Source organism: Kurthia sp. YJT4, assembly GCF_030219945.1.
In the GTDB taxonomy this organism is placed as follows: domain Bacteria; phylum Bacillota; class Bacilli; order Bacillales_A; family Planococcaceae; genus Kurthia; species Kurthia gibsonii.
Map to the genome: position 1 here is coordinate 2362843 of NZ_CP126689.1, position 57671 is coordinate 2420513.

The 57671-nt window shown below is 36.8% G+C and carries 54 protein-coding genes, 1 tRNA gene and 1 other RNA gene (2 of these 56 only partly in view); 10 read left to right on the top strand and 46 right to left on the bottom strand.

Annotated features, from left to right (window positions below; all coding sequences use genetic code 11):
- On the top strand, window positions 1–19 hold the final stretch of the coding sequence (locus tag QN089_RS11745) for a helicase-related protein (RefSeq protein ID WP_285215366.1). Its footprint begins 3101 nt before the window's first position; 19 of the gene's 3120 nt are visible here — the last part of the coding sequence; its start codon lies beyond the left edge, outside the window; it ends in the stop codon at window positions 17–19.
- Between the two features lie 708 nt (window positions 20–727).
- Here the strand turns inward: QN089_RS11745 and QN089_RS11750 are convergent.
- The 5 genes from QN089_RS11750 to QN089_RS11770 all read right to left on the bottom strand — a co-directional run bounded on the left by QN089_RS11750 (window position 728) and on the right by QN089_RS11770 (window position 8910).
- Window positions 728–2575, bottom strand: a complete 1848-nt coding sequence (locus QN089_RS11750) for an ATP-binding protein (protein WP_285215367.1) — start codon at window positions 2573–2575, stop codon at window positions 728–730.
- Window positions 2576–3328: 753 nt separating this feature from the next.
- Window positions 3329–3493 (bottom strand): hypothetical protein, encoded by a 165-nt coding sequence (locus QN089_RS11755; RefSeq protein ID WP_285215368.1) that lies wholly within the window; start codon window positions 3491–3493, stop codon window positions 3329–3331.
- Between the two features lie 1026 nt (window positions 3494–4519).
- On the bottom strand, window positions 4520–4975 hold the full coding sequence (locus tag QN089_RS11760; RefSeq protein ID WP_285215369.1) for a hypothetical protein: 456 nt from the start codon (window positions 4973–4975) through the stop codon (window positions 4520–4522).
- A gap of 447 nt (window positions 4976–5422) precedes the next feature.
- The gene (locus tag QN089_RS11765) at window positions 5423–7288 is read right to left on the bottom strand and encodes an AAA family ATPase (RefSeq protein WP_285215370.1); all 1866 of its coding nucleotides are present in this window, start codon (window positions 7286–7288) and stop codon (window positions 5423–5425) included.
- A 110-nt stretch (window positions 7289–7398) separates the two neighbouring features.
- Window positions 7399–8910, bottom strand: coding sequence for a DEAD/DEAH box helicase family protein (locus QN089_RS11770; RefSeq protein WP_285215371.1), 1512 nt, complete (start codon window positions 8908–8910; stop codon window positions 7399–7401).
- A 373-nt stretch (window positions 8911–9283) separates the two neighbouring features.
- Between QN089_RS11770 and istA the strand changes: the two genes are divergently transcribed.
- The 6 genes from istA to QN089_RS11800 all read left to right on the top strand — a co-directional run bounded on the left by istA (window position 9284) and on the right by QN089_RS11800 (window position 14005).
- Entirely contained in the window at window positions 9284–10714 is a 1431-nt protein-coding gene (gene istA, locus QN089_RS11775) for an IS21 family transposase (RefSeq protein ID WP_285215372.1), read from the top strand.
- A complete protein-coding gene (gene istB / locus QN089_RS11780) occupies window positions 10707–11429 on the top strand; it encodes an IS21-like element helper ATPase IstB (RefSeq protein WP_285215373.1) in 723 nt (240 codons plus the stop codon). The genes istA and istB overlap by 8 nt, the downstream gene beginning before the upstream one ends.
- A gap of 12 nt (window positions 11430–11441) precedes the next feature.
- Complete coding sequence (locus tag QN089_RS11785; protein ID WP_285215374.1) at window positions 11442–11705, top strand: hypothetical protein; 264 nt, start codon at window positions 11442–11444, stop codon at window positions 11703–11705.
- The gene (locus QN089_RS11790) at window positions 11698–11922 is read left to right on the top strand and encodes a MerR family transcriptional regulator (RefSeq protein WP_285215375.1); all 225 of its coding nucleotides are present in this window, start codon (window positions 11698–11700) and stop codon (window positions 11920–11922) included. Before QN089_RS11785 ends, QN089_RS11790 begins: the two co-directional genes overlap by 8 nt.
- Window positions 11923–12027: 105 nt before the next feature.
- Window positions 12028–13194, top strand: coding sequence for a site-specific integrase (locus QN089_RS11795; protein WP_285215376.1), 1167 nt, complete (start codon window positions 12028–12030; stop codon window positions 13192–13194).
- 31 nt (window positions 13195–13225) lie between these two features.
- Window positions 13226–14005 (top strand): hypothetical protein, encoded by a 780-nt coding sequence (locus QN089_RS11800; RefSeq protein WP_285215377.1) that lies wholly within the window; start codon window positions 13226–13228, stop codon window positions 14003–14005.
- 136 nt (window positions 14006–14141) lie between these two features.
- On the opposite strand, the gene ssrA is transcribed toward QN089_RS11800, so the two are convergent.
- From ssrA to QN089_RS11865, 13 genes are all read right to left on the bottom strand, one after another.
- Window positions 14142–14502: a transfer-messenger RNA gene (ssrA, locus tag QN089_RS11805) on the bottom strand.
- Window positions 14503–14895: 393 nt separating this feature from the next.
- Window positions 14896–15363, bottom strand: coding sequence for an SsrA-binding protein SmpB (smpB, locus tag QN089_RS11810; protein WP_087679984.1), 468 nt, complete (start codon window positions 15361–15363; stop codon window positions 14896–14898).
- A gap of 60 nt (window positions 15364–15423) precedes the next feature.
- Window positions 15424–17817 (bottom strand): ribonuclease R, encoded by a 2394-nt coding sequence (gene rnr, locus QN089_RS11815; RefSeq protein ID WP_285215378.1) that lies wholly within the window; start codon window positions 17815–17817, stop codon window positions 15424–15426.
- A 36-nt stretch (window positions 17818–17853) separates the two neighbouring features.
- Entirely contained in the window at window positions 17854–18600 is a 747-nt protein-coding gene (locus tag QN089_RS11820) for an alpha/beta hydrolase (protein WP_068451257.1), read from the bottom strand.
- Window positions 18601–18669: 69 nt separating this feature from the next.
- Window positions 18670–18897: a preprotein translocase subunit SecG gene (gene secG / locus QN089_RS11825; RefSeq protein WP_068451255.1), complete on the bottom strand. Its 228-nt coding sequence runs from the start codon at window positions 18895–18897 to the stop codon at window positions 18670–18672.
- A gap of 133 nt (window positions 18898–19030) precedes the next feature.
- Window positions 19031–19966 (bottom strand): glutaminase A, encoded by a 936-nt coding sequence (gene glsA / locus QN089_RS11830; RefSeq protein ID WP_285215379.1) that lies wholly within the window; start codon window positions 19964–19966, stop codon window positions 19031–19033.
- Window positions 19967–20820: 854 nt separating this feature from the next.
- Window positions 20821–22116 (bottom strand): phosphopyruvate hydratase, encoded by a 1296-nt coding sequence (eno, locus tag QN089_RS11835; protein ID WP_068451249.1) that lies wholly within the window; start codon window positions 22114–22116, stop codon window positions 20821–20823.
- A gap of 22 nt (window positions 22117–22138) precedes the next feature.
- Entirely contained in the window at window positions 22139–23665 is a 1527-nt protein-coding gene (gpmI, locus tag QN089_RS11840) for a 2,3-bisphosphoglycerate-independent phosphoglycerate mutase (protein WP_285215380.1), read from the bottom strand.
- Complete coding sequence (tpiA, locus tag QN089_RS11845; RefSeq protein ID WP_087679979.1) at window positions 23658–24419, bottom strand: triose-phosphate isomerase; 762 nt, start codon at window positions 24417–24419, stop codon at window positions 23658–23660. The genes gpmI and tpiA overlap by 8 nt, the downstream gene beginning before the upstream one ends.
- Before the next feature lie 78 nt (window positions 24420–24497).
- A complete protein-coding gene (locus QN089_RS11850) occupies window positions 24498–25682 on the bottom strand; it encodes a phosphoglycerate kinase (RefSeq protein WP_068451241.1) in 1185 nt (394 codons plus the stop codon).
- A 128-nt stretch (window positions 25683–25810) separates the two neighbouring features.
- Window positions 25811–26815, bottom strand: a complete 1005-nt coding sequence (gene gap, locus QN089_RS11855; RefSeq protein WP_285215381.1) for a type I glyceraldehyde-3-phosphate dehydrogenase — start codon at window positions 26813–26815, stop codon at window positions 25811–25813.
- Window positions 26816–26841: 26 nt separating this feature from the next.
- A complete protein-coding gene (locus QN089_RS11860; protein WP_285215382.1) occupies window positions 26842–27873 on the bottom strand; it encodes a sugar-binding transcriptional regulator in 1032 nt (343 codons plus the stop codon).
- A gap of 1354 nt (window positions 27874–29227) precedes the next feature.
- Window positions 29228–30883, bottom strand: a complete 1656-nt coding sequence (locus QN089_RS11865) for a DHA2 family efflux MFS transporter permease subunit (RefSeq protein WP_285215383.1) — start codon at window positions 30881–30883, stop codon at window positions 29228–29230.
- Between the two features lie 170 nt (window positions 30884–31053).
- On the opposite strand from QN089_RS11865, the gene QN089_RS11870 reads away from it, so the two are divergent.
- Window positions 31054–31956, top strand: coding sequence for a TetR/AcrR family transcriptional regulator (locus QN089_RS11870; RefSeq protein ID WP_068451230.1), 903 nt, complete (start codon window positions 31054–31056; stop codon window positions 31954–31956).
- A gap of 31 nt (window positions 31957–31987) precedes the next feature.
- Here the strand turns inward: QN089_RS11870 and QN089_RS11875 are convergent, their stop codons facing one another.
- Window positions 31988–33367: a polysaccharide pyruvyl transferase family protein gene (locus QN089_RS11875; protein WP_087679977.1), complete on the bottom strand. Its 1380-nt coding sequence runs from the start codon at window positions 33365–33367 to the stop codon at window positions 31988–31990.
- Window positions 33368–33598: 231 nt separating this feature from the next.
- Window positions 33599–33670, bottom strand: a tRNA-Arg gene (locus QN089_RS11880).
- Window positions 33671–33827: 157 nt separating this feature from the next.
- Here QN089_RS11880 and clpP point away from each other — a divergent pair.
- Entirely contained in the window at window positions 33828–34418 is a 591-nt protein-coding gene (gene clpP / locus QN089_RS11885; RefSeq protein WP_068451225.1) for an ATP-dependent Clp endopeptidase proteolytic subunit ClpP, read from the top strand.
- 55 nt (window positions 34419–34473) lie between these two features.
- On the opposite strand, the gene QN089_RS11890 is transcribed toward clpP, so the two are convergent.
- The 26 genes from QN089_RS11890 to QN089_RS12015 form a co-directional block, all read right to left on the bottom strand.
- Window positions 34474–34797 (bottom strand): hypothetical protein, encoded by a 324-nt coding sequence (locus QN089_RS11890; protein ID WP_082701355.1) that lies wholly within the window; start codon window positions 34795–34797, stop codon window positions 34474–34476.
- A 207-nt stretch (window positions 34798–35004) separates the two neighbouring features.
- Window positions 35005–35301: an LPXTG cell wall anchor domain-containing protein gene (locus QN089_RS11895; protein ID WP_285215384.1), complete on the bottom strand. Its 297-nt coding sequence runs from the start codon at window positions 35299–35301 to the stop codon at window positions 35005–35007.
- A 104-nt stretch (window positions 35302–35405) separates the two neighbouring features.
- Window positions 35406–35663, bottom strand: coding sequence for an HPr family phosphocarrier protein (locus QN089_RS11900; protein WP_068451217.1), 258 nt, complete (start codon window positions 35661–35663; stop codon window positions 35406–35408).
- A 64-nt stretch (window positions 35664–35727) separates the two neighbouring features.
- Window positions 35728–36675, bottom strand: coding sequence for a DNA-binding protein WhiA (gene whiA / locus QN089_RS11905; protein ID WP_087679974.1), 948 nt, complete (start codon window positions 36673–36675; stop codon window positions 35728–35730).
- A gap of 20 nt (window positions 36676–36695) precedes the next feature.
- Window positions 36696–37655 (bottom strand): gluconeogenesis factor YvcK family protein, encoded by a 960-nt coding sequence (locus QN089_RS11910; protein WP_285215385.1) that lies wholly within the window; start codon window positions 37653–37655, stop codon window positions 36696–36698.
- 4 nt (window positions 37656–37659) lie between these two features.
- On the bottom strand, window positions 37660–38541 hold the full coding sequence (rapZ, locus tag QN089_RS11915; RefSeq protein WP_285215386.1) for an RNase adapter RapZ: 882 nt from the start codon (window positions 38539–38541) through the stop codon (window positions 37660–37662).
- A gap of 3 nt (window positions 38542–38544) precedes the next feature.
- Window positions 38545–39015, bottom strand: coding sequence for an NUDIX hydrolase (locus tag QN089_RS11920; protein ID WP_285215387.1), 471 nt, complete (start codon window positions 39013–39015; stop codon window positions 38545–38547).
- 297 nt (window positions 39016–39312) lie between these two features.
- Window positions 39313–40254, bottom strand: coding sequence for a thioredoxin-disulfide reductase (gene trxB / locus QN089_RS11925; protein ID WP_068451204.1), 942 nt, complete (start codon window positions 40252–40254; stop codon window positions 39313–39315).
- A 79-nt stretch (window positions 40255–40333) separates the two neighbouring features.
- Entirely contained in the window at window positions 40334–41854 is a 1521-nt protein-coding gene (locus QN089_RS11930) for a tetratricopeptide repeat protein (protein ID WP_285215388.1), read from the bottom strand.
- 181 nt (window positions 41855–42035) lie between these two features.
- Window positions 42036–42650 (bottom strand): bifunctional phosphoribosyl-AMP cyclohydrolase/phosphoribosyl-ATP diphosphatase HisIE, encoded by a 615-nt coding sequence (hisIE, locus tag QN089_RS11935; protein ID WP_068451197.1) that lies wholly within the window; start codon window positions 42648–42650, stop codon window positions 42036–42038.
- On the bottom strand, window positions 42647–43405 hold the full coding sequence (gene hisF / locus QN089_RS11940) for an imidazole glycerol phosphate synthase subunit HisF (RefSeq protein WP_285215389.1): 759 nt from the start codon (window positions 43403–43405) through the stop codon (window positions 42647–42649). Before hisF ends, hisIE begins: the two co-directional genes overlap by 4 nt.
- Window positions 43405–44142: a 1-(5-phosphoribosyl)-5-[(5-phosphoribosylamino)methylideneamino]imidazole-4-carboxamide isomerase gene (gene hisA, locus QN089_RS11945; RefSeq protein ID WP_285215390.1), complete on the bottom strand. Its 738-nt coding sequence runs from the start codon at window positions 44140–44142 to the stop codon at window positions 43405–43407. Before hisA ends, hisF begins: the two co-directional genes overlap by 1 nt.
- Entirely contained in the window at window positions 44139–44771 is a 633-nt protein-coding gene (hisH, locus tag QN089_RS11950) for an imidazole glycerol phosphate synthase subunit HisH (RefSeq protein ID WP_285215391.1), read from the bottom strand. The genes hisA and hisH overlap by 4 nt, the downstream gene beginning before the upstream one ends.
- A complete protein-coding gene (gene hisB, locus QN089_RS11955; RefSeq protein ID WP_285215392.1) occupies window positions 44768–45361 on the bottom strand; it encodes an imidazoleglycerol-phosphate dehydratase HisB in 594 nt (197 codons plus the stop codon). Before hisB ends, hisH begins: the two co-directional genes overlap by 4 nt.
- Window positions 45362–45367: 6 nt before the next feature.
- Complete coding sequence (hisD, locus tag QN089_RS11960; protein WP_068451183.1) at window positions 45368–46642, bottom strand: histidinol dehydrogenase; 1275 nt, start codon at window positions 46640–46642, stop codon at window positions 45368–45370.
- A 10-nt stretch (window positions 46643–46652) separates the two neighbouring features.
- Window positions 46653–47279, bottom strand: a complete 627-nt coding sequence (gene hisG / locus QN089_RS11965) for an ATP phosphoribosyltransferase (RefSeq protein ID WP_068451181.1) — start codon at window positions 47277–47279, stop codon at window positions 46653–46655.
- On the bottom strand, window positions 47272–48441 hold the full coding sequence (locus QN089_RS11970) for an ATP phosphoribosyltransferase regulatory subunit (protein ID WP_068451179.1): 1170 nt from the start codon (window positions 48439–48441) through the stop codon (window positions 47272–47274). The genes hisG and QN089_RS11970 overlap by 8 nt, the downstream gene beginning before the upstream one ends.
- A gap of 182 nt (window positions 48442–48623) precedes the next feature.
- Entirely contained in the window at window positions 48624–49139 is a 516-nt protein-coding gene (locus QN089_RS11975; RefSeq protein ID WP_068451178.1) for an acyltransferase, read from the bottom strand.
- Complete coding sequence (gene ppaX / locus QN089_RS11980; protein ID WP_068451173.1) at window positions 49117–49782, bottom strand: pyrophosphatase PpaX; 666 nt, start codon at window positions 49780–49782, stop codon at window positions 49117–49119. The genes QN089_RS11975 and ppaX overlap by 23 nt, the downstream gene beginning before the upstream one ends.
- Before the next feature lie 60 nt (window positions 49783–49842).
- A complete protein-coding gene (gene lgt, locus QN089_RS11985; RefSeq protein WP_285215393.1) occupies window positions 49843–50652 on the bottom strand; it encodes a prolipoprotein diacylglyceryl transferase in 810 nt (269 codons plus the stop codon).
- A gap of 25 nt (window positions 50653–50677) precedes the next feature.
- The gene (gene hprK / locus QN089_RS11990; RefSeq protein ID WP_285215394.1) at window positions 50678–51601 is read right to left on the bottom strand and encodes an HPr(Ser) kinase/phosphatase; all 924 of its coding nucleotides are present in this window, start codon (window positions 51599–51601) and stop codon (window positions 50678–50680) included.
- A 119-nt stretch (window positions 51602–51720) separates the two neighbouring features.
- Window positions 51721–52029, bottom strand: a complete 309-nt coding sequence (cccB, locus tag QN089_RS11995; RefSeq protein ID WP_285215395.1) for a cytochrome c551 — start codon at window positions 52027–52029, stop codon at window positions 51721–51723.
- A gap of 96 nt (window positions 52030–52125) precedes the next feature.
- Window positions 52126–53364, bottom strand: coding sequence for an EAL and HDOD domain-containing protein (locus QN089_RS12000; RefSeq protein ID WP_285215396.1), 1239 nt, complete (start codon window positions 53362–53364; stop codon window positions 52126–52128).
- A gap of 271 nt (window positions 53365–53635) precedes the next feature.
- On the bottom strand, window positions 53636–54109 hold the full coding sequence (locus QN089_RS12005; RefSeq protein ID WP_068451158.1) for an S-ribosylhomocysteine lyase: 474 nt from the start codon (window positions 54107–54109) through the stop codon (window positions 53636–53638).
- A gap of 97 nt (window positions 54110–54206) precedes the next feature.
- A complete protein-coding gene (locus QN089_RS12010) occupies window positions 54207–54854 on the bottom strand; it encodes a VTT domain-containing protein (RefSeq protein ID WP_285216432.1) in 648 nt (215 codons plus the stop codon).
- Between the two features lie 120 nt (window positions 54855–54974).
- Entirely contained in the window at window positions 54975–56933 is a 1959-nt protein-coding gene (locus tag QN089_RS12015; protein WP_285215397.1) for a S9 family peptidase, read from the bottom strand.
- Window positions 56934–57225: 292 nt separating this feature from the next.
- Here QN089_RS12015 and QN089_RS12020 point away from each other — a divergent pair, with 292 nt between their 5' ends.
- On the top strand, window positions 57226–57671 hold the start of the coding sequence (locus QN089_RS12020; protein WP_285215398.1) for an amino acid permease. The gene runs 931 nt beyond the window's last position; 446 of the gene's 1377 nt are visible here — the first part of the coding sequence; the start codon lies at window positions 57226–57228; its stop codon lies off the right edge, out of view.

Here is a 57671-nt window from a genome sequence, read left to right on the forward strand (position 1 = left end):
TTATGAATTGTTTATATAATAAGATGGGAGATAGAGGATATCCTTTTAGTGGGATATCTTTCTATTTTCACACTTATTTCTTTTGTAGCTTTCTTTTATTTTTAAACCATATATTTGAGTACAATCTTTACCCGATGTATTAGCAGGACTGCGGCACTTTTATATAGGTCTATCTAAAATATTATCAATTAAATAATTCAACTTTTTAATTACTTAATCTTTATCTTGTAGTTGAGTTCCTAATGGAGATAAACTACTATGATTTAAGAACCTGTTCAAAAGAATAATTAACCATATTATACTATTTTTATTATTTAACTATTTATAAAAAAAATAGAAATAAACTGAATTGCTTATAATGATCCTTCAGATTAAATTTCTTATTCCGCATTAGCTACGGTTTGTTGAAACCATATGAAATCCAATAAAATATGAAAAGTGCCAAAACCCTTATCTATCAAGAATTTTGACACTCTATGAAATCATCTGATTTCGTAATAGGGAGACAGCGTAGCGGGAGTCGTACCCCCCGCGTACACAAGCTACCATATGCCGGCTTCTATACGCGTATCTTGCCTACTTAGGTTTCACATAGCAATATGCCGACACTTACAACTATAAGGGATTAGCTACTTTCCATATTTCTTTTTATAACGATTTTCTCCACTAAGGAGTATTACATATTAACGAACTTGGTTCGGAGACCTAACTTTAGAACAACATATTTCTAATTAGTTTCAACTGGGATACCCTTAATACATTGGCTAATAAATGAAAACCACTTCCCTTCAATTTCATTTTCAGTATCTAGTTCTTTAATCTGTTCATATGTTAAACTTTTAGCAACGTGATTATTCAGTTTTTTCTTTACATTACTCTCTCCATATTTAGTTAGACTAGCCACTAAATTAGGTACATCATCATTAGGACCAAAAGCCAATTCTGGTAATCCATAAAACGCTTTTATAGCATCTGGATGAATATAATTTTCAATTTCTCTTTTTGTCGTTAAATAAGCTACTGAACCATCATTTCTTTCTCTTACTTTTTTACACCATTTTTCATACTTAGGTTCTTTACCTTCTTCTACAATATCTCTGTCATAAATATGTATCTCGGGGACATTTAATTGTTTCAAATACTGATTTTCAACCCATCCTCTTAATGTATCTCCTCCACAAGGAATAATCACTACATCATCAGAATTAGATAAATCTACAATTTGAGGATTCTCTCGGGAAATTATCGAACTTAATATTTTTAAAATACTTAAGTCATTAGGTCCCTCAACAAACACAGCTACTTTTACTCCTCTATTGATAGGTGATGCAAATACACCTAGAGTTTCAGCTATTTTTTCTAATACTGATTCATCAGTATTAGAATTTAAAATACTTTTACCTTGTCCAGTATTTAAAATTAACCTTAAAGAATCTGATGGTAATAAGCTAGCAAAAGCTGGGACATGAGTTGTTAGTATAACTTGTGTATTTTCTTTTTTACTTAATTCAAGTAATGCCTCTGCCAACATAATTTGATTAGAGGGATGTTGTGCAGTTTCAGGTTCTTCAATTGCATAAATTATATTTCTACCTGTGCTATTATCTTTTTTTTCAGCAGCAGCCCTAAAGAAATTTAAAAGGATTAACCTTCTTACTCCACTTCCACGCTTATTTATAGGAATACCATCATCACCTTCTAGAGTTAATTTAAATACACTTTGCCATTTTGGAGTTTCTGGAATACTAGGTGTTAACTCGTTTGCTAATAACGGATCCATTTCTTTTAATTTTTTTAATGTTAATGTTGCTACATTCATGGCTTTCTCTTGAACTAATTTCTCAATATCCGCTAGTTGTTCTCGCACTTCTTCCAAAGCTTCCTTTATAGCTACTTTCATTGGATCTTGAACTTCCGAATCTCCATCTAAACTTGGTCTATCTGATTGGAACAAAGTAAAAATAGGTAACATTGGATTTATTTTTTCCCAAACTGTACCACTATCCCCTTTATTTAAGGCGATAAGGTGAGTATTTAAATTTGTTATATCTATAGAATTAAAAATATCTTTTCTCATTAAATGATTTGTTCTTAAATCTGTAGGGCCATTTTCTAATTCTATAGACTTTACTTTTCGCTGCAATTCAGTTTGCGTTAACTGAATTAAATATTTACCATTCTCAATAGCTTCATTAGGATACAATGCTTTTAAAAAAATTTCCGGTTTAATTGTCTTTTTAGAACAATCATATATTTTATGAACTTCTAACATTCCATATTCATTAAGTAAAAATTCATTTTTAAATGTAGTCGATGCTGTTTCATCCAAAACGATTTCTTCTTTAAACCCAGAAAAAACACATCCTATTAACACATTAGAACTGCCTGTTTTTACACAATAATCTTTGGAATCAATTTTAACTGTACTATTATTAAAGAAAATCTCTAATGCTTCCAAAATAGTTGACTTACCTACGTCATTCTTTCCCACAATAGTAGTTAAATCATTAAAGTCTATTTCTGTAAATGTTTCATACGAACGAAAATTTTCTATAATTACTTTTTCTAATTTCACCCAACTCACTCCTTCATAATTATAAATCATACCAGATTATATTTGAAATATTCACTATTATCATAAAGTAGTCAGAAATTTATTAAATTTAATTATTTATACAAAAAAATTTAAACCACGTCATATATTGCGCAACTCCAAGACCATAATACTGTCTCACCTCCCCCCAAGACATAGGGGAGATGTGTATTTTAATTTGCACTATTTAGCCCAGTGATAACTAATCTAACTAAATGAGACTTTTTAAAGTTGTATAGTATAAGATTAATAACTTCTTTTCTATTTACTTCTCGCAGCTTTCTGCTAAAGTTTTTCGTAACATATCTACTTGTGAAAGTCCCAGGCATAGTCTTACTAATGTTCCCCATAGTTATTTCTTTTCTTTAATTATTGCTAACTAAACAATAGCTAAATATATTAGTTACTTAGTAGATATATTTAAGTCTGTATAACGGTCTTATTTTAGACTATTGAACAGGCCTATTTATACGCTTAAAAATTTATCACATTATTCGCCACTGAATGAATCTTTTCTCGCCGTTTCTCTAGTTCAATAAATAGCTGTAGAACTTGTTTTGCTAGATCATCATTTGAGTGTGGTTGTAGAGAAAAGTATGTATTGTTGTTATTCTTCTTGTGTTTTTTTATAATTAGCAATCCCGCAACTACTAATCGTTTACTAGCCGAAACAATACTTTGGCGACTACAATTCAAATAATTCTCAAGCTAATAAATTGTGGGAAATGCATAGCCCTAATCTTCGTTAAACAACTCTAAATACTTCACGTAAAGAACCATATCAAATAGTTTTATTATTCCTAACTGAACGTAATAAAAAATATCCATTGATACTTTTTCAAATTTCTTTGTGAAATTATGGGTAGCTAACGATTGTTTGGGCTTAATCATTTTATTCACCTCACTTTCTCCTCTCACAGGAGTACTTGCACTTTGAAGTGATTTTAAGACATTCATTTACTTTTTTCAAAAAGAGTAAATAGGAATACCTATTCACTTTCTTAATTGCTATTCAATTGAATTTTAGGACACACATCTATAAAAATCGCTCAAATTATTGGCTACTTCTTCAACATCTAGATCTAAATATTACGTGGTTACCGCTAAAACACTATGTCCTAATGATTTACTAATCAATGCAATACTTGCCCATTTATCTAGTAAATTGTTTGTATATGTCCTTCTAATTGCGTATACGGTTATTCAAATGATTTAACATTTTCGGCATATTTATAATTTCTTCATCAATCGGAAATATTAGAAATTTGTGATTTTTAATATTGAACTATCTAAATTTAAACATATATTATCAAAGTTAATATAATGTTCTCTTAACTCACCTCAATATACAGATACGAATACCTCGTCTTATAAAATTAGTTTGAAAGCAGTATCGTCTCTAAAACCTATAAAATTTGTTTGGTCGATCAACTGTAGTAGCTTATCAATGTCGGATTCTTTTGTCCCTTCTTTAACTTATTTATAAACTTTAATATGGATAGTCGTCCAGAAACGATTGTTAATCCAATCATTATTAAAGAACTTACTTAGAATTACTTTGATTGATTTTAAGCGAATTAACTTTGTTCTTTACGATACGTCTAGCATATCTAAATAATGATAGATAGAATCCATTGAAATACCCTCAACGTATTTTAATTAGTTCATTTCTACAAACTGATTAAAAATGTATTCATAGATTAGAATAGTATTGTCACAATTCTAAACGTTTTTCATTTGTTTAAATATCATCTCTAATGCTACTGCAACAGTAATCACGTCTCGCTTTTCCTCATACTGTTTTTGGTAGTGATGCTATGACATCACCACTAACAGCAAATATTCCATGTTTTCTACTTTTAAACAAAATAAAAACCTTCATTTCCATTACTGAATTTGAAGGTCTCCAATGTAATTTTAAATAAATTACTTGTTTCTCTTAAGTTCCCTAATTTTAGCCTTATGCGCCCTTTCTAATTTTTTGCGTTCATTTACTAAAATCTGATTATGAGCATCTTTAGTAATAACTTCTAATGTACTCAATTTATTAAACGGCTTCGAATACACTTTTTGATACCTATCTTCTAATAATTGATAAAATGTTAGTAATGCAAAAAAGTTAACCATTGCAACATATGTATCCTTATGATTAAAAACTTTAATGATGTTTTCTGCTACTGTAAATTTACTAGCATCCAAGAAAACAAACAACTCATGGTAACATGTAATCATATATACTATTGCCACAAGAATTATACTTTTAGGTAACAAATAAAGTATACATTTCTGTACTTTAGGTAGAATATTACCGATTACTTGTAAAATAATTATAAAAATAAAAATAAATGTCACTATTCCTAGTAATGAGATTAAAATAGCCATATTATTCTCTCCTTTTTATATAATATATATTACGGATCTAATAAAAAAGATTTGCTAAAATATTATTTAGGCATGAAAAAAGGGATATTAGACAAGAGTTCAACTCCCTTTTAATACCCTTAGCTTCTAAGATTTTTGATTTGACTGCATTTATAGTCACTTTTAATATGGAGACGGCGGGAGTCGAACCGCTTCTTATAAAAATGTTGTTATATCAACGTTTAGGAGCGGTTTTTATCACTATAACAATTTGTCAGCTACGACTTTAGCTACGATACATTAAAAATATGCGTTGTAAGAGCGATTTTAGAAGATGAATTATCATCTTCTTTTTTATTTCCCCCGTATTAGAAAAATAAAAAAATAGTTTTAAAATATAGATAGCAAGGCAATCAGCCTTTACACACAATCCCCCAAAACCTCAAAGTATGGTGAAATATTATTTTCTTAAACTTCAGTTACTTCTTTATATTTCTCAAAAGAACTATCAAATATTTTTTCACATAGTTCCTTCCATCTTTCATCTACATCATTCCAATCATTCCCCCAGTTATCTGAAATGTATTTATAAGCTTTATAAGGCTTCTCTGAATTAGGAGGCGTATATCCTAATACATCTTCAATACAGTCTTCTAAGACAAACAATTTTTCAGGATCTACATTATCAGCTATAGGTTGATTAAAACGTTCTGCACCCTCCACACCCGTATCTTTATCATGCATAACAAAAGGATTTATCCCCATTGCATTGAAATATTTAACTAAAGAAATAATGGTTGCTTTACCACGAGCTTTAACTATGCTCCAATTTTGCTTAATATCTAATTTTATTTTCTCAGGCATTCTATTAATTGTCTCTAGTAATACTATATCTTCAGTATCACCTTCTACTATCAAAACATTACTCGTGAAAAACACTTTTGCCATGTAATCATCTATTTTCAGTAGCATTTTCACGTAATTTTTATCTGAACTATGTAAATCCTTAAATGCTTGTGAAACATTAAATGCATTAGCATATACTTTTTCTATTACTGAATTAGTGCCACTAGTATTAACCTCTTCTTTTGAGATTGTTAAATGATTCAATATTTGGTTTTCTATTTTGCTTAAATTAATCATATATGGTGAATGAGTAGTACAAATTATTTGATTAGTTTTACTTTTTGCCAAGTCATATATAGTATCTTGTAATTGAATTGCTGCACTAGGATGTAAGTACATTTCAGGTTCTTCAAAACCAATTATTAAAGTATTGCTTCTAGCTGTACTCTGTCTCATATCTCTATATCGTAATAAAGCAAATACAGCAGATCTTATAGCCCCAGTTCCTTGATTCTCTACGGGTGTACTAAAGTTACTGATCATACTAATATCGAATGATGGCTTAATAGTTTTATTAGGATCAGATAGATTTGCTGTAGCTCGTAATTTTATGTTGGGAAAAACTTCACTCAACACTTTATTTAAACCGTTCATCATTTGACCAAAGTCTTTATTTTCATCATTGGGATCTAATTCTTTTTCCAGTAAATCCAAATATTTTTGCGCTTTTATAAAATTTTCAGATGTTTCTCTAACATCATTAAAAAGACTATTTAAAACTTGAATTAATGCTCCTCTCTCGCTTGAAATTTCATTTGTTCTATCTTGAGCAGGAATCAAAAGGAATTTTGGTAATTTAGAAAGGACATTTCCTGGAATACCACCAGGATTGCTAATCCAATTCTCTGTACCTTCTGAATATATAAAGTAGTCTTCTTCATCTAGTAACTTCTTTTTTTGTGCCGGTTTAAGTTTTGTATCATGTTCAACACCCGGATATAAATCTTCTAAAATATCTTGAGGAAAACCATTTTCAATTAGTTGACTAATATTTTCACACTCTTCGTAAATTGGATTAATAAATTTAGTATTTTCTAGTATTTCAATTTTAACATTTTGCCCTCTTGAATAAGTTTTTCTATATTTGAAGCTTAATCCCGTATCGTCACTACCTTCTTCTTTTGGGTATTCAAAGATTCTTCCTTTGAAACCTCTCCAACTAGAACATTCAACCGGGCAATTTCTAAACTCGCCTGTAATTATTACTTCATCTACTATTGGTATATTTTGATCATTTTCATCGGCATAACCTAAATAATCATTTTGATCATCAAGCTTTTTTACATCTGTTAATAAATATTCAATAGCTTTAAATATTGTACTTTTACCTACATTATTCATTCCTATAAGAAAGGAACATTTATCCAATTTAATTGTAGTATCAAAGTGTTTTCTAAAACCCTGAATTCTAATTTCATGTAACTTCATAACCATTACACTCTCCTTTAAAAAGTAAAATAACAACATCTATTTTATCATATATAATAGTTTATATTTCCTGATTTTCATAAATTTCTCATTTTAATAAAAAAAGTACGCTAAACAGCGCACTTAATCAGTCTCCATATTCTTTTTTGTTTTCCTTCTATCCTCACTCTTGGATTTACAATTATGTAAGGCAATTTTTCTTCTTTCAAAAAATCATTAATCCGTTTAAAATGTGGTAATTCATTAGAATGTCTCGGATCGATTCGATACGCTTTCATCATTTGTCGTAATTCTAGTTGCTTCACATCTGACAAATCCACTACAGTTGAACCTTCCATTAATTTATTCAACTGTTTTTCAATCTCTACTGCTTTATAAGCAATAATGTCTTTGGTTGGATACATCTCGCTTAAGAATTTTTTATAGAAACGCATTAAATCCGTTGCATAATACATCACTTTTAAAAAATTTAATTTATCTTCTAATAATGCTTTTGTAATTGGATTAAATTCTTTCTCAGAAATGATACCGTGACTTCTAAAGCGTTTTCCAAAAGCTTGATTATGTTTTAAAATCACATCTTCATAGCTTCCGAATTCCTCGTACAAATCATTTATACGATTTAACTCTATTTGCAGATTATCTAACTGCCAAATCTTTGGTCTTTGAATATAAAAAATCAAATCTACTTTGTATGAATCTCCCGCTTTCACTCGGATTCTACTTCTAAATTGCTCAATTGTATTTGGCAATTCAATACAATTGAAAGCAACTATGAAATGATTATGTGCTTGAATGTTCACTCCGACATCCATAAATTTTGTAGTAAAAAGCATATCGCATATTAGCTCTTCTTTTTCAATAATATTTTGAAGAACTATTTCATCATCTTGTGTCATATAAAACGCTTTATTCTTATTAGAATTTGATAACAATGTAGACACTTTATAATTCCTATATTTCGATTTTACCCCTGCAAAATCTTTACTTCTTGATACTAATTCTAACCATTGATATCCCTTGTTCACATATTTAAATCGAAGTTTCTCAAACGTTTCTTTATTATCAACTAAATAAATTTTCCCTATTGGATTATTTTCTTGATTTGGCTCTCTAATTTCTTTTAAATCTCTTGTCATGTATGCTTCAAGTTTTTTCACACTTTGTGGTGTACCACTCATAAAAATAATTACTGCGTCCAACTGATTAATAAATTCCATGAAGAAAAACGAATTAAAATCATAATCTGCGGAATCATAAATCAAATGTGCTTCATCAAATATAATATAATCGAAATCTTGTTCATTTATATACACACCTATTTTTTCAAGAGATGTCGTAATAGATTGATACATACCTATCGTTAAATTTTCATTTTGTTTAAAGACACCTGTTTCCTTTATCTCTTCTTCATTGTACTTACTATACAGCTGGTCTTTCAACGTTACACGATTACATACATATAATACATTTTTATTGTTTCTTTTTGCAAAAGGAACTAACTTCTCCATAATTGCTGTTGTCTTACCTGAGCCACATTCTGCACCAATCAAATAATACTCCTCTTTTCGCAACTCCTTCATAAAATTTTCTGTAAAATCATCACTTATATATCTACTCATTATTTTTATCCTCCTTCTTGTGACAAGTTTCGTGCATATTTCTATAAGAAACGACACGAGATTTGTCACATCAAAACAGTTATATACCTTCTATTTTTTTTGACAACATAAACCTTAAAAAAAAATAAAAATAATTTTTTTATATTTTGGTTGTCAAAAATTTTTTTCAGTATATAACTCTCTTGTAACAAATTTTAAGGAGAGAAAAAATTAAATGAACAATATTTGTTTATTGCAAAATAAAAGTGCAGACTAGTGCAAAGAATTTGTACAGAGTCCTGCACTATTTTTGTGCATAAAAAAAGACTTGCCAGCCACCCCAAGTCCCTCTACTGTTTTAGGTGTCGAAGCCGAAACAGGGAGGTAAGAAAGGATGCTAGCAATGTCTGAAGTTAATTGTATCAAAACATTACGAAATGAAAAAGGATTATCGATTACTGAAATCGCAAAAACCATGCAGGTTAATTGGCGTACCGCCAAGAAATACGGGGATGAGGATCAGCTCCCTCAAGAGAAAACCCATTTGAAAAAAGGCATGATGTACGATGAAAAATGGGGAGAAATCGTAATTGATTGGTTAGAAGAAGATTTAAAGCTCAAGAAAAAGTTGCGCCGTAAAAACAAAAAAATATTTGAGGACCTAGTAAAAGAAGGATTCAAAGGTTCTTACAGAACGGTGTGTAATTTTATACAAGAATGGAAAGTAGCCCAAGAAGATGAGGCAGATAAAGGACATGAACGTTTAGAACATCCAGAAGGAGAAGCGCAGGTAGACTTCGGTATAATGGAGGCTGTTCAAGATGGAGAAATACTGGATGTACATGCATTAGTCATGTCGTTTCCAGCAAGTAATACAGCATTTGCGGTACCAATGCCGAGTGAAAATTTAGAATGCTTTTTAGGTGGACTTCAACTTTTATTTAAACAGGCTGGTGGTGTTCCTTTGAGCATTCGAATTGATAACTTAACACCTGCGGTGAAGAAAGTAAGAAAAGGCGATTCAGAAGCAGAATTAACGGAAGCCTTTCGACATTTCCAGCAATATTACGGGTTTAAAGTGCAAGTATGTAATCCACGCAAAGGGAATGAAAAAGGTCATGTAGAAGGTAAAGTCGGTTATGTTCGTTATAACTTTTTTAGCCTACCGCCGGTCATAAAGGACCTTGAGGATTTAACAGCTCAATTAGAACAACAATTAATCAATGATCGCCAACGAATTCATTATAAAAAAGAAGTGCTGATTGATGAGTTATGGCAGCACGAGCAAAAGCAATTAATCAAATTACCTGAAGAATCTTATCCGGTATTTAAGCAATTCCTCATCAAATTTAATAAATATAACGAGTTCAAGCTTGATGGCCATTTGATTCATGTGCCAAGAGCAAGGAACTACGTCCAACTCTCTTGTGTGACCTATTGGGATTCGTTTAAAGTCATTACAAATGACGGTGAAATTTTATTATCTGACGCACGTCCTTATATGAGAAAACGTCGTTTTATTCCATGGAAGGAAATCTTAAAAGATTGGTTGAAAAAGCCACGTGTTGTAGGGCATTCGCGTTATGCGAATTATTTACCAACGCGCATTAAGGAATATTTAACCGTCCCTTCACTTGCGTTAAGAAAGCAACGGATCAATGAATTACTGACACTTTTACTTACACATGATATGAATGACATCGACCAAAATTTCTATGAATATATTGGCCGTGAGGCTGAGGAAGTAGAACACCCTTACGGTGTAAATTGGACAGAATATGACGCCTTATCGCCAAAAGGAACGGAGGCGTTGAATCATGAATGAAGCGATTTTAACACTCTGTAAGCAATTGAGATTGGCACATGTGGCAGAAGCGATTAAAGAAGTACCTTTTACGGAGCCGGAAGAATATATTTATCAAATTTTATTAAAAGAACAGTTAGGCAGAGAGCAAGCCAAAATAGCACGTAATTTGAAACAGGCACGTTTTATTGATACGAAGACGCTTGAAAGCTATCAGTGGCATAAAGACATTTGTCTACCGAACCATTTAACAAAGGAAGAATTAGAGCAGCTAGATTTCATTCGGAGAAAAGAGAATGTCATTTTAGTTGGCGCACCTGGCACAGGTAAAACACATTTAGCTTCAGCACTTGGTAGAAAGGCTTGCGAGCATGGATTTGAAGTCCGTTTTTATCGCGTTTCACATTTAGTTGAGGAATTAGAGCAAGCCCTGCATGCGGGGAAAATGAAGCAGTTTAGAAGTAAATTAGAAAAAGTTGATTTAATGATTTTAGATGAAATGGGTTATTTGCCTTTTGGCAAAGAAGGAGCAGAATTACTGTTTCAAATTATTTCAGAGTTCTATGAACAAAAGAGCTTGATTATCACATCAAATTTAGAATTTAGTCAGTGGAACCGCATTTTCTCGGATTCGCGTTTAACGGCAGCTCTGGTGGATCGTTTGATTCACCATGCCCATATTATTTCGTACACGGGCCAGAGCTTCCGTTTAACAAACGCATTGTCGAGAAAATAGGGGGAATATTGGGTGGCAACACTCTGTATTTTTCGTTGCAATTCTCTGCACTTTTCTCTTGCAAAACACAATATTAAACGAAATCAAACCAAAGAACAAAAATACTTAGATGAACTACATATCGATCAAGGTACATATAATTACCTAAGCACTTCAAAAGGTCGTACAGGAAATCGAGGTACAACAAAATTTAAATGGCATGATACAGATAATATTGACTATCCTGTTATTACTTATAATATTTCTGAATTAGAAGAGAATTCAGCACATGAATAAAGAGTTTCTTGAAGAAATTAAGAAAATAATTCTTACATCACAAGCTAATTATTCAAAAGAATGGCTTTCACTTAAAGAAGCAGCTACTTATGCGGGTGTATCTTACAATACATTCATTAAATTTCGTGAAATGGGTTTACGTGTAGCAGAAGTTGAAGGCGTGAAACGAGTTTCTCGAAAAGAAATTGATACATTTTTTAAAAATCATAGCTATTAAATAAAAGAGGAATTGTCTTTAGTATCTACTGGGTTATAATGGATATGAGAGGTGATTCCTCTTCTTTTTATTGCTCTTACAACGCAAAATAGAAGGAGAATTATCATGTCAAAAAATACAACAACCATTGAAAAATACGAATTAAAGAACGGTGAAAAGCGTTATCGCTTCCAAATTTACGTTGGGATTGATCCACTGACAGGTAAAGAAAAACGTACAAGACGTTCAAACTTCAAAACACAAAGAGAAGCAAAAATTGAATTAGCACGTATCAAATTACAAATTGATAACGGTACATTTTTTAAACAAGTAGCAGAAACGTATTTAGATGTTTATAATCTGTGGGTTAAGCAATATGAAAAAACGGTTGAAGAAAGTACATTTGTTAAGACAACAGGTATTTTTAGAAATCATATTTTACCTGCTATGAGTGATTATAAAGTTGAAAAAATTACAATTGATGTTTGCCAAAAACACGTTGATGAGTGGTCGGATAAACTTAAAAAATTCCGTACTGTTAAATCATACGCTTCAAAAGTATTGGACTTTGCCATTAAACGTGGCTACATTCAAACGAATCCATTTAACCATGTTGAAACATCTGCTTCTTTGAAAAGAAAACAAGAGAGTAAAGAAGAAAAGAAAGAAAATTTCTATAATCGTGAAGAGTTAATCGAATTTCTGTCATGTTTTGAAAAAGAAAACAATGTAAAAGCCTATACTCTATTCCGATTACTAGCATTTAGTGGTATGCGAAAAGGTGAAGCACTCGCATTAAGATGGAAAGATATTAGCTTTAGAGACAATGAAATTCAAATTAATAAAGCTATTTCTCGTGGAAAAGATAATCAACTATATGAAAAATCTACAAAAACAGGTGTAGCTCGTACAATCAAAATGGATCAACACACAATGGCTATTTTAAAAGAGTGGCAAAAGAAACAAAAAGAAGACTATTTTAAATTAGGGTTCAATACAAAATCGCCTAATCAGTTAGTCTTCAGTAACGAATATAATGAATTTTTACAGCCAACAAAAACACGTAAATGGATACTTCATGTTCAAAAGAAATATCATCTAAAAGAAGTTTCTACACATGGTTTACGTCACACACACTGCTCTCTACTATTTGAAGCAGGTGCAAAAATCAAAGAAGTACAAGATCGACTAGGACATAGTGACATTCAAACAACAATGAACATCTATGCTCATGTCACTGCAAAAGCAAAAGAAAGTGCTATTCAGAAGTTTGAAGAGTATTTGAGTATTTAAGCATCAAAAATATTATAATAAGGAGATTATTATGGAAGTTATTTTAAAATTACCTAACAATCAACCGTTTCCTATAAAATGCAGCCAAAATAAGAACAGTAATGCTTCAATTATAAATGTATTGGAGAAATCTAATTCTAATTTTATGCTTAAAACTAAACGTCAGCTTATCATTAAAACAACTTTTTGGAATGAAGTTCCTAATATTATTAGATATCGATTTCAATATAAGAACAATAATTTCATTTGTCTTCATGAATCCAACAATTTGTCTCTTACAACTTTCAATTGTTGCGATAGATCCTTCGAAATAAATAAATTCAGAAAAATTGTAATTATTTTAGAATCACCACACGTTGATGAATATACATTTAGTATGATACCTATTGCTCCTGCACAGGGGGTAACAGGTAGGAAAATAAATTCAAATATTGAAAATTTACTTAAAAAAATTAAAAATCAGTTAGATTTTATCGACAATGAAATCATTGAAGTTGCATTAGTAAATCCGATTCCACTTCAAACTTCATTAGGCACAATTCATAAAAAAAGTCTTAAAGGAAAATACTGTACTTTACGAAATAATGTTTGGAAATGTATATGGAAAAATACAGATTACAAAGAAAAATTCATTAATTTGATAAATACATTACATTCAAGAGATATTATAATCAATGCTTGCACTTCTACATTAAAAAATAAAGTATCCACAGCTTTATTGGAAGCCGAAGATTTTAAAGGTACTATTTTTAATACCAACCATCCAAGTGCTCGGAGAAATTGGTTAAAGAGATTTGATCATATTAGATAGTAAACTAACTCACCGTAGCAGCTACGTCTTTAGCTACGGTTTGTTGAAACTATATGAAATTCAATGAAATATAAAAAGTGCCAAAATCCTTATCTATCAAAGATTTTGACACTCATTGAAACCGTATGATTTCGTCTTATGGAGACGGCGGGAGTCGAACCCGCGTCCAGAAACTCCAGTACTTAAGCTTCTACGCGTGTAGTTTGTCTACTTGCAAGTTCACGTGACAGTATGCCGACAAACAGGCGTCGTGTACGCTAACCTTGAAATCTCTTCTGTTAGACTAAGGTGGCACCTAACAGCGTATCCCACTATAAGTGAGCCTAAACTACGCTACATGGGCGATAGGGTAGATAGGCAGTTTCAGCAGACTAGGCTGCGAAAGCTAAGTTGTTGTTTGTTTTGCCAGTTATTATATAACTTCCGTTGGTGACGAAGCCGAGACCTCCGACGCGCAACCTAAGCCGAGATATCCCTGTCGAATCCGTAACGTCCCCCTGATATAAATTCCAATCTACTGCGCAATACTTTGTCAGCTGCCCTCACTTGCTTCAGTCATGTACAAACGTACACTCCTTCGCGCGTTCTGTGGCTTTCTCGTCTTGCTTGCATCTTGAAATTTCTATATGTTTTCTCCATAGTGTCGGTACACCAAGAATTTTTCATATGTCCGTTCCTACAGCTAGTATTGGGTGATTGTGAATTTTCCATCCAATAGGCAACATCGTCAGTAGAAAGCGTGTGCCTTCTCAGAGTGCAGATTGGATGATCAAGGTTCATTCGGGATACAGTTGCGAAGTGGCAACTGTAGAATCAGAACGAATCTGATACTGGCTTGATTACTTGAATATTATATGACAAAAATGGTCATACTTCAAGGGAAATGCCTGTTAGTATTGATTTTTCGCTTTAATTGCTCGATCCATGTTTCGTTTTGCTTCTTTTGCTTTTAGGTCGTGGCGTTTATCGTATGTCTTTTTCCCTTTACCTGTACCGATTAATAGTTTAGCAAAACCGTCTTTTAAATACATTTTCAATGGGACAATTGTATAACCATCACGTTTGACGTCTAAGTTTAGTTGGTCAATCTGTTTGCGGTGTAATAAGAGTTTACGTGTGCGTAATGGGTCATGGTTGAAGATATTCCCTTGTTCGAACGGGCTAATGTGCATGTTTGAAATGAATGCTTCACCGTTACGAATGATGACGTAGGAATCTTTCAACTGTACTTTCCCTTTACGGATTGACTTAATCTCAGTACCCGTTAGGACAATGCCTGCTTCAATCGTTTCTTCAATCGCATAATCGTGATTTGCTTTTTTGTTTTGTGCAACGACTTTTCCTGCACCCTTTGCCATGTGTACCACCTCAAATGTGAGCTGCTCCTGACAAATGACTTGTCAGGAGGGTTGTGCTCGTTATTTTTTCTTTTTGCGTCCTTTTTTCTTCTGTTGCTTGGCAATGCTCTCATAGAACTTTTTGCCTTTATGCGCTTTTTTCGGTTCGCCTTCCGTACTGCGTTTACGGTCTTGTTTACGTGTTTTACCGTTCACTTTTGGACCGCTCGGTGTACGGCGCGATTTCGAATTGCCGCTACCGCTACTTTTTTGTCCTTCAGACTTCTTCTTCGCACCTCGTCCACCTGCTGTAATGACGCGTGTTGGTCTGCCTGATTTCGCACGTGGCGCTGGCATACCGACAACGATAAAGTCGACAGATGATTCTTCTAAGTTCACATCATGTACTTTAACTTTCACTTTGTCACCAATGCGGAAGATGCGTCCTGTACGTTCGCCAATCATCGACATTGTACGTTCATCAAAGTTGTAGTAGTCATCTGTTAGATTACTATTATGCACAAGTCCTTCAATCGTATTTTCAAGTTCGATAAACATACCGAAGTTCGTTACCGAGCTCACGATACCTTCAAACTCTTCACCGATTTTATCTGACATGTACTGTGCTTTTTTAATCGATTCTGTATCACGTTCCGCATCGACTGCACGGCGTTCACGTTCTGACGTATGGTTTGCGATTTCTTCCATATGCGCTCCCCAATACGCAATTGTTTTGCCTGATGTGTCTTTATTGATGACATATGTGCGTAATAAACGATGCACAATTAAGTCAGGGTAACGACGAATTGGTGATGTGAAGTGCGTGTAGAACTCTGTTGATAAACCAAAGTGTCCAAGTGATTCTGGGCTATACTTCGCTTGTTGCATCGAGCGTAACATCATTGTAGAGATTACTGGGTATTCAGGTTGTCCTTCTACCGACTCTAAAATCTGTTGTAAAGCTTTTGGATCCACTGTATCGCCCTTACCTTTTACAAGGATACCGAAGTTTGTAATAAACTCGAAGAAGCGTTGTAACTTCTCAGGTTTTGGATCTTCGTGAATACGGTAGATGAATGGTAGCTTCATGTTGAATACATGTTCTGCCACTGTTTCATTCGCTGCTAACATGAAGTCTTCAATTAACTTTTCTGCTACTGTTCGTTCACGAATAACTACGTCAACTGGCCATCCTTTTTCATCTACAACAACTGCAGATTCTTTGAAGTCAAAGTCTACTGCACCACGTTTTTCACGACGATTTCGTAAAATGGCCGATAATTCTTTCATATGTTCGAACATCGGTACTAATGGTTCGTAGCGTTTAATAAGCGCTTCGTCTTTTTCTTCTAAAATTTTATACACATCTGTGTATGTCATACGTTCTGTTGTGTTAATGACACTCTCAAAAATTTCGTGATCAACGACAATCCCTTGTGCATTAATCGTCATTTCACATGACAATGTCAAACGGTCTACTTGTGGATTCAATGAACAAATACCGTTTGATAAACGGTGTGGAATCATCGGAATCACGCGGTCTGTTAAATAGACACTTGTCGCGCGGTCATACGCTTCACGGTCAAGTGGTGAACCATCTGTTACATAGTGACTAACGTCTGCGATGTGTACACCTAGTTTATACGTGCCATCATCATTTTTCGTTACCGTTACAGCGTCATCTAAGTCTTTCGCTGTTTCACCGTCAATTGTCACAATCAGTTGGTCACGTAAATCACGACGACCTTCTAAGTCTTGTGGTTGAACTGTATCTGGAATTGCTTTTGCGGCATCTAATACTTCTTGCGGGAAATCCACATCGATATTGTGCTTGTGAATAATGGATAAAATATCGACACCTGGGTCATTTTTATGCCCTAAAATCGCTGTTACAATCCCCGCTGCTGAATGACGACCATCTGGCCATTCTGTAATTTCGACGACTACTTTATGTCCGTCTACTGCACCAAGTGTGTGATTTTTCGCAATGAAAATATCTGTGCCAAACTTTTTATCATCTGGTACAACAAAGCCGAAACCACGATTCGCTTGGAATTCCCCAACGATTGTTGAGTTTCCGCGTTCGATAATTTCTACGACTTCACCTTCACGTCGCTCACCGGATTTTAATTTCGAGATGTTCACTAATACCGTATCTGTATTTAGCGCGCCATTTGTGGCAGTTGGTGGAATGAAAATATCGTCCATACCTTCTTCTTCTGGTGCTACAAATCCGAATCCTTTCGCGTGTCCGATGAAGCGTCCACGTACTTGATTCATTTGAATTGGTAAACCATAGCGATCTTGTCCTGAGCGAACGATACGTCCTTGTTCCTCTAGTTTTACAAATGCTTTGACCAATTCTTTAAAGTCCTCGGCATCTGTTAGTCCCAGCTGATCTTCGATTTCTGAAACCGTTGAAGGCTTATAGTTCTCTTGTTTCATCAGCGTGAGTATTTGTTGTTCAAAATTCATAAATCTTCCCTCCTTGTACAGCATGTTTGTATTTGATTACTTGGACCAATCTAATGTATTCAAGAAGTCCAAAATATCTTGCTGTAACTCTTTTCTTTCCTGATCTAATGTAATGACATGACCTGAATTCTCATACCATTTAATCGTTTTGTCATTGGATTCGACTGTGTCATAAATATATTGTGCAGAGTGAATATCGATGACCTCATCTTTACTTGCCTGCGCCACAAAGATCGGAGCATAAATCTCGTCTACTTGTTCACGTACTTGAATAATCAATTGACGTAATTCTTGTAGTGACGGCATTCCCTGCTCTTTTAAATGCTGCTGTAATGCTTTTTGCTCGTCTTCTGTATAAGCATGTGCTCGCCCAAAATCATAGGCATATTTTAACACACCTTCAAACATTTTTTCAGTTGTACGCATCGACATTGGAGCACACATCGTGACGATTCCCTTTAAGGGCGCTGTGTAACCTAATTTTAGCGAAAATACGCCACCAAGTGACAGTCCAGCGACAGCAATTTCTTCATATCCCTGCTCTTGTAGTGATTGATAAGCATGTTGTACGTCCGCCCACCAATCTGCAGGTCCTGTATGAATTAATTCTTCTGGGGATGTCCCATGTCCTTTATAATGCGGAGCCATCGTTGTATAACCGTTCTTTTGTAAAAAACGTCCTAACATATGCACATCGGCTGAATTCCCTGTAAACCCATGTAATAATAAGACCGCTCGTGGGCCTCCTTCAAAGAAAAATGGCTTCGGTAATGAAATTTTCATAGCACAAACCTCCAATATATAACAGAAAACGCCTAACCTCATGGTGGTTAGACGGTTATCATCTGTTCATTAAAATTTTGCGATAGCGATTGCTAAAACAAAGAAAATAACTGAAAGTACAATGGTGATACGGTGTAACACTAGGTCCATACCACGCGCTTTTTGTTTACCAAAAAGTTGTTCAGCACCACCTGAGATGGCTCCTGAAAGACCTGCACTTTTACTAGATTGTAATAAAACCACGATAATTAATGCGACTGATACAATTAATAATGCAACTAGAATTGCTGTATGCATACATTCCACCTCCTGAATCAAAAAACACGACAACATTGTTCAATTGACAATGTCCTGCTATTTCACACGAATACAATGATACTTCCATTTTAACATGAACTTCGCTTTGTACATAGCGATAAATGTAAATTATTTAGAATATACTTAAATCATATTCAATCGAAATGCGTTTTAAAAATTCAATTCCCGCTACACTATTTCCGATTGGATCGATAGCTGGCCCAAATGTCGCAATTCCAATTTTCCCTTGTAGCCCTTGTAAGTCTTCATGTTCTGCCACACTTAAAATACCGCCTGACACACCACTTTTAGATGGCAAGCCAACGAATGTTGCGAACTTCCCTGAAGCGTTATACATACCGCATGTCAGCATCAATGCTTTTGCTACTTTTGAAATCTCTTTTGAGAAGAAGCGTTCATTCGTAATCGGGTCGACACCATCATTCGATAAAATCAAACCAATACGCGCCAAGCTCTCCACTGTCACTTCAATTGCACAGTGTCGGAAGTAAACATCTAGCACGCTCTCCACATCGCCTTGTAAAATATGATTCGATTTTAAATAATACGCAATCGAGCGGTTTCGATCCGCTGTTTTAATTTCTGATTCATACACTTCTTGATTAATTTTTACAGGTTCGCCAATCATTTTCCCCATAAAGTCGCATAGATGTTGGAACTTCTCTTCACGATTTTGTCCAGGTAATAGAGACGTTACAGTAATCGCCCCTGCATTAATCATCGGGTTGAATGGTTTACCAAACTCCGTATTTTCTAAACGAATAATCGAATTGAATGAATCACCCGTTGGTTCAACGTCTACATACTGTAAAACATAATCGAGCGTCATTTCTTCACACGCATAAATAAACGAGATTACTTTTGAAATACTTTGAAGGGTAAAAGGTGTCGTTGTGTCGCCAGCTAAAAACTGATTTCCTTTTTCATCAATCAAGCACACAGCGAATTGGGAAGGGTCCTGCTCATCAAGTGCAGGGATATAAGAAGCTGTTTCGCCTAACACAGCTAGATTTTGACTTTCTTGTACATAATATTCTAATGATGCCATTCAGGTCATCTCCTTTCATTCTACTTATTCATACCACTTTTTGCTCTGTGAAGCTAGCTTTTATTGATTTTAAGACTTAAATTTGTTTGTTTTAGGTGAAAATTTATTGGAAGGAGGGGGTAGAGGTTTGTATGAAAGGGACTGATTTAGTCGCGAAAGGGAATTTACCACTTTGAAAGGGACTATTCCACTCACGAAAGGGAATCCTGCACTTTGAAAGGGACTATTCTACTCGCGAAAGGGAATCTACCATTTTGAAAGGGACTATTCCATTCGCGAAAGGGAATCCATCATTTTGAAAGGGACTATTCCACTCGCGAAAGGGAATCCATCACTTTGAATGGGACTATTCCACCCGCGAAAGGGAATCTACCACTCTGAAAGGGACTATTTTACTCGCGAAAGGGAATTTACCACTTTGAAAGGGACTATTCTACTCGCGAAAGGGAATCCTGCACTTTGAAAGGGACTATTCCACTCACGAAAGGGAATCCATCACTTTGAAAGGGACTTATTCCACTCACGAAAGGGAATCCATCACTCTGAAAGGGACTATTCCATTCACGAAAGGGAATCCATCACTCTGAAAGGGACTATTCCACCCACGAAAGGGAATCCATCACTCTGAAAGGGACTATTCCACCCACTAAAGGGAATCCATCACTCTGAAAGGGACTATTCCATTCACGAAAGGGAATCCATCACTCTGAAAGGGACTATTCCACCCACGAAAGGGAATCCATCACTCTGAAAGGGACTATTCCACCCACTAAAGGGAATCCATCACCCCACCCCCACCTTCTATCCAACTAAAAAAGGAGCGCGCAAATGCGCACTCCTCTTTTTAGTTTGAATTATTTATCTAAGTTGTAGAATGATTTTAGGCCTTGGTAAACAGCTGTTTTACCTAGTTCGTCTTCGATGCGTAGTAATTGGTTGTACTTCGCTACGCGGTCTGTACGAGATGGTGCACCTGTTTTGATTTGACCAGCATTTGTTGCAACTGCGATGTCAGCAATTGTTGTATCTTCTGATTCACCAGAACGGTGAGAGATGATTGCTGTGTAACCAGCGCGTTTTGCCATTTCGATCGCATCTAATGTTTCAGTTAATGTACCGATTTGGTTTACTTTGATTAGGATTGAGTTACCAACGCCTTCTTCGATACCACGTGCTAATTTTTTCGTATTTGTTACGAATAAATCGTCACCTACTAATTGCACGCGGTCGCCGATACGTTCTGTTAATAACTTGTGACCAGCCCAGTCGTTTTCGTCAAGACCATCTTCGATTGAGATGATTGGATATTTATTTGTTAATTCTTCGTACCAATCAACCATTTCTTCAGAAGTCTTCACAACGCCTTCACCGTCTAAGTGGTACTTACCATCTTCATCTGAATATAACTCAGAAGATGCTACGTCCATCGCCAATTGGATTTCTTCGCCTGGTTTGTAACCTGCGCGCTCAATTGCCGTAATGATTGTAGATAATGCTTCTTCGTTTGATGTTAAGTTTGGTGCGAAACCACCTTCGTCACCTACAGCTGTGTTATGACCAGATTCTTTTAATACAGCTTTTAATGAGTGGAAGATTTCAGTACCCATTTGTAATGCTTGTTTGAATGTTTTAGCACCAACTGGCATTACCATGAATTCTTGAATATCTACGTTATTATCTGCGTGTTCGCCACCGTTTAAGATGTTCATCATTGGTACTGGTAATTGTTTACCGTTTACGCCACCAATGTATTTGTAAAGTGGTAGACCATGTACTTCAGAAGCTGCACGTGCTACTGCTAAAGAAACACCTAGAATTGCGTTTGCGCCTAAGTTTCCTTTGTTTTCTGTACCGTCTAATTCAATCATTTTGTTATCAATTTCTACTTGTTCAGTTACTGCGTAGTTACCGATTAATGCTGGTGCGATAACATCGTTTACGTTTTGAACTGCTTTTGTTACACCTTTACCAAGGTAGCGACCTTTGTCACCATCACGTAATTCAACTGCTTCGTATTCACCTGTTGAAGCACCTGATGGTACGATTGCGCGACCGAATGCGCCTGATTCTGTTAATACTTCTACTTCTACTGTTGGGTTACCACGTGAGTCTAATACTTCGCGAGCGTATACATCTGTAATAATTGGCATGTTTAATAATCTCCCTACTGTTTTAAAATAATGGTGTTCCTGTCATTTCTTCTGGTTGTTTCACATCTAGTAATTTCAACATCGTTGGTGCTAAGTCACTCAACTTACCTGTTTCATTCAATGTGATTCCCTCTTTTGTGACAATCACTGGAACTGGGTTGGTTGTGTGTGCGGTCATTGGATTCCCTTCAAGTGTTACCACTTCATCTGAGTTTCCGTGGTCAGCTGTAATAATGGCAGCGCCACCTTTTGCAAGAATCGCATCAACGATTTCACCTAAACATTCATCCACTGCTTCAATCGCTTTAATTGTCGGTTCAAGCATTCCACTATGACCTACCATATCTGGATTCGCAAAGTTTAAAATGATGGCATCTGTATGATCGTTATTAATCTCAGCAAGCAATGCATCTTTCACTTCATAAGCACTCATCTCAGGTTGTAAGTCATATGTTGCAACTTTTGGTGAGTTAATTAAAATACGGTTTTCACGGTCGAATTTTTCCTCACGTCCACCGCTCATAAAGAACGTAACATGTGGATATTTTTCCGTTTCTGCAATACGTAATTGACGTAAGCCCGCATCTGCAATTACTTCACCAATTGTATTTTTTAAGTTCTCATCGTCAAATGCGATGTGACCGATAACAGTTTCACTATACTTCTTAAAACATACAAATTCAATATTTTTTGGATGTTTCTTACTTAATTCAAATCCTTCGAAGTGCGGATTTGTAAATGCAGTCGATAACTGAATCGCACGGTCAGGACGGAAATTGAAGAAGATGACTGCATCGTTAGAGTCAAGTGTCGCAACAGGTTGACCATCTTTTTCAACAACGAATGGTACAACGAATTCATCGTTTGTGCCTTGAGCATAAGATGCTTCAATGCCTTCTTTTGCTGATGTTGCAACAAGTCCTTCACCGTCTACAATCGCATCATAAGCTTTTTTCTCACGATCCCAACGCTTGTCGCGATCCATCGCATAGTAACGACCGCTAATTGTTGCAAATTCACCCACGCCAATTTCATCCATTTGACGCTCTGTTTCTTCCACATATGTTAGCGCTGTTTTTGGACCTACATCACGACCATCTAAGAAACCATGTACATAGACATCGTTCACACCTTGCTCTTTTGCTAATTTTAAAAGGGCGAATAGATGCTCATAGTGACTGTGTACGCCACCATCTGATAATAAGCCCATTAAGTGTAGCTTCGAGTTGTTCTCTTTTACGTGTTGAATTGCTTTTAATAAGGCAACATTCGTAAAGAAATCACCATCTTTAATCGCTTTTCCAATACGTGTTAAACTTTGATACACGACGCGTCCTGCACCAATATTTAAGTGTCCAACTTCCGAGTTCCCCATTTGACCGTCTGGTAAGCCAACAGCTTCACCCGAAGCAAGAATCTGTGTGTGTGGATATTTTTCATAGTAACGGTCAAAGTTCGGTTTATGTGCTTGTTTTACTGCGTTACCGAATTCTTCATCACGTAATCCAAAACCATCTAAGATAATGAGTGCTACTGGTCCTTTAGCCATTTGCGCCCGCCTCCAATAATTGTAGGTATGATGCTGGCTCTAAACTTGCGCCACCAACAAGAGCTCCGTCAATATGCTCCATTGATAATAATTCGGCAATGTTACCTGGTTTTACACTACCACCGTACTGAATGCGTACTTGGTCTGCCACATCTGCACCGAATACTTCTGAAATAGCTGAGCGAATTTCGCCACATGTTTCGTTTGCTTCTTCTGCTGTAGCTGTTTTACCTGTACCGATTGCCCAAATTGGTTCGTATGCAATCACAGATTGAATTACTTGCTCTTTTGATAGACCTTTTAAAGCTTCTGTTACTTGTGTTGAAACTTTTGAAACCGTTTGACCTGCTTCACGTTCTTCTAATGTTTCACCACAGCAAATGATTGGTGTTAAGCCATTTTCAAATGCAGCATGTGCTTTTTTATTAACCGCTTCATCAGTCTCATTGAAGTATTCACGACGTTCTGAATGTCCAAGTACAACATACTGAACATCTACATCTGCTAATTGTGATGGACTTACTTCACCTGTAAATGCTCCTTCTAATTCGAAGTGCATATTTTGAGCACCAATTTTCAAATCTGTGCCTTTTGTTGCTTCAACAAGTGTTGGTAAAAATAAGAATGGTGCACAAATGACCGCATCTACTTTTGAAGCAGCTGGAACTTGACCTTTTACTTCATCAACGAATTGTACAGCCTCAGATAACTTTTTAAACATCTTCCAGTTACCTGCAATAATCGGTTTACGCATAGACAAAATCCTCCTAAGATAGTGATGTTGTTGAAAAGACAGACAAGCTAAAATTCTCGCTATGTCTGTCAAATTTTTTTATCGGTCGTTTAACGCAACGACACCTGGTAATTCCTTACCCTCCATAAATTCAAGTGAAGCACCGCCACCTGTTGAAATATGATCCATTTTATCTGCTACATGGAATTTTTCAACTGCTGCTGCTGAGTCACCGCCACCGATAATTGTGTAACCAGCTGTTTCAGCCATTGCCTCAGCTACACCTTTTGTACCGTCTGCGAATTTTTCCATTTCGAATACACCCATCGGTCCATTCCAAATGATTAATTTTGAATTTTTAATTGTGTCTGCATATAACGCAACTGTTTTTGGTCCAATATCTAAGCCCATCCAGTCTGCTGGAATCGCATCAATGTCGACTACTTTAGAGTCAGCATCTTTTGAAAATTCAGAAGCGACTACCGCATCAACAGGCATTAAGAAATTGACACCTTTATCTTTTGCTTTTTGCATAAATTCTTTTGCTAATTCAATCTTATCTTCTTCCACAAGTGAGTTACCAATTTCGTGACCTTGAGCCTTCACAAATGTATAAGCTAAGCCACCACCGATGATTAAATTATCTACTTTATCAAGTAAATGATCAATTACGCCGATTTTATCTTTTACTTTTGCGCCACCAATAATTGCTGTGAATGGACGTTCTGGATCTGATAATGCTTTACCTAATACATCTAATTCTTTTTGTAGTAAGAAACCTGATACAGCTGGTAAATATTCTGCAATTCCTGCTGTTGAAGCATGTGCACGGTGAGCCGCACCGAATGCATCATTCACATAAATTTCAGCTAATTCAGCAAATTGTTTCGCTAACTCTGCATCATTTTTCTCTTCACCTTTGTGGAATCGTACGTTTTCAAGAAGTACTACATCGCCATCATTCATGTTGTGAACAGCTGTTTTTACTGTTTCACCAACTGATTCGTCTAGTTTGAGTACAGGCTTTCCTAGAAGTTCTGCAAGTCGATTACCTACTGCAGTTAAACGCATATCCTCAACTACTTCACCTTTTGGTCGTCCTAGGTGACTCGCTAAGATTACTTTTGCGCCTTCATCGACTAAATGCTTGATTGTTGGAAGTGCTGCTCGAATACGTGTGTCATCAGTAATTTTACCGTCTTCCATTGGCACATTAAAGTCAACACGGACAAATACGCGTTTCCCTTTCACTTCTACATCATTCATCGTTTTCTTCGGATTCATTTGAAGAAAGCCTCCTTAAAATTTTATATTCGTGTTTTTCATAAAAAAAGGAGAAGTTATTATTCACTTCTCCCCTTTTTCCAAAATACATTATATACAATCTACCACGTAATGGCTAATCTTTTTTATTACAAACCTTGTTTTGCGATATATTCCACTAGATCAACAACACGTGTAGAGTAACCAGCTTCGTTATCGTACCAAGCTAATACTTTTACAAGATTACCTTCTAAAGTCATTGTTGATAATGAATCAACTGTTGAAGAAGAAGTCACACCATTATAGTCGATTGATACAAGAGGTACATCTGAATAATCTAAAATACCGTGTAATTCATTTTCAGATGCTTCTTTTAGTACCGCATTCAATTCTTCTACTGTTGTTTCTTGATTTAATTCTGCTACTAAGTCGACAAGCGATACATTTGGTGTTGGTACGCGGATTGCCATACCATCTAATTTACCTTTTAAGTTCGGTAATACTTTCGCTACCGCACTGGCTGCACCTGTTGTTGTTGGAATCATTGATTGTCCAGCTGCACGTGCACGACGATAGTCAGAGTGTGGTAAGTCTAAGATTTTTTGGTCATTTGTGTATGAGTGAATTGTTGTCATCATACCACGTTTAACACCGAATTTTTCGTCTAATACTTTTGCTACAGGAGCTAAGCAGTTTGTTGTACAAGAAGCATTCGACATAACAAAGTCTTTTTTAGGGTCATAATCAGTATGGTTTACACCCATAACAAATGTTGACATGTTTTTACCAGGTGCAGATACGACTACTCTCTTAGCCCCAGCTTCTAAATGTTTACCTGCTGAATCTTGATCACGGAAAAGCCCTGTTGATTCAACTACGATATCTACACCTAAAGCTTCCCAAGGTAAGTTCACAGGATCTTTTTCTGCATAAACGCGTACTTTTTTACCATCTACCACGATACAGTCATCTTCAGATGTAACTTTATTCGGAAGTGTACCATGTACTGAATCGTATTTTAATAAATGTGCAAGCATCGCTGCATCAGTTAAATCATTTACTGCCACTAATTCAATATCATCACGCTCTAAAGCTGTGCGGAAAACTAAGCGTCCAATACGTCCAAAACCGTTAATTGCTAATTTGATTGTCATAATCTGTTCCTCCTGTAAATACATTATTATTTTTGAATAATTTTAAACATTTGTTGTGCTGCGGCCATATCCGTAATAAAGATTGTCTGCTTCGCTGCATTTTTGAAATAAGATAAAATCGCTTTTGCTTTTTTCGTACCACCCGCTATTGCAAGTATAGTGGGACAATTTTTGACCTGCTCTAATTGCAAACCAACTGTCCTTATTCTCTGTACTGCTTTACCCTTTTCATCGAAATAATAACCAAAAGCTTCACCAACAGCACCCGATTTTTGAAGTGCTTGTCTCTCAGCTTCTGTTGATTTTCGACGACCAGACATTTCATCTGCAGAACCAATTCCATGAATCACAATCGATGTTTTTTCGTAAAGTCCAAGCATCTCTTGTACCATCGGTTCTTCCTTCATCGCATTATAAGCAGCTTCACTTAAATGCTCCGGTAGATAAAGCGTGCGATAATCATTCCCCGAATTCGTTGCAAAGTTCGAAGCGATTGTATTCGCCTGCATTTGTACTTCGACACCCATACCTCCACGTGCAGCAATGAAAGTTAAATCCTTTAAACGATTTGATTTTTGAACAGCGTTTGATACTGCAGCTACCGTACTTCCTCCCGTAACTGCCACAATATCTTGCGGTTTCGCATATTGCTCAAGTTGCGTAACCGCTTCGACACCCATCAACGTCTTAACAGATGGCTCTAAATCAAGGTTTCCATCAACAATAATTACTTTTTTGATGCCAAGTAATTTTTGAAGCTGTGTTTCGAGATCTGAAATCCCTGACCACTCATAAACAAGTGGCTTCAACTTCTCTAATACTTGTACCCCTAATTCCGTAATTGTCATACCTGAACGACTAACATCCATTAATGTTTGTTCTCTGAGTAAATCTGTTTCTTTTCGAACTTCTCGTTCTGGCAATGATAGACTCTCTGCTAAAGAACGACGTCCAATCGGCCCAAGCATCTGAACCATTTGCAAAATACGATAACGAATTTGCAGCGACTCGGCCATTTCAGGCAACATTTTTAATTGTGCCTCCGTGAGTGACAACATAGCTAACTCTCCTATCAGCAGGTCAAAATAAGTCCCATATACTTATTTTTCGTCCCACCTAATGTAAAAAAATATTTCTAAAGATATTATATCAATGTCAGACATCTTTTGCAACAATGGGCACTATTTTATCCCACTTCATATCCTGAACACTATTTAAATAGAAGAAACTCCGATTTTTTTCGAGAGTTAGAATACATTTGAATCTAAAGCGAGTAGCCTATTTCGTCCTTTTATTTGGATGATTTGTCCTTTTCGATGGTGGCGATTCCCTTTCGCGCGACATTCAGTCCCTTTCAACAGCAGGGATTCCCTTTCGCGCGACATTCAGTCCCTTTCAACAGCAGGGATTCCCTTTCGCGCGACATTCAGTCCCTTTCAACAGCAGGGATTCCCTTTCGCGCGACATTCAGTCCCTTTCAAACACGGCGATTCCCTTTCGCGCGACATTCAGTCCCTTTCAACAGCAGGGATTCCCTTTCACGCGATGATTTGTCCCTTTCGGCGAGCCAGATTCCCTTTCGCGCGATGATTTTTCCCTTTCGACGAGTCAGATTCCCTTTCGCACGACATTCAGTCCCTTTCAACAGCAGGGATTCCCTTTCGCGCGATGATTTGTTCCTTTCAACAGCAGGGATTCCCTTTCGCGCGACATTCAGTCCCTTTCAAACACGGCGATTCCCTTTCGCGCAACTATTTGTCCCTTTTGATGAGCCAGATTCCCTTTCGCGCGATGATTTTTCCCTTTCGACGAGTCAGATTCCCTTTCGCGCGACATTCAGTCCCTTTCAAACACGACGATTCCCTTTCGCGCGACATTCAGTCCCTTTCAAACACGGCGATTCCCTTTCGCGCGACATTCAGTCCCTTTCAAACACGACGATTCCCTTTCGCGCGACATTCAGTCCCTTTCAACAGCAGGGATTCCCTTTCGCGCGACATTCAGTCCCTTTCAACAGCAGGGATTCCCTTTCGCGCGACATTCAGTCCCTTTCAACAGCAGGGATTCCCTTTCGCGCGACATTCAGTCCCTTTCAAACACGGCGATTCCCTTTCGCGCGACATTCAGTCCCTTTCAACAGCAGGGATTCCCTTTCACGCGATGATTTGTCCCTTTCGGCGAGCCAGATTCCCTTTCGCGCGATGATTTGTTCCTTTCAACAGCAGGGATTCCCTTTCGCGCGACATTCAGTCCCTTTCAAACACGGCGATTCTCTTTCGCGCGATGATTTTTCCCTTTCGATGAGCCAGATTCCCTTTCGCGCAACTATTTGTCCCTTTCGACGAGCCAGCCCCTTTCAACAGCTGATTCAATCAAAAAAGGAATCGTCCGAATAGACGATTCCTCTACATTTTATGATTCTGTTATTTCTTTTTCTACTTCTTTCATTGCTTTTTTCGATACCTTTTGACCTGGTACTTGGACGCGTTTTAAGAAGAACGCTAGAATTAATGCCGCAATTGTAATGAACATTGCGATTAAGAATGAGAAGTTAATCCCTTCAACCATTGCTTTATCCACAAGTGGTTTCGATAATGATTGACCTAATTCTTTTGCATATTTTAAGATACTTGGATCTTCAGCTAGTTGCTTACCGTAAGCTGCTAATTCTGATTTAGACATTGGCGTACCTGCTTGAGCTGCTTCTGTTGCTTTTTGTGTTACTTGTTCTGAAATACGTTCTTTCACTTTTGCAGCTACTTGACCTTTTACTTCATCTTCAACACCTGAAGCTTCACTCTTTGTACGAGTTGTCATGATTGTGATCATAACTGCTGAACCAATCGCACCTGAAATTTGTTGTAGTGTATTGTTCATCGCTGTACCGTGTGGATTTAATTGCATTGGTAATTGGTTTAAACCGTTTGTCATAATTGGCATCATAACCATCGACATACCAAACATACGCACTGTATAAGCAAGCATTAAATAAGTGTACGTTGTTTCTGTTGTTAATTGTGATAAGAAGTACGTTGAGATTGTCACGATTGTTAAACCGGTAATCGCTAAAATTTTCGGACCAAACTTATCGAATAACTTACCTGTAATTGGCGACATCAAGCCCATGATAACCGCACCAGGTAACATTAATAGACCTGAATCAAGTGGTGTAAAGCCACGAATATTTTGTAAATAAATTGGTGTTAAAATCATACCTGAGAACATCGCCATTGCTACGACGATCGAAATGATTGAAGCTAATGCGAACATTGGGTATTTATAAACACCGAAGTTTAGCATTGGATCTTTCATTTTTAATTGCATGATGACAAAGATAATTAATGCGATTGCACCAATTGTGATTGTACCCCATACATCAACTGCTCCCCAGCCATCTTCACCTGAAGCTGAACTGAAACCGTATAATAGACCACCAAAACCAATTGTTGATAATACAAGTGATGTATAACTTAATTTGACTTTGCGTGTATCCATAATATTACGGAACTTAAAGATTGCGATAATTAAAATTGTGATTGATAACGGTAAAATCATTTCGAATAATACATGCCATGTCCAAGTTTCAACAATCCAACCTGATAATGTTGGGCCGATTGCTGGCGCTGTAATCATAACAAGACCAAAAATCCCCATAACTGCACCACGTTTGGCAATTGGGAATGATACAAGCATGATATTCATTAATAGTGGACCTAATACGGCAGCACCTGCTGCTTGAACCATACGCGCTGTTAATAAGATACTAAATGTTGGTGCGTATGCTGCTAAAGCTGTACCGATTGTGAAAATTGATAATGCTGTAATAAATAACGTTCTGTTTTTAATACGTGTAATAAAGAATGCACTTGCTGGTACTAAAACCCCTGATACCAACATATAACCTGTTGTTAGCCACTGCACCGTTGAAGCATCTACATCGAAGTCCTTCATAATAGAAGGTAATGCTACATTCAATAATGTATTGTTAAGTAATGCTACAAAAGCACCGATGAACATTAATACAATCATTGCATATGGTGGCTTTTTCTGTAACTGTTCCATATCCATTTATTAATCCCTCTTCTGCTTTATATTTCGTGTATAAAAGTTTACTTTCACTATAATATACTCATAGTCCAATTTTGGCAACAAGAAAATTAAGTTTTTGCAAAAATCATTGCTATTAAAGCGTTTTACAGTTAGAATGACAGTATAATATAAAGATTAAAGGTGGACATATGAATAATCGAAAACGCCAAGTTATCTTGGCTTCCCTTAAACTATTTGCTAAAAAAGGCTTCCACAGTACATCGATTCAAGACATCTTAGATGAAGCACATATCTCAAAAGGCACATTTTATAATTACTTTTCGTCCAAAAAAGATTGCTTAGTGGCGATTTTAGAAATTGGACGTTCAGATGCAACACTTCGAAAGGCTGAATTATTAATCGGAAAGAACCTATCCGATAAAAGTGTACTCGCAGCCCAAATTTCGACCATCATGCAAGTGAATCGCGAACGCGACTTACTACCAATCTTTGAATCAATCCTGCATTCAGGCGACCAAGAACTTAAAAAAATCGTCAAAGAATACCATTTAAAAGAGATGGAATGGTTATCAAGAAGGTTAGTAGACGTATATGGTGAACGCATTGTACCGTATCGCTATGATGCCACGATTCTTTTGTTTGGGATGATTCATCAGATGCTTCATATTGGAAGCATGACAGCTGGTGAGGCAATTGATCCTGTTGTGACATCAAAGTATGCATTACGTCAACTAGACTTAATCGTGCCTTCACTAATCGAAAATAACGACTATTATTTGGGACCTGACTTACAAAATTATATTTTCGAGAATACGAAGTATGAAGTACCTACACGCGATGAGATTTTAGATCAGTTAAAAGGATTTAGAAGTTGTTTAGAATCCGATATACCCGAATCTTGCATTGAGTACACGGACTGTCTAATAGAAGAATTCTCGATGGAAAAACCGCGTTACTATATTATTGGAACGATTGCGTATCAATTTTACAATAGCTTCCGCGATTCAAAGCACGCACTTGAAACAATTGAAATCGCCAATGAGATTTGGAAAGTCACACGCGCAAATAAAGGCAGTATCCTTAAAAAATAAGAGGCTTGGGAGCAATTCCCAAACCTCTTTTTTATGAATTCTTTTTTGAAAATAAATTCGCTGTTTTTAAGGCAATCCGAACCGCCTTACGATTCAATGTACCTTCTAAATGTTTTGTGCGTACTTGATGGCTTTTCACCTGACTTTTCAACTTTACAATACGTTCATTTTTTTGTTCTAATACATTACTCATGACCGTCTCAAAGCGCTCTCCCATCTCAGCTGCCGAGCAATGAATAAAGCTTTTTACTGGTGGAAGTAATTGTATTTCTTGTAGCTGTTTATCGAGTGGCGCTTCCACTAAATCAAGGTCTTGTTCATAAATATGTGGAATTCCATTATGGTTTAAGAAATGAATAAAACGATTAAAATTCTCTTCATGTACATGCTCACAACGATGGAAGTCACTCTTTTCAATTAAGTCCATAATCTGTGTTTGCTCTGTTAATTCGTTCCCAGCCACATAATTTAAAGCATGGTAATCTGTTAACTCACGCATACGCCCATCTTTTGGAATAATTAAGCTCGGTGTCCCAGCAATTGTCGCTGTAATGTTCCCATGCAATCGAGCACCAAAACTAAAGTCAGCTTCACCTATAAAATCAATCCATGATTTAGCGTTCAAGAAATAACGCACACGATCTTGGACATACAGTTCATCTGTTGTCTTCCCTTGATAATGTGGCTTCGGCTTTTCAAGATTAGGACCGCCTAAATAAATCATTTTTAATTCTTTATACCACTGCGGAATAAAATAATGATGTTTGAATTCATTTTTACTTCGATCAATAAATTCTAGAACATGGTTTGGAGAAAGTTTAGATGAGTTAATGGTAACAATGGAATTCTCATTAATTTCTGTATCGCGTATACGTAAATGACGCCCATTTGCATACATTGACGGACAACCAATAATGACATGGTCAATCCCCTCTTTAAATCCTAAATGTGTTAGGTAACGTGATGTGAATTCTCCACGTACGCCAATCATAGCTGAACGATTTAATACCGCTTTAACGAAATCGACAACTGCTGGATCATATGAATTCTTTTTTGTGAAGTCTGGCTCGAAGTCAATGCGTACACCAACACCAATGACGTAAACAGGTATTGTCAAACGATTAATTAATTTCGTATAAGATTTTAATGTATTTTCAAAATCTGGTCGGAAGGCATCTGCTAATGGAATGAAATATGCATCATAATTCTCGTTAATATAAGGCGCATCTGCTGGATTTACACGATAGTAGTCGGGTACAAATTCAACATCTTCTGTCATCAATGTGCGATAAATGCTATATGCATAGATTAAGTTTCCTACATTTCCCCCAATTGAATTGTTGGCAATGATTTTAGCAGCATCAAACACATCTGTTGGTAACATACCGCTACGAATTAAATATTTTTTCATCAACCATTAAACTCCCTTCTATGTATCTACTTTAGTATCCTCTTATTTTATATTACCTTTTCCAAAGGTTATTTACCTCTTTTAACCCTTTTTATTCATTAAATGTAATTTAACTGTTATATTTTTCATAATATTGTCACTTGATTTTTGTTTATATATCACTTTAAAGGGAATTTGTACAAAAGAAAAAGCTGTATGTTGTCATGTTTATGACTTCATACAACTTGTATATGCCCCAGGAGGGAATCGAACCCCCAGCCTAAGAACCGGAATCTTATGTTTTATCCATTAAACTACTGAGGCGTATGACTATTATTATACAAATATAAAGTGCAATTGACAACTTGATTTAGACTTTGCAATATTTAACACAATATATTTGACCTTTTTTGACTATGCAATGTACAATAAGAGTACAGCTGATTCTAATCAGTAACTAGATTGAACGGAGGAGAATTAAATGAACTTAATTCCTACAGTAATCGAAACAACAAACCGCGGAGAGCGTGCATACGATATTTATTCTCGTCTTTTAAAAGACCGTATTATCATGCTTGGTAGCGCAATTGATGATAACGTTGCAAACGCAATCGTATCACAATTATTATTCTTAGAAGCAGAAGATCCAGAGAAGGATATCTTCTTATACATCAACTCACCAGGTGGTTCAGTAACAGCTGGTATGGCAATCTACGATACAATGCAATTCATCAAACCAGATGTACAAACAATCTGTATCGGTATGGCTGCTTCAATGGGTTCATTCCTATTAACAGCTGGTGCAAAAGGTAAGCGTTTCGCATTACCAAACGCTGAAATCATGATTCACCAACCATTAGGTGGCGCACAAGGTCAAGCGACTGAAATCGAAATCGCTGCTCGCCACATCTTAAAAACACGTGAAAAACTAAACAAAATCCTTGCAGAGCGTACAGGTCAACCTGTCGAAGTAATTGAAAAAGATACAGATCGTGATAACTTCATGTCTGCTGAAGAAGCATTAAACTACGGTTTAATCGATAAAATCATGACAAACAACGAAACAAAATAATGTATGCAAAAGAGGTGAAGGGTTTAAAACCCCTCACCTCTTTTTTGTTTATAAATTAAGCGTGTACAACATTACGTAATTCATTCAACTCATAAAAAGATACACCTGATTTTGAACCGACATTACCTGCTTTTAACGCTTTTCCGAATAAAATTTTTGGTTGAACTGCTTGTCCATTTAATTGTGCGTTCGCTTTAAATACATCTACATCTTCTGTTGGTAATGGTTGTACATCTGTATAACCTAATTGACCCAGAATATTTTTTACTTGGAAATCGCGTGCAAGTTCAAAGTCGATTAACTCTGAAATTCCTAAGTCTACTATTTGTTCTGGTTGACCTTCTGTTTGTACATGTGCAACGATTGTAATTTCCATCATGAATGCCTCCTAAATTGCTTCATATATACTTATTTTAGCACTGACATTTTATTTATCAAGGTAAACAAAAAGCGGATTGTCGCTTATTTTGAAACAATTCAACATGAAATAGCACACACTTACGAAAAATAAGTTAAATAATGCACACTATTTTTCACCATATAAAAACAGGAATCGCCATCATGACGATTCCTGTCTATTTAAGCTCTACGCACTCTTTTTACGTCCACATGCAAATACAACAAGACTTGCTCCAAGTAATGCAATACCCGCTAATGTGTATAATAAGAAGTCGCTTGAACCTGTTTGTGGTAGTTTACCATCTTTGCCAACTTCCGCTGTTACATGCTCACCTTTTGATACGAAATCGTATTCACCTGGTGGTAAGTCTGCGCTAATGTTACCGTCTTGATCAACTGTTACATCACTCGCCACTAAGTTACCATCTTTATCATATACATCATAATGGTCGCCTGGTTTAACACCTGGTTTTGACGGTTTCAATTAATTTTGTAGAATCCACGAAAGAATAGATACCGAATAATGCATAACATACATCTTTAAAATAAAAAAATACGAGATAACATCGCTGCTACCTCGTATTTTTACTAATCTTCTGATTCAATCATTGCACGTAAACCGGCGATTGCCTCTTGCTCGTCTTTCCCGTCTGCAAACAGTGTAATCTCTGTTCCATGTGCAACAGCTAAACTCATAATCCCCATGATACTCTTCGCATTTACTTTGCGCGTACCTTTTTGTAAGAATACATCCGCATGGTAGCGGTTTGCTTCTTGTACAAAAAGAGCGGCTTGTCTTGCTTGAAGACCAGATTTGAGTTTAACCTCCACCTGCTGCTCTACCATTACTTACTTCCTCCTTATGTTATGGCAATTGCCGTCAAATTTATCTTATTTCTTCTATTATACATCATTTTATGTTCAGCTTCTCACCAGCACGTAAAGAATCTGCAATTTCGTCAATTTTTCTTAGGCGATGATTAATTCCTGATTTAGAAACAGATGTTGTCATCATCTCACCAAGCTCTTTTAATGTCACATCTTGATACGCTACACGCAATCTAGCAATCTCTTGCAACTTCTCTGGTAGCTGCTCAATGCCAATTTGCTTGTCGATGTACTTAATATTTTCAACCTGACGAATCGCTGCACCAATCGTTTTATTCAAGTTCGCTGTTTCACAGTTCACTAAACGATTCACACTATTTCGCATGTCGCGTACAATACGCACATCTTCAAACTTCATCATCGCTTGATGCGCACCTACTAAATTTAAGAAATCAGAAATTTTTTCCGCCTCTTTTAAGTACGTCACGAACCCTTTTTTACGTTCAATCGTTTTTGCATTCAGATCAAAGTAATTCATCAAGTTCATTAAATCCGTACCATGTTCTTCATATAATGAATAGATTTCTAAATGATACGCTGACGTTTCTGGGTTATTCACCGAGCCACCCGCTAGGAACGCACCACGTAAATACGCACGCTTCGATAAATCGGTCTTAATCAAATCTGGTGAGATATGATGATTCATTAAAAAGTTACCTGATAGAATTTCTAAACTCTCAAGTAACTCTCTCGTACCTTCTCGTACACGACAAATGTACACATTATTCTTTTTTAAACGCATCTTTTTACGAACGAGTAGTTCAATTTTGTAGTCGTATAACTGCTTCATAATCGTATACATCCGTCTTGCAATCGCTGCGTTTTCAGTTTGTACATCTAAACTGAATTGACGATTGGTCAGTGATAGTGAACCATTCATACGAATCATTGCGGAAAGTTCCGCTTTTAAATTAATTTCATTCGACTCAATTTGCGTTAATTCTTTTTTCATTTCTGAAGCGAAAGACATCGTCGTCCCTCCTTTCTCAGTTAATAGGTCATTAACCACTCCGCTACATTCGTTGCTTCGTGTCGGACACTTCCTTTTTCACTTAAAGTGGCAATCGCACCTTTTTCAACACGAAGTCCCATTCCTTCTAATAATCGGACATCGAAGCGTACAGGCTCGGCATTTTCTTCTTCATATGCTTTTTGCACTTCTTCTGGTACATCTGCATCATCATTAATTAAGATAGTTTCGATAAAAGGTTCTCCTACATGTGTATGAATCGCACGCACATGATCACTTGCTGTATAGCCCGATGTTTCGCCCCGCTGTGTCATGAGGTTACAAATATACACCTTTTTGGCAGATGAACGAAGTACTGCTTGTCGTATATCTTCTACTAATAGATTCGGAATAATACTCGTATATAAACTCCCTGGACCGATAACGATAACATCTGCTTGCTCAATCGCTTCTACCGCTTCTGGTAGTGCATGGACATGATGTGGCTTTGAAAATACGCGCTTAATCGGTTGACCATATGAAGGGATTTTTGATTCCCCCTCGATGATTTTTCCGTCCTCAAATTCAGCGAATAGTGTTAGACGCTGATTCGCTGCTGGAAGCACACGACCATTAACATTTAGTACACGACTCATCTGTCGAATAGCATGCGAAAAATCACCGGTAATTTCAGTGAGTGCTGTTAGCATTAAATTCCCGAGTGAATGACCATTTAGATGTTCTTTTCCCTGTCCTTTAAAACGATATTGAAACATCTCCTCAACGAGAGGCTCTACTTCTGAAAGTGCGGCAATGACATTTCGAATATCGCCTGGCGGTGGCACATGATAGTCATCGCGTAAACGTCCAGAACTACCACCGTCATCCGCTACCGTCACAATCGCTGTTAAATCCGTATCGAATTTTTTTAGTCCTCTCAATAATGTTGAAAGACCTGTTCCACCACCAATCACGACAATACGTTTTTTCTGTTTTTTCATCGCATTAGCCCTCTTTTTTCGCAAGATCACGATGGAACACAACAGTTGAAGCAATCTTCGCTAATTCATGTCCAAAGTATTCGGCTAATGTAACAGAACGGTGTTGTCCACCTGTACAACCGAATGCGATAACTAATTGTGCTTTACCTTCGTCTTTATAGCGCGGAACCATAAATTCAAAAAGGTCTGTCAGCTTCTCAATTAATGCTTTTGCATCCTGCTGTTTTAATACGTAAGAAGAAACTTCATCATCTAGACCTGTTTTCGGACGTAAATCTTCAATATAGTAAGGGTTTGGTAAAAAACGCACATCAAAAACTAAATCGGCATCGATTGGCATGCCATGTTTAAAACCAAAAGACATCACGTTAATCGAGAATGTATTTTTTGTTTCGTTTGAAAACTGCTCTAGTAATACATTACGCAATTCTTTTGGCTTCATAATCGACGTATTATAAATCTGCTTTGCACGCCCTTTAATATCTGCCAGTAATTCACGCTCTTTTTTAATCCCATCAAGCGGTAATGATTTAGAAGCAAGGGGGTGCGCACGTCTTGTTTCTTTATAACGTCGCACAAGAGTTTCGTTATCTGCATCTAAAAATAGAATGTACGGTTTAATTTCATCTTCACGTTCTATTTCATCTAGTGCATCCATTAAAGTAGAGAAGAAATCACCACCACGTAAATCCATTACGACCACTGTGTGTGTAATTTCTTTATTCGAATCTTGCATGAGACGAATAAAAGTAGGAAGAAGTGCAGGTGGTAAATTATCGATACAATAATAGCCTAAATCTTCAAAAGAGCGCACAGCTACTGATTTACCTGCACCCGACATGCCTGTAATAATGATTAATTCTTTTGATTCATCTGTTTGTGGCATGGTTTATTTCTCCTCTGTTGATTGCTGTATTTTTTCGGCTAATAGTTCGAAATCTTTCGTGTATGTGAATGTACCATACTGCATACCACTTTGTTCTACAGCGAACAATAAATTTGTACGGTCTCCTTCAGCCATTGGTAATGTTTTTAAATCTTCAATTGGATGCCACTCTAAAATACCTTCTCGTGTTTCGGTATAGGGTTCTCCAATTAAATCATTTGCTACAAAAGTATAAAGCATCCACTCGTCAACGAATTCACCGTCTTCTTGAATGACCATTGTATAAATTCCTTTTAAATGTGGTTTGACAGCACGCGTCCCTGTCTCTTCAAAAAACTCTCTAGCCGCTGCTTCGTAAATGGATTCACCACTTTCAATTTTCCCACCGGGTGCCACATACCATCCACGTCTAGGTTTTTTCAAAAGAAGTACTTTATCACCTTTACGCACAATTAAATTTGCAATTCGTTGCATACGCGCCACCTCATCTCTATTTTCATATTCTTAGTATTAAAAAAATCCTATTTTCTATTATACACTGTTCCGGGTGTTTCTTACAAAATTTAAAAATTCACACCCTTTTTATTTACCACGAAAAAGAGGAAACGCTCGCCAGCGCTTCCTCTCATTCTGATTTCATCTACTTGAATAGAATCATCTTCACCAATAGTATTTCAAAAAGGGTTATTACACTTTATACTATACAGTTTGAATGTTTCATTCGGGTTACAGAAAGATTAAGAACAAGTATCATCTGTATCTTATGGTTATTTATGCTAATGTTTCTTTTAATTCTTCAACATAATGTTGCACAGCTTGAGCTGCGATACTACCATCACCTGTAGCAGTTACGATTTGGCGTAAAGTTTTATCACGTACATCACCTGCTGCGTAGATTCCTGGAATTTTAGTTTCCATTTGTTCGTTCGTTGGAATGTAACCAGCTTCGTTTGTAATACCTAATGATTCAAATGGTTTTGTTAGAGGGTTCATACCGATATAAATGAATACACCGTCTGCATCGACAGTTGATTCTGAACCATCAACTGTATTTACTAATGTAACACTACCTACTTTACCGTCTTTTTCATTGATTTCTTTTACAGTATTATTCCAAATAAAATCAATTTTTTCGTTCGCAAATGCGCGATCTTGTAAGATTTTTTGTGCGCGTAATTTATCGCGACGGTGAACAATTGTTACTTTTTCAGCAAAACGAGTTAAGTACATACCTTCCTCAACTGCTGAGTCTCCACCACCAACAACGATTAAGTTTTTGTTTTTAAAGAATGCACCGTCACATACAGCACAGTAACTTACACCACGACCGCCTAATTCATTTTCACCAGGTACACCCATTTTTTTGTATTCTGCACCTGTTGTAATAATGATTGCGCGTGTTTTATATTCTTTAGAACCTGCTTTAATTGTTTTATATTCTTTACCATCGATGACTTCTGAAACGTCACCGTATGCATATTCTGCACCGAATTTTTTTGCGTGTTCAAACATTTTAGTAGAAAGCTCTGGTCCTAAAATCGTATCGAAACCTGGGTAGTTTTCTACTTCTTCTGTATTCGCCATTTGACCACCTGGAATACCACGCTCAAGCATTAATGTAGCTAAGTTTGCGCGTGAAGCATAAACCGCTGCAGTCATACCTGCTGGACCTGCACCAATAATGACAACATCATAAATTTTTTCTTCTGACATATTTAACTCCTCCTACTAAAAAAACTTCTATATACCCTAGTATGGTATAGCATTTTCTATACCTACTCAAGTTATTTGCTCATGGACGAAACATCGGTAAAAACGGAATGAGTTCGTTCACATATTTCGTCAACGTTTGCGGTGAAATATGATATTCTTCCGCAATCAATTTCTTCGTTACTTTCGCACGCGATGATCGATACATATATTCAACTGCTGCAGCTAATGCAACCGTATTTTTAAATGCATAACCTTGATCTAGCGCATTTTCACAGATGATGAACCACATTTGGAATGGGAAGGTATCTTCAATTTGCATCGGCTCTACTCGTTGATACAAAATTTCAGCTACTTCGACCATGTGAAATAAAGGTTTTAAGACTGCTTCATCTTCTAAATCACGCCCTAACACAAAAGCGAGAAATACTTTTTCAATCGCTGTATATTCCTCTACCTTTATAATCGTCGGGTTCGCTAAAATTTCATGTTTATGAGGTGATTTTTCTAATAAAAATAAGCCAAATAAACGTTCCGAGCGTTCATCATGTTGTAATAAACTTTGAATATACTCCACATCACGAAGTAAATCATCTTCTTGTACAATTGCATGTACCCATGGTTCGAAACCTTCTTTTGATGGGTCAACTTCTAATAACTGTGTCCACACTTTACGAGATAGCGCTTCATCTCCTGCAAAATAAGCAGAATGTGATAACCAGAAGTAGAAACTGCCATCACCTGAGAAACCATTCTTATATAAACTTTTCAACCACTTATAAGCTAACTCATACTGTCCAATCAGTGCAAGTGTCGCGCCTAACTTGAAGCGATGTTCGAATTTATACGGATGTAATTTAATAAGTAAACTCTCTAAATAGACGAGTTCTTCATCTTCTTTTGCATAATATGCCATAACCGTTAAGTTACATAACGCATGTAAATTTCCATAATTCCCATGTAATACTTCACGCAACAAGGCACGTGCCTGTTCTTCCTCTCCCTGATAAAAATAAGCGAGTGCTAAATTATTATAGGCAGACCAGAAGAATGGGTTTTCTGCGATAATCTGTTCAAAAATCTCAATCGCTTGTTCGTGATGTCCTTCTTCCATCAGTTGACGCGCTCGCTCTTGTTCATGTATATAGACGCGATTCACATTCGGTTCTTCTGACGGAATCTTCTCAAGTGTGGCATGTGCAAAATCTAAAATATCTTTTGCTTCTGCTGTAAATTCGCCGTCTTCATCAAAATCTAAATATAAATTAGCATAATAAAGTGCATCTTCTAAAAAGCCTAGTCCTGCTGAAGTCTCTGCTAAAAAGATAACTGTCTCAGGATTTCTCGGCTCTAATCGATCTGCTTCTAATAGTAATTCGCGTGCCTTCTCAACATTTCCTTGCTCTAACTCAACAACAGCATACTGCAAATAAATCATCGCATCTGTTGGGCTCAGCTCAATCGCTCTTTGTAAATAGATCGCTGCCTTCCCTAAATCGCCACGTCCCATAACATCTTGTGCTTTTTGATAGTAGAAATCTCCCGATGGCAAGAAATATACGATATTCGGTTTTGGCTTTTGTTTGTCGTTAAATTCTTCCAAGAAATATTCCTCCGAAAAGAAAAGCTTGGGACGAAAGGTTCGCAACAAAAAGGAAAAACCGCGTCAATACGCGATTTTTCGTTTTTCATGCGTCATACACATAAGACCAACCTTAAGCCAATCCCAAGCTTTTGCATAATACCGTATATTATAACATAGTTAAAATAAAGTACACTGTGAATTAATGTTTTTCATGACGATTTTGTAAGACACCTAATACATCATATAAATCTAATTTTTGCTCTTGTAATAAGACGAGTAAGTGATACAACAAGTCGGCTGCTTCCCACTTCAATTCTTCTGCATCACGATTCTTCGCAGCGATGACAACCTCCGTTGCTTCTTCGCCCACTTTTTTACCGATTTTATCGACACCTTGTTCGAATAAATACGTTGTGTACGCATTCGCTGGCATCTCTTGTTCGCGCGTTTGAATGACATTCTTCAATGTTTCTAAAATATCGAGTGAACCAATCGCAAGTGATTTTTCAATCACATCTTCATGGAAGCAAGACGTTGCACCTGTATGACAAGCAGGTCCATTCGGTAATACTTCTACAACGAGCGCATCTTGGTCACAATCCGTACGCATCGCTACGACTTTTTGTGTATGTCCACTTGTCGCTCCTTTATGCCAAAGCTCTTGACGTGAACGCGAGTACAGCCAAGTCTCTTTTGTTTCGAGTGTTTTTTTATACGATTCTTCGTTCATATAGGCTAAAGTTAATACTTCTTTTGTACGTGCATGTTGAATGATGACAGGTACTAAACCATCTGCTCCAAATTGAATTTTCATCGAATCGACACTCCTTTATTTTTCAAATAACTTTTCACTTCTTCTACACTTGTCTCTTTATAGTGGAAGATGGAAGCAGCAAGTGCAGCATCGGCATCCGCATCTTCAAGCACTGTATAAAAATGTTCGGCATTCCCCGCACCGCCACTTGCGATAATCGGTACATTGACTTCTTTTCGTATGGCTTTCATCAAGTCTAAATCGAATCCTTTTTTCTCACCGTCTGAGTCCATCGATGTGATAAGTAATTCACCAGCCCCAAGTGCAACTGCTTGTTTTGCCCATGCAACTGCTTCAACATCAAGTCGGTTACGTCCGCCATGTGTGAATACCATCCACGTATTATCTTGTTCACTCCACTTCGCATCAATTGCTACAACGATACATTGCGAGCCAAAATAGCGCGCACCTTCTTCAATGATTTCTGGATTTTGTAGTGCAGCTGAATTAAGAGATACTTTATCAGCTCCTGCTCGTAGCATACGCTTCATATCTTCTAGCGTTCGAATACCACCGCCTACTGTGAATGGAATGGATAATGTAGCGGCTGTTTGTCGCACGACATCTTCCATCGTCTCTCTTCCTTCGTGTGTTGCAGATATATCTAAAAACACGAGCTCATCTGCACCCTGTTCATTATAAAAAGTAGCGAGTTCTACAGGGTCTCCAGCATCACGTAGCGATACAAATTGAACCCCCTTTACGACACGACCATCTTTCACATCGAGGCATGGAATAATTCGTTTCGTTAGCATTATTCTGCCTCCTTCAGCGCTTCTTCTAATGTGAATTGTCCTGTGTATAAAGCTTTCCCAATAATCACACCAGCAATCGTTGTTGATTTCGCAGCTTCTTTCACTGCTTGAATATCAGCTAAACTACTCATACCACCCGATACAATAATATTTGCACCTGTTGCACGCGCCAATGCTTCATTTGCTTCAATATTTGGCCCTTGAAGTGTTCCATCCGTTGCAATATCCGTAAAAATAAAGTGCTTTGCGCCTTTCCTTGCAAAATATTGTCCAACTTCAATCGCTGTTTGATTCGATGTTTCTAGCCAGCCATGCGTTGCGACCATACCATCTTTTGCGTCCAATCCAATGACAATACGCTCTGCACCGTACTTTTCAATAAAGGAAGCAACAAGTTCAGGTTCACGAATTGCGAGACTTCCAATAATGACACGATCTACACCTTGATCTAAATAAAATGCCACATCTTCTTCTGTTCGGATACCGCCACCAATTTGTACGCACAGAGGTAATTCCTTTGCAACGCGGACAACATCTTTTGCATGTACACGTTCACCATCTTTTGCACCGTCTAAGTCGACCATATGTATGAACGTCGCACCTGCATCTGCAAAACTTTTAGCCATATCAAATGGTGAATCACCGTAAATCGTCTCCTGTGCGTAATCCCCTTTAAATAAACGGACACACTTTCCACCGCGCATATCAATCGCTGGGAAAATTTGAATTGCTGTCATGATTGCGTCTCCCCTTCTACTTGTTGTAACCAATTTTTTAATAGTGTCATACCGCAAGTGCCTGATTTTTCAGGGTGAAATTGCATACCTGTTACATTGCCTTTTTGCACAATTCCAGGAACACGAATTCCTTCATATTCTGCATAGGCAACTAATTGTTCAGGTGCTAAATCTACACCGTAATACGAGTGAACAAAGTAAACATAACGATCTGCTAATTCCTCTGATTCTTGCCAATTAGGTGTGAATGTAAATGTAAGTTTATTCCATCCCATATGCGGAACACGTACTTTTTCATCATCAAAGCGACGAATTGTTCCTTTAAAAATACCTAAACCTTTAAAGAAACCATTTTCTTCACTATCTTCAAATAGTAATTGCATACCTAAACAAATCCCGAGTAGCGGTTTTTGTTGTTCCACTATTTCATAAACAAAGTGATTCAATCCTGTCTTTTCTAAACAACCAATCGCATCTGCAAATGCACCGACACCAGGTAAAATGAACGCATCTGCTTGCTTTAGTTCTTGTATATTTGAAGAAACAATCACTTCATAGCCTAATCTTTTAACTGCTTGCTCCACACTAAACAAGTTCCCCATACCATAATCAATGATTCCTACTTTCATCCAAGTAACCCCTTTGTTGACGGTACGCCTTGTACACGTGGATCAATTTGAACAGCATCATCAATGGCACGCGCAAGTGCTTTGAAAATCGCTTCGATAATGTGGTGTGTATTATGACCATATGGCACAATAACATGCACATTCATACGAGCTTCTAGTGCAAACTTCCATAAAAATTCATGTACGAGTTCTGTATCGAATGTGCCGACTTTTTGAGCTGGTAAAGTGGCGCGAAATTCTAAATGTGGGCGGTCTGAACAATCCACATAGACTTGTGCTAGCGCATCATCCATTGGCACAAAAGCATGTCCATAACGTTTAATACCTTTTTTATCGCCAAGTGCTTGTCGAACCGCTTGCCCCAAAACAATGCCTAAATCTTCTGTTGTGTGGTGGTCATCAATTTCCACATCGCCATTCGCTTCAATTTTCCCGTCATATAAACCATGCTTCATGAATAAATCGAGCATATGGTCCATAAATGGTACACCTGTATTGACCGTTACCTGCCCCGTACCATCTAAGTCGAAATCAATGGCAATTTGTGTTTCATTCGTTTTACGTATAATACTCGCTGTACGTGTTCCCATCACTATTCACTCCTTCTCCCAACCTCTTGATTCAACTGCTCTCGCATGTCCTTCCAAGCCTTCTAAACGTGCAAGACGTGCAATTTTCGGTGCGTTTTGTTCCCATGTTTTTTCTGTATAATAAACAACACTCGTTTTCTTAATAAAATCATCGACATTTAATCCCGAAGCAAATCGCGCTGTACTATTTGTTGGTAGGACGTGATTTGTTCCTGCAAAATAGTCACCTACAGGCTCTGAACTGTAGCGCCCTAAAAAGATAGCACCTGCATGACGAATTTGTTCGCTTACTGCTTCTGCATTTTTCGTTACAATTTCTAAATGTTCGGGTGCTAACTGATTAATTGCTTCTACTGCTTCCGCCATCGAACTTGCTATATAAATACGGCCAAAGCGTTCAACCGATTGACGAGCGATTGATTCTCTTGGTAATGTCTGCAATTGTTTTTCCACTTGTGTTGCAACAGCTTGAGCGAGTTGTTCACTCGTTGTAATTAAGATGGCACATGCAAGGGCATCATGTTCTGCTTGAGATAGTAAATCGGCTGCTACTTCATCAGCATAGGCTGTTTCATCTGCTAAAATAGCGATTTCGCTGGGCCCCGCAATCATGTCAATTGCGACATCACCGAACACTTCCCTTTTTGCAAGTGCTACAAAAATATTTCCTGGACCTGTAATTTTGTCGACGGGTTGAATCGTTTCTGTACCATATGCGAGTGCTGCAATTGCCTGTGCACCGCCCATTTTATAAATTTCTGTAATGCCTAAAATCGAAGCTGCTGCAAGTACTGCATCAGGTAATTTCCCCGTTGCATCACATGGTGTTGCAATGACTACGCGTTCTACACCCGCAACTTGTGCTGGAATCACATTCATCAATACAGAAGAAGGATAGGCTGCTGAACCACCTGGTACATATAGTCCAACCGATGTTAGCGGTAAAATACGCTGCGCTAAATATGAACCATCTTCTAATGGTAGTTTGAATCCATAACGACTTTGTTGTTCGTGATAACGACGAATATTGGTTGCTGCTTCGCGTAAGTCTTGTAAGATGATTTCATCCATCGCCTGAACAGCTGCATCGATTTCTTCCTGTGTAACACGTAGGTTTTCTAAACGAAAACCATCCCATTTTTCTGTATATGCTTTTACCGCTTCATCACCTTGCTGCTTTACATCTTTAATAACTGCACGAACTGTTTGCAGCTGCATCTCATTCCCTGTTTCGAGTTGACGCTTTAAAGAAATATCTGCTGTTAATGTTTGAATCTCCATCTACTCACCCCTATTTCACACATGCTTTTAGACGCTTTACTAAGTCTGTAATACGTTCATTCTTCATACGATAACTTGCAGGGTTTGCAACTAATCGTGATGATACATCCGTAATATATTCATATTCTACAAGTCCATTCTCTTTCAATGTTTGACCTGTTGAGACAATATCGACAATACGATCTGCTAAACCAATCATCGGTGCTAACTCAATCGAACCGTTCAATCCGATAATTTCTACTTGTTCGCCGCGCTCACGATAGTAAGCTGACGCAATATTCGGATATTTTGTCGCAATACGTGGCGCAATCTCATCTAGTACAGTGTTCGGTAAACCAGCTGACGCAATATGACATGTACTAATCTTTAAATCGAGTAATTCATGCACATGGCGTTGTTGTTCAAGTAATGTATCTTTCCCCGCGATTCCAATGTCTGCTACACCATGCTCAACATATGTTGGTACATCCATCGGTTTTGCTAAAATGAAGCGAATATTTTCAGAAGGTACTTCAAACATGAGTTTACGTGATAAATCAATTGTTTCAGGTAAGTCGAAATTCGCTTGAATTAATAGCTCATATGCTTCTTCAAAAATACGTCCTTTTGGCATCGCAATCGTTAATGGTTCATTCATAGCTTGTACCTCCTTGTCCAACACGTACTACTTTTGTAAATTGCTTTTCATATTGTGCTAGATTTTCGATTCCTTCTAAAGATTGCATCGTCGTACGGTAACCTTGTTCGCGCAATTGCTTCGTTTGTTCAAGTGCTTGTGCCAATTGTGTCGATACAAATAGAATAAGGACACTCTCTTTTTCATCTTCTATTTTCGGCATCGCTTCTAATAAATAATCAATTCGCAGTGCGAAACCTACTGCGCTCATATCTGCACCGAAATTTTCAAGCAACCCATTATAGCGTCCACCATTCCCAATTGGATAACCTGTATTCGCCGCAAATACTTCAAACATCATGCCTGTGTAATAATTCATATGGCTTGCGATTGTAAAATCAAATGCCACGTATTCTTGTACGCCAGCGATTTCCAAAATCGAAGCGAGTTGTTCCATATAAATAAGCGCTTCTTTTTCATAAAGATATTTTGAAATTTGTCGCATATTTGTTAAAGATGTCGCTTCTTCGATAAATGATTTTAAAGTGCTAGCCTGTTCAGTCGTTAATACAAAACGATCCACTGCTTCTTCAAAACCAACATAGTTACGATTCACGAGTAGTTGATGTAATTCAGTAAACTGTTCTTCTGTTTGAACATTTTTTCGAATGATCGCTTCTAAAATTCCCGCATGACCAATCGTAATTTTGAATGATTCAATACCTAAACGCTTCATTAAATCAATCGTCGTTAGAATGACTTCTGTATCTGCGTAAATTGAATCATCTCCAATTACTTCAATCCCCATCTGTTCAAACTCTGCTGGTTTTCCGCCTTCTAATTCTTGCGCGCGGAAGACATTTGAAAAATAAGCTAATCGCTGTGGTACTTTTTCTTTTAATAGTTTTGTTGAGGCAATACGTGCAATGGGTGTCGTCATATCTGGACGTAACACGAGTGTGTTCCCTTGTGAGTCGACTAATTTAAACAAGTTCGACTCTAAAATAGCTGAAAAACGACCAACTGTTTCGTAATATTCCAATGTTGGTGTCTTAATAAAGTCAAATCCTCTTAAAGAGAAAAATTCACGTCCGACTTGGCGTATCCATTCTTTCTTTTCAAAAATCCCTGGTAATGTGTCACGCATACCTAATGGCTTTTCGAATGGGCGAATCATAGACATACTTCCACTTCCTATCCGTTACTTTAGTTCACTAGAGTGCTAATGTGATGGTGTATAGTATTTTAACGCAATTCTAAATAACCGTCAAATTTCATGTATATAAAAAGACATGCTCACGTAAAATAATTCGTCTTTCAACTACTTTATTTCCTCGAACATGCCTTTTTTTCTTTTATTTCGTATTAAGATTTTTCAGATAATTTCTTTTCTCGTTGTTCCTTTGTATAAATAATTTGCATAGGGTTCCCACCAACCATCGCGCCTGCTGGTACATCTCGGTTCACAAGTGTCATTGCCGATACTACTGCATCATCGCCAATTGTAACACCTGGTAAAATGGTTGAATTGGCTCCAACCATGACACGACTCCCAATCTTCACATCACCTAATCGGTACTCATCAATTAAATATTCGTGCGCTAAAATCGTCGTGTTATAGCCAATAATCGTATCGTCGCCCACTGATATTCGTTCAGGAAACATCGTATCCGGAACAACTTTTAAAGCGAAAGCTGTTCGCTCACCCACTTTCATATGTAGTAGATGGCGATAGAGCCAATTTTTCATCGCTAGAAATGGTGTGATGCGTGCGATTTCAATGACGATAAAACATTTCGCCACTTTCCAAAAAGAAACCGTCTTGTAAATTTGCCATAAAGAAGAGGCTCCCTCTACTTTATAGCGTGTCGTTTTGCGCATAGGCTTCCACTCCTGTAATTTGATATAAATCACGCATATGGTAAAGCATATAAGTTGGGTGTAGTGCTTCTAAAAATGCTGCTCCCTTCAACGACCAAGCGACACCTGCTGTATGAACACCTGCATTTTGTCCGCCTTCAATATCGTGATAGTTGTCTCCAATCATAATAACTTCATGCTTTTGTAAACCAAGTTCTTGTAGAGCGAGTAAGACAGGTTCTGGATGTGGTTTAGTATGTTCGACCTCATCGTTACTAATAATTACATCGAATAGTTCTTCTACACCTAATACATGTAAACCAGTTAAAATAGCTTCACGTCTTTTTGTTGAGACAATGGCTAATTTTAAACCAGCTCTCTTCAATTGCTTTAGTACTTCGACTACACCGTCAAATTCTGAGACCAATTCGTCATGGTGCGTACGATTCCACGTAATATATTCTTTGATTAAAGTTTCAGCATTTTGTGGATCAATTGCTGTAAATGTTTCTTTTAAAGAAGGTCCGATAAATTGAGCCATATCTTCTTTTTTATATTTCCCAGGAAATTTTGGTGATAAGACATGATAAAAAGTTTCCATAATTAATTCGTTTGTATCTAATAATGTACCGTCAAAATCAAATAATAATCCTTTATAATGCATAGCTAACACTCCTTTTATATAAAACAACCCGGGCTACATGATGTAGTTCCGGGCGTTCTACTATTTATCTTTATAACGTACAACTGGATTCATCTTCTTACGACGATAAATCATCACAATTGCCGCAATAACTAATGCAATTAATGATACCATCTGCGCTGTACGAAGTGGGCCAATGTACAAACTATCTGTACGAAGTCCTTCTACGAAATAACGCCCGAATGAATACCACATCACATAGATTAAGAAAATTTCCCCACGTAATAGATTCACTTTTCTAAGTAGTAATAAAACAATCAATCCGACAATATTCCACATTGATTCGTAAAGGAATGTCGGGTGATGATAAAATCCTTGAACATTCATCTGTTCAATGATCCAATTTGGTAAATATAGGATTTCTAAAAATGAACGCTCTACGACACTACCGTAAGCTTCTTGGTTCATGAAGTTGCCCCAGCGCCCAATAATTTGACCGATTAAAATCGATGGAGCTAGAATATCGGCTACTTTCCAGAAGTTGACGCCACGCTTTTTACAGAAGATTAATACAGTAATGGCACCACCAATCAGTGCACCATGAATGGCAATACCACCTTGCCATATTTGAACAATCTGTCCTGGATTCTCTTTATAGTAACTCCATTCAAATAATACATAATAAATTCGGGCACAGATGATTGCAATTGGAACCGTCCAAATTAATAAATCTGTTAAAAAGTCGTCTTTAAAACCTCTTTTGGTCATTTCACGCTGCGCAACTACATAGGCAATGATAATACCTGTTGCGATTAAAATCCCATACCATCGAACCGCTACAGGCCCTAAATTAAAGGCTACCGGATCAATTTGCATTAATAAAAAATCCATCTCTTTCTCCTTCCACGTACAGGACTTACCCCTGTCCTTGAATTACATCTTCTAGTCTCTTTGTAAATTCTTCCGCAGAATTAACACCAAGATTTTTTAGACGGTGATTCATTGCCGCTACTTCAATAATAACCGATAAGTTTCGTCCCGGCCTTACAGGAATTGTCAGCTTCGTTAAATCGGTATCTAAAATACGCATTGTATCTGTCTCGATTCCTAGTCTATCATATGTTTTTTCGGAATCCCAAACCTCAAGGTCGATGACAAGAGAAATTCTTTTATGGCGACGAACAGCTGAAGCACCGAACATTGTCATAATATCGATAATTCCAATACCACGAATTTCTAACATATGTGCAATAAGCGGCGGCGCATTCCCAATCAGTGTGTTCTCACTCTCTTGGTAAATTTCAACACAGTCATCTGCGACAAGGCGATGGCCTTTCTTTACAAGCTCTAGTGCTGTCTCACTTTTACCGACACCGCTATTTCCTGTAATGAGTACGCCTATTCCATAAATATCAACCAATACACCATGTACAGCTGTTGAAGGTGCTAAACGACTCTCTAAATACGTTGTCAGCTTACTTGAAAAACGTGTTGTTGATAGATTCGTTGTTAGTACTGGTACATGATTTTCTTCCGAAGCTATACGTAATTCTTCAGGTACTTCCATATTATGCGAAATAATAATAGCAGGAGTATCTTCTGCACATAACTTTTGCATGCGCTCAATTCTTTCCGCCTTTGGTAACATTAAAAAGAATGATAACTCTGTCTTGCCGAGTAACTGTACACGCTCTGCTGGATAGTGCGTGAAATAACCAGCCATCTCTAAACCCGGTCTCGAAATATCACTTGTTAAAATGTGACGACCAATTCCTTCTTCCCCACAAATGAGATTCAAATTAAATACTTCCATTATATCTCTCGTACATACTTGTTCCAACTTGTTCACGTCCTCTCAATCGTACGTTTATTTTATCATGTAGCGTGCGGAATTTCTTCCTTAAAACGATACAAAAAAACAGCTCGATTGTCATTTCTACAATCAAACTGCTTTTTAAATTACTTTTGAGTTGAAAGCCACTCTGCAACTGCTTTTGCTTCGTCGCCTTTGACAATACCACCAGGCATGCCACCTTGACCATTTTCAATAATGTCTAAAATCTCTTTTTCAGATTTCTTTGCACCGATATCTTTAATTGAAGGTGCATTCCCATTATTTAATTCATTCCCATGACAGCTAATACATTTCTGTTTTGCAATCTTTTCGCCATCTACTTTTGTTGAATCATCTGATCCTGATTCACTTGAACCACAAGCACCTAAAAGTAATGCCGAACCGAGAATAGTTGCAAAAAATACTTTTTTCATGTCTTTCCCTCCAGTACAAGCTTCTTCATTCTAACTTATTATACAATAACAAGATTCATACATAGATTTCAATTATCACGAAAAAAGGAACTTCTATTAAACTAATTGGAAGTTTGTTACCCATTGATTTGCTTTTTCCACAACTTCAAATAGTTCGTCTGTTTTTAGTTGAAGCTTATCCTCTAAACGGGTTACTTCTTCCCAATCTAAACGTTCTAGTGCAATTGCCATATCTAAAACTGGAGATAGGGCTGTTTCACTTCCTGAAATCGTTTCAACAATTTCATCTGACAAAGGTAACTGCGCCAAAATAACGTTCATTGGTTTTTCTAATAAAGCATCAATTAATGAGAACATACCCACTAAAAAATACTCTGAGTTATTACGATAACCAATTCTTTTCGCCATGAGCTCACATATTTTGGCACGACAAAGTGATGTCTTCATTAATTCTTCATACATATCCGCTTTAGGCTTTTTACTCCATTCACGATAAATTAAAATTTGCACCCATCTTTGCAAATCCGTTAACCCGAGTAGTAAAATTGCTTGTTTAATCGAACGTATTTTTCGTTTTGTTCGTTTAGAAGAATTATTAATGAGCTTTAATAATTTGAAAGAAAGCGCAACATCATGTTCAATATGATCAACTAGCCCATCAACATCTGGTTCTTCACTATTTAATAAAGCAATTACTTTATAATATTGCAGCATATTTGCTGGAATTTCATTACCTTTAATAATTTGAGGCTGTTTAAAATAGTACCCCTGAAACAACTTATACCCAATTGTTCTAGCTTCTAAATATTGTGCTCTCGTCTCTACTTTTTCTGCAAGCAATGTGATATGTGGATAATGTCTTAATACTTTCTCTTCAATTTCATGTCGTTCTACTTCTGTCGATAGCAAAAAATCCACTTTTATGTAATCAACATATTGAAAGAGCTGGTCATATAAACTCACATGATTTTGAAGAACAAAATCATCTAAAGCAATGCGAAATCCCCTATTATGAATCTCTTTGACACGCTCCACTAACTCAGCTGTGATTGGCACATCTTCTAATACTTCTACTACCACTTCTCGCGATGATAAACTTTCAAAAATATCACTTTTTAATAGTGCATCCGTAAAATTAATAAAGCATGGCTTACCACTCGCTAATTCATCAAAACCAATTGAAAAGAAGGAGTTTATAATGACCTCTACCGTTGCTAAATCGGAGTCTACAGCCATATATTCATTCTGTTCTTGGCCATTTCTATATAAGAGCTCATAAGCAAATAATTTTTCATTTTCATCGAAAATCGGTTGTCTACCGATAAAAATCTCCATTTTCCTACTCCCTCACTATTTCGTCCATTTTATTATAGCAATATTTATGACTTTAGTCTTTACCTTCTATATAAAATATATAATTTTTGTACCATACATACAGTTATTCTAACCTAATAAATAGAAAATATTTCACATTTAATTATTTTTATGATAATATCATTTGGATTATTTGGTAAATATTATAAATTTATTCTATCATAAAAAAAGGGAAATCGGCTATTTTAGCGATTTCCCTTTCATTTTTATTTTATTTTAATATAACAATTAGTTACTTAGTCTCATTAAAGATAATTGACCATTCTGTTTTCTTATCTAACATCTCTTTCGCTAACTGTTTTGCGCCTTCTAAACTATGGCTTGCTGCCCAGCCACACTGAACTTCGTTACATGCTGGGACTTCTGTTGCGTCTACAACATCTTGTAATGTATTTTCTAAAATTGTTAATACTTCATCATAGTCTGTATGATTAATCATCGATAAATAAAAACCTGTTTGACATCCCATCGGACTTAAATCTACTACGTAATCTGTATGATTACGAATATTTTCAGCCATTAAATGTTCAATTGAGTGAAGTGCAGGCATCTCCATATGCTCTTTATTCGGTTGTTTAAAGCGAATATCGTATTTATATACCTCATCTCCGTGCTGCCCTTTTTTAATTCCTGCTAGGCGAACAAATGGTGCCTGTACTTTTGTATGATCTAAATTAAAACTTTCTACATTCATTTTTTCTGTCATCATAAAAACCCCTTTTAAATTAATTATTAAGAATATTCTAACATATATTTATTTAAAAAAAGACCTTTGCCATTTTTTAAGCAAAAGTCTTTTTATTTTACGATATAGTTGATTTTCTCGATTTAATAAAGCCAACGAATGCTGGAATAACCGAAAGGAAAATAATCACAATTAATACGGTAGAGAAATTCTCTTTTACAATTGGGATATTACCAAAGAAATAACCAAGTAATGTACAGCTTCCCACCCATAACGCCGCGCCTACGATGTTATACATTAAGAAGTAGCTATACTTCATTCGACTTGCACCTGCAACGAATGGAATAAATGTACGAATAAAGGGCATAAATCGTGCGATGACGATTGTTTTACCGCCATGCTTATTAAAGAACGCCTCTGCTTTATTCATCTTTTCTTGATTAATCATTTTCCCCATAAGTGTACCTGGACGAATCGTTGTCCCTACTTTTTTACCGATTTCATAATTTAATGAATCACCAATTACAGCAGCAAAGAAGAACACAAGAAGCAATGTTGGTAAGCTTAATGAACCAATTGCGGCAAATGTTCCTGCGGCAAATAATAGCGAGTCCCCTGGTAAGAATGGAAAAATAACAAGACCTGTTTCAACAAAAACGATTGCGAATAAAATACCGTATGTCCAGTTGCCAAAGTCTCGAATGATTTCTACAAGATGTTGATCGATGTGTACGATAAAACTAATAATATATTCAATCATGCTAATCATCTTTTTTCATCCACAATCCTTTTCTATGATTTCTTTGTCTATCATACCTTTTTGTATATAAACTGTCATGTGAAATTGAACGTCACCATCATGGAAAAGTTGCTATTTTAAAGAAATTTACAATTTCTTAACAAACCAATTTTGAATGGCTTCTAATCGCTGTAAACGCAAATTCGGTAAACCAGTTCGTGATAAATCATGATTTGCCTGTTCAAAACGAATAAACTCTACCTCTTTCCCCATTGACTTCATTGTTACATACAGCTGTTCTGCTTGTTCAATCGGACAACGATCATCTAATTCTCCATGTAAAATCATCAGTGGTGTTGTACTATTTTTGACATATTTTAATGGCGAATGCTCCCAAAGTTTGTCTACATCATGCATATCCCCTTCAATTTGCCATGGTGTGAAATAGTAACCGATATCGGATACGCCAAAGAAGCTCACCCAATTTGAAATAGAACGTTGCGTCAATGCAGCTTTAAATCGGTCTGTATGTCCAATAATCCAGTTTGTCATAAATCCACCATAACTACCACCTGTTACACCTAGACGACTTGAATCAACCCATGCGTATTCTGATGTTGCTAAATCCACTGCTGCCATTAAATCTCGGTAATCACCGCCACCATAGTCACCACGACAACCATTTACGAACTCTTGGCTATAACCATGACTACCACGAGGATTCATGTATAGGACACCATAACCTTCTGCAGCGAGTAACTGCATTTCATGCATGAATGTATTCGCATACATCATATGTGGACCACCATGAATCGCTAACATCAATGGATATTTCTGTCCTTCTTGGTATTGAGCTGGTTTCATCAACCATCCCCATACAAGTTGTCCCTCATTCTCCACTTGAATAATTTCTGGCTTAACTAGATGATGTGTTTGTTCATAGTTTTCATTGAATTGTGTAAGTTGATGACGTTCGCCTGTTGTAACTTCATGTAAATAGAGGTTACTAACGGTTGTCGGTGACGAACAAGCAATCAATGCATATTGTCCGTCCTTTGTGATGTCATACCCGTAAATATGTTCTTCTTCAGGTGTAGCAGGATAGATTTCCCCACTCAATGTTGCGTAGTACAGGCGTACATCGCCCATTGATGACATTTGGAAGTAGAGATCATTTCCTTCCGTCCAAACAACAGAAGGTGCTTGAACACTCTGTTGTACATCGCCAATTGCATAGTCTCCAACAGGTAAGTCCATCATCGCGGTTAATGACCAAGCGGATTGCTGTGTTACATCGTATACATACACTTCATTATGTGTGGCATTACGATAGGGTTCGTTTGGCGACACCTCAAAAGCAATGTAAGCTCCGTCATGTGAGTACGTTGCTCCACCTAACGAACCATCCATATCAAAGATTTTTTCCATTGTTTTTTCTTCTATTGAATATTGTAAGAGTTGCATCGAAAAATCGTCATCTTTTGCTGTAGACCAATTCGTTAATAATACTGTCTGACCATCAGGCGAAACATGCTGTACACTATAATTCGTTTCGTCTTTTATAAGCGGTGTTATTTCCCCAGTTGTCACATCCAACTTTGCAAAAGCAGCATATTGTTTCGTATTGAGTAAACCTACACCATTCAATTTATAGCGCATGCGATCGACATGATAGGCTTCTGGTTTTTTCTTCTCTTTCTTTTCTTCTAAAAAACCTTGCTCTATTTTTGCTGTAAAATAAATTGTCGCATTATCTATATGCCATTGATAGGAAGTAATGTGACGTAACTCCTTTACAACTGCTCGCGCTTCTCCGCCATCAATCGGTAAAATATATAAAGTTGCCTCTTTCTCCCTTGTTGAAATAAAGGAAACCATCTTGCTATTTGGAGACCATTGAACCGAAGAAATACGTTCTTTTCCAAAAGTAAGCTGTTGTATCTGTCGTGTTTGTAAATTTAATTGATACAAATAGTTATAGTACGTATTTTCTTTTTCGTCTATTACTGTTTTCAGAAAAACAGCCTGTAACTGATTTGGTGCGATAATAGGTGTCGCAACTGATACCAATTCAAATAAATCTTCTTTTTCTACATATTTTTTCATCTAATTCACACTCCTCTACTACCATTATAAACCTGTTATAGAAAATATCACAAATCTAATTAATACACATTATTTCTCGTTATACTTTAAAAGTAAATCAAAAATACATAAATTTTCTATATTGCCTATTTCTTCATATCGGTGTACACTTTTTAAGTATTATAAATGCTTGAAATCACTTGTATTTTCTGAATTTTTAAGGGATATAATCTATTTATATCATGCGAATTGGAAAACATTATGCTATCATGTTATGGAAACACAAAAAATGCACTAAGGGGAGTTGTTTTTTATGAGTAATAAGCAACCACAACTCAAGCGAGGTCTCGAATCAAGACATATTGCATTGATGTCGCTCGGCGCTGCCATCGGAGTAGGTTTATTCCTAGGTTCAGCTGGCGCTATCAAAATTGCTGGTCCAGCAGTCTTACTGACATACGCAATGGGCGGTCTTGTTATTTTCTTTGTTATGCGTGCTTTAGGTGAAATTGCAGTTGAAATTCCTGTAGCAGGATCATTCAGTCGTTATGCACAACAGTTTTTAGGACCACTAGCTGGATTTATTACGGGGTGGAATTATTGGTTCTTATGGATTGTAACGTGTATGGCAGAAATTACAGCAGTCGGTATTTATATGACATTATGGTTCCCAGATTCACCAAAATGGGCTTGGGCACTTGCAGCACTTGTTGCGATGACATTAGTCAACTTAATTGCCGCAAAAGTATTTGGTGAATT

Coding starts and splice junctions, on each gene's coding strand:
- QN089_RS11760 (WP_285215369.1), bottom strand. CDS start 4,975: ATGGCTATTTTAATCTCATTACTAGGAATAGTGACATTTATTTTTATT.
- QN089_RS11765 (WP_285215370.1), bottom strand. CDS start 7,288: ATGAAGTTACATGAAATTAGAATTCAGGGTTTTAGAAAACACTTTGAT.
- QN089_RS11770 (WP_285215371.1), bottom strand. CDS start 8,910: ATGAGTAGATATATAAGTGATGATTTTACAGAAAATTTTATGAAGGAG.
- istA (WP_285215372.1), top strand. CDS start 9,284: ATGCTAGCAATGTCTGAAGTTAATTGTATCAAAACATTACGAAATGAA.
- istB (WP_285215373.1), top strand. CDS start 10,707: ATGAATGAAGCGATTTTAACACTCTGTAAGCAATTGAGATTGGCACAT.
- QN089_RS11790 (WP_285215375.1), top strand. CDS start 11,698: ATGAATAAAGAGTTTCTTGAAGAAATTAAGAAAATAATTCTTACATCA.
- QN089_RS11795 (WP_285215376.1), top strand. CDS start 12,028: ATGTCAAAAAATACAACAACCATTGAAAAATACGAATTAAAGAACGGT.
- QN089_RS11800 (WP_285215377.1), top strand. CDS start 13,226: ATGGAAGTTATTTTAAAATTACCTAACAATCAACCGTTTCCTATAAAA.
- smpB (WP_087679984.1), bottom strand. CDS start 15,363: ATGGCAAAGGGTGCAGGAAAAGTCGTTGCACAAAACAAAAAAGCAAAT.
- rnr (WP_285215378.1), bottom strand. CDS start 17,817: ATGAATTTTGAACAACAAATACTCACGCTGATGAAACAAGAGAACTAT.
- QN089_RS11820 (WP_068451257.1), bottom strand. CDS start 18,600: ATGAAAATTTCATTACCGAAGCCATTTTTCTTTGAAGGAGGCCCACGA.
- secG (WP_068451255.1), bottom strand. CDS start 18,897: ATGCATACAGCAATTCTAGTTGCATTATTAATTGTATCAGTCGCATTA.
- glsA (WP_285215379.1), bottom strand. CDS start 19,966: ATGGCATCATTAGAATATTATGTACAAGAAAGTCAAAATCTAGCTGTG.
- eno (WP_068451249.1), bottom strand. CDS start 22,116: ATGCCAATTATTACAGATGTATACGCTCGCGAAGTATTAGACTCACGT.
- gpmI (WP_285215380.1), bottom strand. CDS start 23,665: ATGGCTAAAGGACCAGTAGCACTCATTATCTTAGATGGTTTTGGATTA.
- tpiA (WP_087679979.1), bottom strand. CDS start 24,419: ATGCGTAAACCGATTATTGCAGGTAACTGGAAGATGTTTAAAAAGTTA.
- QN089_RS11850 (WP_068451241.1), bottom strand. CDS start 25,682: ATGAATCCGAAGAAAACGATGAATGATGTAGAAGTGAAAGGGAAACGC.
- gap (WP_285215381.1), bottom strand. CDS start 26,815: ATGACAATCAAATTAGCAATTAACGGTTTTGGACGTATTGGACGCTTA.
- QN089_RS11860 (WP_285215382.1), bottom strand. CDS start 27,873: ATGTTGTCACTCACGGAGGCACAATTAAAAATGTTGCCTGAAATGGCC.
- QN089_RS11865 (WP_285215383.1), bottom strand. CDS start 30,883: ATGGATATGGAACAGTTACAGAAAAAGCCACCATATGCAATGATTGTA.
- QN089_RS11870 (WP_068451230.1), top strand. CDS start 31,054: ATGAATAATCGAAAACGCCAAGTTATCTTGGCTTCCCTTAAACTATTT.
- QN089_RS11875 (WP_087679977.1), bottom strand. CDS start 33,367: ATGAAAAAATATTTAATTCGTAGCGGTATGTTACCAACAGATGTGTTT.
- clpP (WP_068451225.1), top strand. CDS start 33,828: ATGAACTTAATTCCTACAGTAATCGAAACAACAAACCGCGGAGAGCGT.
- QN089_RS11890 (WP_082701355.1), bottom strand. CDS start 34,797: ATGATGGAAATTACAATCGTTGCACATGTACAAACAGAAGGTCAACCA.
- QN089_RS11900 (WP_068451217.1), bottom strand. CDS start 35,663: ATGGTAGAGCAGCAGGTGGAGGTTAAACTCAAATCTGGTCTTCAAGCA.
- whiA (WP_087679974.1), bottom strand. CDS start 36,675: ATGTCTTTCGCTTCAGAAATGAAAAAAGAATTAACGCAAATTGAGTCG.
- QN089_RS11910 (WP_285215385.1), bottom strand. CDS start 37,655: ATGAAAAAACAGAAAAAACGTATTGTCGTGATTGGTGGTGGAACAGGT.
- rapZ (WP_285215386.1), bottom strand. CDS start 38,541: ATGCCACAAACAGATGAATCAAAAGAATTAATCATTATTACAGGCATG.
- QN089_RS11920 (WP_285215387.1), bottom strand. CDS start 39,015: ATGCAACGAATTGCAAATTTAATTGTGCGTAAAGGTGATAAAGTACTT.
- trxB (WP_068451204.1), bottom strand. CDS start 40,254: ATGTCAGAAGAAAAAATTTATGATGTTGTCATTATTGGTGCAGGTCCA.
- hisIE (WP_068451197.1), bottom strand. CDS start 42,650: ATGAAAATTCAATTTGGAGCAGATGGTTTAGTACCTGTCATCATTCAA.
- hisF (WP_285215389.1), bottom strand. CDS start 43,405: ATGCTAACGAAACGAATTATTCCATGCCTCGATGTGAAAGATGGTCGT.
- hisA (WP_285215390.1), bottom strand. CDS start 44,142: ATGACAGCAATTCAAATTTTCCCAGCGATTGATATGCGCGGTGGAAAG.
- hisH (WP_285215391.1), bottom strand. CDS start 44,771: ATGAAAGTAGGAATCATTGATTATGGTATGGGGAACTTGTTTAGTGTG.
- hisB (WP_285215392.1), bottom strand. CDS start 45,361: ATGGGAACACGTACAGCGAGTATTATACGTAAAACGAATGAAACACAA.
- hisD (WP_068451183.1), bottom strand. CDS start 46,642: ATGGAGATTCAAACATTAACAGCAGATATTTCTTTAAAGCGTCAACTC.
- hisG (WP_068451181.1), bottom strand. CDS start 47,279: ATGAATGAACCATTAACGATTGCGATGCCAAAAGGACGTATTTTTGAA.
- QN089_RS11970 (WP_068451179.1), bottom strand. CDS start 48,441: ATGTCTATGATTCGCCCATTCGAAAAGCCATTAGGTATGCGTGACACA.
- QN089_RS11975 (WP_068451178.1), bottom strand. CDS start 49,139: ATGCGCAAAACGACACGCTATAAAGTAGAGGGAGCCTCTTCTTTATGG.
- ppaX (WP_068451173.1), bottom strand. CDS start 49,782: ATGCATTATAAAGGATTATTATTTGATTTTGACGGTACATTATTAGAT.
- lgt (WP_285215393.1), bottom strand. CDS start 50,652: ATGGATTTTTTATTAATGCAAATTGATCCGGTAGCCTTTAATTTAGGG.
- cccB (WP_285215395.1), bottom strand. CDS start 52,029: ATGAAAAAAGTATTTTTTGCAACTATTCTCGGTTCGGCATTACTTTTA.
- QN089_RS12000 (WP_285215396.1), bottom strand. CDS start 53,364: ATGGAGATTTTTATCGGTAGACAACCGATTTTCGATGAAAATGAAAAA.
- QN089_RS12005 (WP_068451158.1), bottom strand. CDS start 54,109: ATGACAGAAAAAATGAATGTAGAAAGTTTTAATTTAGATCATACAAAA.
- QN089_RS12015 (WP_285215397.1), bottom strand. CDS start 56,933: ATGAAAAAATATGTAGAAAAAGAAGATTTATTTGAATTGGTATCAGTT.